The organism is Streptomyces sp. NPDC018610 (genome assembly GCF_044391765.1).
Taxonomy (GTDB): domain Bacteria; phylum Actinomycetota; class Actinomycetes; order Streptomycetales; family Streptomycetaceae; genus Streptomyces.
Genome location: NZ_JBISAL010000002.1, coordinates 675,641 through 733,311, shown reverse-complemented (window position 1 = coordinate 733,311; position 57,671 = coordinate 675,641). Strand labels below are relative to the sequence as shown.

The window sequence follows — 57,671 nt, the reverse complement described above, 5'->3', positions numbered from 1 at the left end:
GGACGGTCACGGTTCGGACGCCGACGGGTCTGGCGTGCGCAGGTCATGGCACCCCGCCCGCGGGGTACAGCCGTTCGCGTGACCTACGACCCACCGCCCGGACATCGGCCGCCGAGGCGGAACATTAGACTCGACAAGCCCGCCGAAAGCTCGATCAGCTCTACTGCAAGGAGGCACGGGTGCCGCTGCTGACCCGCATCAGGGGACCGCGCGATCTGGACCGGCTCAGCCTGGAGGAGCTGGATCAGCTGGCAGAGGAAATCCGGACCTTCCTGGTCGACGCCGTCTCCAAGACCGGCGGCCACCTCGGGCCCAACCTCGGTGTGGTCGAGCTGACCATCGCCCTGCACCGCGTCTTCCACTCGCCCACCGACAAGGTGCTGTGGGACACCGGCCACCAGTCCTATGTGCACAAGCTGCTCACGGGCCGCCAGGACTTCTCGAAGCTGAAGATGAAGGGCGGCCTGTCCGGCTACCCCTCGCAGGCAGAGTCCGAGCACGACGTCATCGAGAACAGCCACGCCTCCACCGTCCTCGGCTGGGCCGACGGCATCGCCAAGGCCAACGAGGTCCTCGAGCGCGACGCCCATGTCGTGGCCGTCATCGGCGACGGGGCCCTGACCGGCGGCATGGCCTGGGAGGCCCTCAACAACATCGCCGACGCCAAGGACCGCCCGCTCGTCATCGTCGTCAACGACAACGAGCGCTCCTACGCGCCCACCATCGGCGGCCTCGCCAACCACCTCGCCACCCTGCGCACCACCGACGGCTACGAGCGCTTCCTCGCCCGCACCCGCGAGGTGCTGGAGCGCACCCCCGTCGTCGGCCGGCCGCTCTACGAGACGCTGCACGGCGCCAAGAAGGGCCTGAAGGACTTCATCGCTCCCCAGGGCATGTTCGAGGACCTCGGCCTCAAGTACGTCGGCCCGATCGACGGCCACGACATCGAGGCCCTGGAGTCCGCGCTCACCCGCGCCAAGCGCTTCGGCGGCCCGGTCATCGTGCACTGCCTCACCGAGAAGGGCCGCGGCTACCAGCCCGCCCTCCAGGACGAGGCCGACCGCTTCCACGCCGTCGGCAAGATCCACCCCGACACCGGCCTGCCCATCGCCACCTCCGGCGCCGACTGGACGTCCGTCTTCGGCGAGGAGATGGTGAAGCTCGGCAAGGAGCGCAAGGACGTCGTCGCCATCACCGCGGCCATGCTCCAGCCGGTCGGCCTCGACAAGTTCGCCAAGGCCTTCCCCGACCGGGTCTACGACGTCGGCATCGCCGAGCAGCACGGCGCCGTCTCCGCGGCCGGCCTCGCCCACGGCGGCGTCCACCCCGTCTTCGCCGTCTACGCCACCTTCCTCAACCGCGCCTTCGACCAGGTGCTGATGGACGTCGCCCTGCACAAGTGCGGTGTCACCTTCGTCCTGGACCGGGCCGGCGTCACCGGCACCGACGGCGCCTCCCACAACGGCATGTGGGACATGTCCATCCTCCAGGTCGTGCCCGGCCTCAGGCTGGCCGCCCCGCGCGACGCCGACCAGGTCCGCGCCCAGCTGCGCGAGGCCGTCCAGGTCGACGACGCCCCGACCGTCGTCCGCTTCTCCAAGGGCGCCGTCGGTCCCGCCGTGCCCGCCGTCGGCCGCGTCGGCGGCATGGACGTACTGCGCGAGCCCGGCACCGACACCCCCGACGTCCTGCTCGTCTCGGTCGGCGCGCTCGCCCCGATGTGCCTGGAGATCGCCGGCCTGCTGGACAAGCAGGGCATCTCCACCACCGTCGTGGACCCGCGCTGGGTCAAGCCCGTCGACGAGGCCATGGCCCCGCTGGCCGAACGGCACCGCGTGGTCGTCACCGTCGAGGACAACTCCCGCGTCGGCGGCGTGGGCTCGACGATCGCCCAGGCGCTGCGCGACGCGGGCGTCGACGTGCCGCTGCGCGACTTCGGCATCCCGCCGCGCTTCCTCGACCACGCCTCGCGCGCCGAGGTCATGGCGGAGATCGGCCTCACCGCGCCCGACATCGCCCGCCAGGTCACGGGCCTCGTCGCCAGGCTCGACGGCCGCTTCGAACGCCCGGCCGCCGAGGTGGACCAGACGGCGCAGCCCGCGCGCGACTGACGGCGCGGGGCCCGCGCGCGACCGCCCCGGCGGTCCGCCCGCGCGACCGCCCGCTCACTCCCGACCGGCTCCGGCCCGGCCGCGGCCCGGCCCCGCCCAAGTCGCACGGACGCCGCAACGGGCCGGTTCCGCCACCCGTCACGGGTGGCGGAACCGGCCCGCCTGCGTGAACCTGCCTGTGCGGGGGCATACGCATCCCCAGCCCTCTCGATCATGTCGAGCCATGTCGAGGACGACGCGCGTGGGAGGTAGGCCCGTGAGCAATTCGCTGTTCCGGACGAAGAACATCGAACAGTCGATCCGCGACACCGAGGAACCCGAGCACGCGCTGAGGAAGTCCCTCTCCGCCCTCGACCTGACCGTCTTCGGCGTCGGCGTCATCATCGGCACCGGCATCTTCGTCCTCACCGGCACGGCCGCCAAGAACACCGCCGGCCCCGCCGTGGCCCTCTCCTTCGTCGTCGCCGGCGTGGTCTGCGCGCTCGCCGCGCTCTGCTACGCCGAGTTCGCCTCCGCCGTCCCCGTCGCCGGATCGGCGTACACCTTCTCCTACTCCTCGCTCGGCGAGTTCCCCGCCTGGATCATCGGCTGGGACCTGGTGCTGGAGCTCGCGCTCGGCACGGCGGTGGTGTCCGTCGGCTGGTCGGGCTACATCCACTCGCTGCTCGACAACGCCGGCTGGCACCTGCCCCCGTACGTCGCCGGCCGCGACAGCGCCTCCGGATTCGGCTTCGACATCCTCGCCGCCGCCCTCGTCCTGGTCCTCACCGCGATCCTCGTCGTCGGCATGAAGCTCTCCGCACGCGTCACCTCGGTCGTCGTCGCGATCAAGGTGGCCGTCGTGCTCGTCGTGATCATCGCGGGCGCCTTCTTCGTCAAGGGCGGCAACTACGATCCCTTCGTCCCGCCGTCGCAGCCGGTGCCGGCGGGCGGCAACCTCAAGGCCCCGCTCATCCAGCTGATGATCGGCTGGGCGCCCTCCGACTTCGGCGTCATGGGCGTCTTCACGGCCGCCTCCGTCGTCTTCTTCGCCTTCATCGGCTTCGACGTCGTGGCCACCGCCGCCGAGGAGACCCGGAATCCGCAGCGCGACGTCCCGCGCGGCATCCTCGGCTCACTGATCATCTGCACCACGCTCTACGTCGCCGTGTCGATCGTCGTGACGGGCATGCAGAAGTACAGCGAACTCTCCGTGGACGCTCCGCTCGCCGACGCCTTCAAGTCCACCGGGCACCCCTGGTTCGCGGGTCTGATCAGCTTCGGCGCGGCCGTCGGCCTGACCACGGTGTGCATGATCCTGTTGCTGGGCCAGTCCCGCGTCTTCTTCGCGATGAGCCGCGACGGCCTGCTGCCCCGCTTCTTCTCCCACACCCACCCGCGCTTCCGCACCCCCTACCGCCCGACGATCCTCCTCGGCGTCGTCATCGCGATCGTCGCGGGCTTCACCAGCCTCAGCGTGCTGGCCGAGCTGGTGAACATCGGCACGCTGTTCGCCTTCATCGTGGTCGCCATCAGCGTGATCATCCTGCGCAACACGCGCCCGGACCTGCACCGTGCCTTCCGCACGCCCTGGGTGCCGGTCGTCCCGATCCTCTCGGTCTGCGCCTCCCTGTGGCTGATGCTGAACCTGCCCGCCGAGACCTGGATCCGCTTCGCGATCTGGATGGCGATCGGCTTCGTCGTCTACTTCCTCTACGGCCGCACCCACAGCCGCCTGGCGGAACGCGAACGGGCCGCCTCCGGGGGCACCTCCGGCACACCCGGAGCGGGTGGCGCGGGCCGCGCCGAAGCCCCGTAGCCGGCCCGGCGGACCCGGCGGACCCGAGCACCGTACGACCGCCACCGAGCGCACCGGCCGGGACACCGCCTGGGAGGTCGACCGCGCATCGGCCGGGACCTCAACCACGCACGCGGCCGGCGAGGTCAGTCGCGCACCGATCGCGGCCCGGTGACCTCGGCGCCCAACTCGGTGACGCGGCGGCGCAGTTCCCGGTCGGCGGTGACGACCAGCGCGGGGCGGCCGGCGGCCTGCCCGACCAGTTCGACGATACGGTCGTCCCCGCTGCCGGGCGCGGTCTCGACCCGTACGCCCGGCACCGCGCCGACGCCGGCGGCCGCGCCCTCGACGACCAGGACGATCTCCGCCCGTTCGGCCAGGCGCGGCACCCCGTCCGCGGCCAGCCGGTCCCGCAACCGCTCCGCGGCCCCCCGGCGGTCGCGCCACCAGCCGTCGGGCACCGACCCGACGACGTTCGCGCCGTCGACGATCACGAGCAGGGGGAGGTTCTCGGGCCTGAGGTCCATGGGCTCAGGGTAGGCCGCCCGGCCGCGGCGCTTCCGCCCTCGAAGGCGCGCGGCCACGACGACGGCGCACCCGCCGGCGGGCCGGTGGCCCGGGGGGCCGGGACAGGTCGCGCGGCGGGCGCGGATAAAGTGACCCGGTGAACGGCGACTGGCTCATACGCGGGCGCGACGGCCTGCTCAGTGTCTACCTCCCCTCGGGCGACGCCCTGCTGTGCCGGGCCGAGCGGTGGCCCGGCGGCCCCTGGGAGGCCCCCCGCAAGGTGGGCGGCGACCAGCCGCTGTACCCGGCGGCGGCCGTCGGCCAGGGCGCCGACCGCTACGCCCACCTGGTCAGCTGGCGGCCCACCGTGCCCGGCGAGGCGGGCCTCGTGCACTCCACCCACTTCCGCCCCCGGCTCGCGCCCCTGGACTGGCACCCGATCGGCCACCCCAACCGGAAGGGCGACCGCACGAGCACGCCCGCCGTGGCGGTCGACGCCCAGGGCCGCGCCCACGTCTTCGTCCGCAACGGGGGCGGCGGCGTGAGCATGCTGGCCCAGGAGGAGAAGGGCGGCTGGGGCGCCTGGTGCGACGTGAAGGGCCGTGACGTCCAGGACGGCCTGGCGGCCGTCACGGGTGAGTCCGGCCGCGTGGAGCTCTACGCGGCGGCGCCCGGCGCGCTGCTGCACTGGCGTCAGGAGGAGCCGGGCGGACGGCCGGTCCTCGGCGAGCGGATGGAGACCTCGGTGCGCCCGGGCACCCTCCGGGCGCTCGCGACGTCGGCCGAGGAGACCACGGTCTTCTACACCGACGAGTCGGGCGACCTGTGCGCCTGGCGGCCCGGCGGCAAGCCGACCACCGTCCTGCCCGCCGCGGGCCCCGGTCCGGCCGCCGCGGTGCGCTGCGAACTCGACGGCCACGACTGCACGTTGCTGGCCCAGCGCGCGACGAGCGGACGGGTGGCCTTCGCCGCCTATCCCACGCAGGAGGAGTCGGCGGGGGCCTGGTGGACCGAGTCGGGACCGCTCGTCCCGGTGGACGCCGAGGTCGCCCTCGTCACGGACGGCGACGGCCGCCTCATCGCGGCGACCCTGTCCCCCTCCACCGGCCGCCTCCTCCTCGCCCACCGCAAACAGGAACCCGGACTCGCACTGGAGGCGTGGCGGGAGGTGTGAGCCCCCGCGCCTGATCGCACGGTCGTTCGGCGTGTGCGCCATGATGGGGCCATGACCAGCGAGAAGCGCCGGAAGCTCATCGATGTCTGGAAGTGGATCCTCGCCTCGGCCGACACGCCCTGGGTGCTGTTCGAGCACGGCACCTGCGTGCTGCTGACGGAGCCCGAGGGGGATCCCGCCGAGCAGGCCACGCAGATCCTGAGGGAGTTCGGGCCCGTGAGCGTCGGCGGCCCGTCGGGGGACTTCAGCGTGCGTACGATCACCGGCGACGCCGGGTGGCTGGTCACCAGCCACCACCCGGACGTCGTCACCTTCGTCGCGCCCGACGAACCCGCCGACCCCTCGCACCTGGCCGTCGGCATCCACGGGCGGTCCAAGCGCCACGAGGACGGCACCGCGCCGCACGTCGTCCATGTCGAGGACGGCCGTCCGACCGCCCCCTGACACGCCGGTGCCCGGCACACCAGTCGGTGTGCCGGGCACCTCGCTCCGCTACGAAGCCGCTCAGGCGGGGACGCTCGCCACGCCCGGCTCCAGGAACCGCTTGCCGTTCACGCGTTCCGAGACGCCCTCGCGGTCCAGGTACGGCGTGATGCCGCCCAGGTGGAAGGGCCAGCCGGCGCCGGTGATCAGGCACAGGTCGATGTCCTGGGCCTCGGCGACGACGCCCTCGTCCAGCATCAGGCCGATCTCCTGGGCCACGGCGTCCAGGACGCGGGTGCGGACCTGCTCCTCCGTCAGGACGCTGTCGCCCTGCTTCAGGAGGGCGGCGACCTCCGGGTCCAGCTCGGGCTTGCCGCTGTCGTAGACGTAGAAGCCGCGCTTGCCGGCCTCGACGACCGCCTTGAGGTTCGGGGAGACCGTGAAGCGGTCCGGGAAGGCCTTGTTGAGGGTCTCCGAGACGTGCAGACCGATCGCCGGGCCGACCAGCTCCAGCAGGACCAGCGGCGACATCGGCAGGCCCAGCGGCTCGACCGCCTTCTCGGCGACCTCGACCGGGGTGCCCTCGTCGATGACGTTCTGGATCTCGCCCATGAAGCGGGTCAGGATGCGGTTCACGACGAACGCCGGGGCGTCCTTGACCAGGACCGCGGTCTTCTTCAGCTTCCTGGCCACCGCGAACGCGGTCGCCAGCGACGCGTCGTCCGTCTTCTCGCCGCGGACGATCTCCAGCAGCGGGAGGATCGCCACCGGGTTGAAGAAGTGGAAGCCGACGACCCGCTCGGGGTGCTTCAGCTTCGACGCCATCTCCGACACCGACAGGGACGAGGTGTTCGTCGCGAGGATCGCGTGCGCCGGGGCGACCGCCTCGACCTCCGCGAACACCTTCTGCTTGACGCCCATCTCCTCGAACACGGCCTCGATGATGAAGTCCGCGTCCGCGAAGCCCTCGGCCTTGTCCAGGACACCGGTCACCAGCGCCTTGAGGCGGTTGGCCTTGTCCTGGTTGATACGGCCCTTGCCCAGCAGCTTCTCGATCTCGGCGTGGACGTAGCCCACACCCTTGTCGACGCGCTCCTGGTCGATGTCCGTGAGGACGACCGGGACCTCCAGGCGGCGCAGGAAGAGCAGGGCCAGCTGCGAGGCCATCAGGCCCGCGCCGACCACGCCGACCTTCGTCACCGGGCGGGCCAGGTTCTTGTCCGGCGCGCCGGCGGGGCGCTTGCCGCGCTTCTGCACCAGGTTGAACGAGTAGATGCCGGCGCGCAGTTCGCCGCCCATGATCAGGTCCGCGAGGGCCTGGTCCTCGGCGTCGTAACCGGCCTGCAGGTCGCCGTCCTTGGCGGCGGCGATGATGTCCAGGGCGCGGTAGGCGGCCGGGGCGGCGCCGTGCACCTTGGAGTCGGCGACGAACCGGCCGCGCGCGACGGCCTGGTCCCAGCCCTCCCCGCGGTCGATCGCCGGGCGCTCGACGGCGATCTCGCCCTTGAGGACGGCCGCCGTCCAGATGAGCGACTGCTCCAGGAAGTCCGCGCCCTCGAAGATCGCGTCCGCGATGCCGAGTTCGTAGACCTGCTTGCCCTTGAGCTGCCGGTTCTGGTTGAGGCTGTTCTCGATGATGACGGTGACGGCCTTGTCCGCGCCGATCAGGTTCGGCAGCAGGGTGCAGCCGCCCCAGCCGGGGACCAGGCCGAGGAAGACCTCGGGCAGCGAGAACGCCGGCAGGGCCGCGGAGACCGTGCGGTAGCGGCAGTGCAGGCCGACCTCGACGCCGCCGCCCATCGCCGCGCCGTTGTAGTACGCGAAGGTGGGCACGGCCAGCCCGCCGAGGCGCTTGAAGACCTCGTGACCGCCCTTGCCGATGGCCAGCGCGTGGTCGTGCTGCTTGAGCAGCTCCACGCCCTTGAGGTCGGCGCCGACCGCGAAGATGAACGGCTTGCCGGTGATGCCGACGCCGACGATCTCGCCGTCCGCGGCCTCCTTCTCGACCTGGTCGATCGCGGTGTTCAGGTTCGCGAGCGACTGCGGGCCGAAGGTGGTCGGCTTGGTGTGGTCGAAGCCGTTGTCCAGGGTGATGAGCGCGAAGCGGCCCGCACCCAGCGGCAGGTCGAAGTGGCGTACGTGCGCCTGCGTGACGACCTCGTCCGGGAACAGCTCGGCCGCGCCCTTCAGGAGTTCAGCGGTGGTGCTCACTTGTCGCCTCCGTCGAAGTGCGGGTTCTCCCAGATGACCGTCGCGCCCATGCCGAAGCCGACGCACATGGTGGTCAGGCCGTAGCGGACCTGCGGCTGCTCCTCGAACTGGCGGGCCAGCTGCGTCATCAGGCGGACGCCGGAGGAGGCCAGCGGGTGACCGAAGGCGATCGCGCCGCCGTACTGGTTGACGCGCTCGTCGTCGTCCGCGATGCCGTAGTGGTCGAGGAAGGCCAGCACCTGCACGGCGAAGGCCTCGTTGATCTCGAACAGGCCGATGTCGGAGATGGACAGGCCGGCCTTGGCCAGCGCCTTCTCCGTGGCGGGGATCGGGCCGTAGCCCATGACCTCCGGCTCCACGCCCGCGAAGGCGTAGGAGACCAGGCGCATCTTGACCGGCAGGCCGTTCTCGCGGGCGAACTCCTCGCTCGCGATGACGGAGGCGGTGGCGCCGTCGTTCAGACCGGCCGCGTTGCCCGCGGTGACCCGGCCGTGCACACGGAACGGCGTCTTGAGGCCGGAGAGGTTCTCCAGCGTGGTGCCCGGGCGCATCGGCTCGTCGGCGGTGACCAGGCCCCAGCCGGTCTCGCCGCCCTCCGGGCTGGTGCGGCGCACGGAGATCGGGACCAGGTCGGCCTGGATCTTGCCGTTGGCGTACGCCTTGGCGGCCTTCTCCTGCGAGCGCACGGCGTACTCGTCGGCGCGCAGCTTGGTGATCTGCGGGTAGCGGTCGTGCAGGTTCTCCGCCGTCATGCCCATGAACAGGGCCGACTCGTCGACCAGCTTCTCGCTGACGAACCGCGGGTTGGGGTCGACGCCCTCGCCCATCGGGTGGCGGCCCATGTGCTCCACGCCGCCCGCGATGGCGACGTCGTACGCGCCGAAGGCGACCGAGCCGGCCACCGAGGTGACGGCGGTCAGCGCGCCCGCGCACATGCGGTCGATGGAGTAGCCGGGGACCGAGGTGGGCAGGCCCGCGAGGATGCCGGCCGTGCGGCCGATGGTCAGACCCTGGTCGCCGATCTGGGTGGTGGCGGCGATGGCGACCTCGTCGACCTTCTTCGGGTCGAGACCGGGGTTGCGGCGCAGCAGCTCCCGGATCGCCTTCACGACGAGGTCGTCGGCGCGGGTCTCGTGGTAGATGCCCTTCGGGCCCGCCTTGCCGAACGGGGTGCGGACGCCGTCGACGAAGACGACGTCCCTGACGGTACGAGGCACGATGGCTCTCCTCCAGGGTGCGGGATGGCACTGCTGCGGCGCGCAGATGCTGAGCGCGCGCTCAGCGCTCATGCTACTCGCGGGTAATGTAACTGCCCAGTCCCCCCGCCGGGAGCGGCGAAGGTCACACCGCGGGCGGCCACGATCCGCTACGTCACTTGTCCCACCCACCTGCCCGACTCGGCAAGCGACAGGGCCCGCCCGGGGCACCGCCCCGGCCCCCGGCGGGGACTCCGTCCCCTGCACCCCTGGGCCTGCCCGCACGGCCCGGCGGCCCCGGCCGGGCGGGCCTGTGGGGCCTGGCCGGGCGGGTCGGCCCCGGCCGGCGGGGGGAGGCCGGCGGCCGCCCGGGCCGTGAACACGGCTCGGGCGGTGCGCGCCGCTCGGGCGGTGGGCCAGGTCCGTCGGGTGGTGTTACGTGGTCGCGCCCTCGCCCGTCAGGGCGGTCACCAGTGCCGGTGTCACCTGCTCGATCTGCCACGGGCGGGCGCCCAAGCCGGCGAGGACGGCGGCGACGGAGTCGCGGTCGGCGGGCTTGGGCGGCTCCCAGCACAGCCGTCGCACGGTGTCCGGCGAGATTAGGTTCTCCTGGGGCATGTTCAGCCGTTCGGCCAGCGCGGTGACGGCGGCCCTGGCCGCCGAGAGCCGGGCCGCGGCGGCGGGGTCCTTGTCGGCCCAGGCCCGCGGCGGCGGGGGACCGGTCACCGCCTGTCCCGGCTGCGGCAGCGCCGACTCGGACAGGGCGCGGGCCCGGTCCACCGCGGCCTGCCACTGCTCCAGCTGGCGACGGCCGGTGCGGTGCCCGAAGCCGTTCAGCGCGGCGAGCGCGTGCACATTGGCGGGGACGGCGAGGGCGGCCTCGACGATGGCCGCGTCCGGCAGCACCTTGCCCGGCGAGACGTCACGCCGCTGCGCGATCCGGTCCCGGGTCTGCCACAGCTCCCGCACGACGGCGAGCTGCCGCCTGCGCCGCACCTTGTGCATCCCGGAGGTGCGCCGCCAGGGGTCCTTGCGGGGCTCGGGCGGCGGCGCCGTGGCGATGGCGTGGAACTCCTGCAGGGCCCACTCCAGCTTGCCCTGCCGCTCCAGTTCCTTCTCCAGCGCGTCACGCAGGTCGACGAGCAGCTCCACGTCGAGGGCGGCGTAGCGCAGCCAGGGCTCGGGCAGCGGCCGGGTGGACCAGTCGACGGCGGAGTGTCCCTTCTCCAGGACGAAGCCGAGCACGTTCTCGACCATCGCGCCGAGTCCGACCCGGGGGAACCCGGCGAGCCGGCCGGCCAGCTCGGTGTCGAACAGGCCGGTGGGCACCATGCCTATCTCGCGCAGGCACGGCAGGTCCTGGGTGGCGGCGTGCAGCACCCACTCGACGCCGGACAGCGCCTCGCCGAGGGCCGACAGGTCGGGACAGGCGGCGGGGTCTATCAGAGCCGTCCCGGCGCCCTCGCGGCGCAGCTGCACCAGATAGGCGCGCTGGCCGTAGCGGTAGCCGGAGGCCCGTTCGGCGTCGACGGCGACGGGACCGGAGCCGGCGGCGAAGGCCTCGACGGCCCGGGCGAGCGTGTCGGCGTCGGCGATGACGGGCGGAATGCCCTCGCGTGGTTCGAGCAGCGGTATCGGCGCCCCGGTGTCAGAAGTTCCGCCGTCGTCCGGAGGGGCGCCTCCGGTGGTTCGCAGTGAGCTGTCTGCTGCGGTTTCTTGGGCGTCGGTCACCTGTCAAGGGTATCCGTGGATGGACGGCGCCCGCCGACGGAACGTTCCGTCGGCGGGCGCCGGGGGGTCGTAAACCGGTCAGGTCGTCGACACGTCCGGTTCACGGCCGGAACTGGGGAGACGGGGCCGGCGCCTCATGGGGACAGTGCGCGGCGGGACGGTCGGGCGGCACGACGGACGTGAGGCAAACGGATGACGGGGAAAGGGGAAGGGGGCGGTCTCGAAGTCGGTGGGGAGCCGGGAAGGGGTCGCGGCGCTGCCGGCGGCGGGCGGTGGCAGGGCCGGTACGGGTGGAGGCGGACGGGTGGTCGCGGGGTCAGTGGATGATGCCGGTGCGCAGGGCGACGGCGACCATCCCCGCGCGGTCTCCGGTGCCCAGCTTGCGGGCGATACGGGCTAGGTGGCTCTTGACGGTCAGCGCGGACAGGCCCATCGAGACGCCGATCGCCTTGTTCGACTGGCCTTCGGCGACCAGTCGGAGCACCTCGACCTCGCGGCCGGAGAGCTCGCGGTAGCCACCCGGGTGGCTCGGGGCGCCCGGGGGACGGCGGTGCATGCGGGCGGCGCCGATGGGGGCGGCGCCCGGCCGGGCGGGGAGCCCGACATTGGTACGGGTTCCGGTGACGACGTAGCCCTTCACACCGCCCGCCAGGGCGTTGCGCACGGCGCCGATGTCGTCGGCGGCGGACAGGGCCAGGCCGTTGGGCCAGCCGGCGGCACGGGTCTCGGACAGCAGGGTGAGCCCGGAACCGTCGGGCAGGTGTACGTCGGCGACGCAGATGTCGCGCGGGTTGCCGATGCGGGGGCGGGCCTCCGCGACGGACGACGCCTCGATGACGTCACGGACTCCGAGCGCCCACAGATGACGGGTGACGGTGGACCGGACGCGCGGGTCCGCCACGACGACCATGGCGGTCGGCTTGTTCGGGCGGTAGGCGACCAGGCTTGCGGGCTGCTCGAGGAGAACGGACACCAGGCCTCCTGGGGGTGGGGGACGGGGCCGGCTTGTGGGGGGTCAAGCCGGGATGAACCGTGCTTGCAAGGTCACAGTCGTTTTCGGCATCAAACCTGTTGTCCTTTAGAGAATGATCACGATCTGGTGAGTAACAATGCGAGCAATTCGGACAAAGTGTCGATCATCCGAAGGTCGAATCGGTTCGCTCAGGGCCGTTCGGGGTCGCTACCTGTCCGAAAGTGGCCGTATCGACAAAGTGACGGTAAGCAGCGGGCAAGACGCCGGCGGCCGTGCCGGAAACTTGGCGGGAAGCACCGCCGGGAGGCCGCGGACAGCGGTCGGCCCGGGCGGGGAGGTCCCCGTCCGGGCCGGTGTGCGGAGAGACAGGAGATGAGGTCAGGGCGCGACCGGGGTCGTCCCGCGCTCAGCGGGACTGGGGGCCGCGCCGCTGCGGCAGCGTCACCACCGACGCGTCGCCGGGGCCGGCCGGCGGCAGACCCGCGACCTGGGCGAGCAGGTCGGACCAGGAGGCCAGGTGGGCGCCCGTGTCCGGGACCCCGCCCAGACCCTCGCGCGGCGTCCAGGAGGCGCGGATCTCGATCTGCGAGGCGGCGGGGCGCGCCGCCAGCCCGCCGAAGTAGTGGGAGCTCGCACGCGTGACGGTGCCGCTGGGCTCGCCGTACGTCAGCCCGCGCGTCTGCAGCGCCCCGGTCAGCCAGGACCAGCACACCTCCGGCAGCAGCGGATCGGCGGCCATCTCCGGCTCCAGCTCCGCGCGCACCAGGGTGACCAGCCGGAAGGTGCCCCGCCAGGCGTCGTGCCCGGCCGGGTCGTGCAGCAGCACCAGACGGCCGTCCGCCAGTTCCTGTTCCCCGTCGACGACCGCGGCCTCCAGCGCGTACGCGAACGGCGCCAGCCGCTTGGGCGGCGGCACCGGCTCGGTCTCCACCTGCGGGCGCAGCCGCGCGGCCCTCAGTGCCTCCACGGCCGCCCGGAAGGGCAACGGGGCCTCGTCCGCCCTGTTCGCATGGGCGTCCCCCTCCTTCGCGTCGTCCATTCCGCCAGCGTCGTCCGACAGTCGTCCCTGAGCCGCAGCCATGCCGGGAAGATTAAAGGGAACGGAGCCTTCGTGCAGGGCAAGACACCCCGCCGCGGTCCGCGGCGCCGTCCGGGGGCCGCACACCGGGGCCGTCGCGCCCCCGGCGTCGTGCGAGACTTGCCACCGTGAGTGCCAACGAGACGCCCGTCAGCCACCAGCCGCCGACCGCCACCTACGACTCCGCCTTCCTCAAGGCGTGCAGGCGTGAACCGGTGCCGCACACCCCCGTGTGGTTCATGCGGCAGGCCGGGCGCTCGCTGCCGGAGTACCGCAAGGTGCGCGAGGGCATCCCGATGCTGGAGTCCTGCATGCGCCCCGAGCTGGTCGCCGAGATCACGCTCCAGCCGGTCCGCCGGCACGACGTGGACGCGGCGATCTACTTCAGCGACATCGTCGTGCCGCTGAAGGCCATCGGCGTCGAGCTGGACATCAAGCCCGGCGTCGGCCCCGTGGTCGAGCGCCCGTTCCGCACCCGCGAGGACCTGGCCCGGCTGCGCGACCTCACCCCCGAGGACGTCTCCTACGTCACCGAGGCGATCGGCCTGCTCACCCGCGAGCTGGGACCGACCCCGCTGATCGGCTTCGCCGGCGCCCCCTTCACCCTCGCGAGCTATCTGGTGGAGGGCGGCCCGTCGCGGACGTACGAGAACGCCAAGGCGATGATGTACGGCGACCCCGAGCTGTGGGCCGACCTGCTGGACCGCCTCGCCGCGATCACGTCCGCCTTCCTGAAGGTGCAGATCGAGGCGGGCGCGAGCGCCGTGCAGCTCTTCGACTCCTGGGCCGGCGCCCTGGCCCCCGCCGACTACCGCCGCTCGGTGCTGCCGGCCTCCGCGAAGGTCTTCGAGGCCGTCGCCGGGTACGGCGTGCCCCGCATCCACTTCGGCGTCGGCACCGGCGAGCTGCTCGGCCTGATGGGCGAGGCCGGCGCGGACGTCGTCGGCGTCGACTGGCGGGTCCCGCTGGACGAGGCCGCGCGCCGGGTGGGCCCCGGCAAGGCGTTGCAGGGCAACCTCGACCCGACCGTGCTGTTCGCCTCCCGCGAGGCCGTCGAGGCCAAGGCCCGCGAGGTGCTGGACGCCGCCGCCGGTCTGGAGGGCCACGTCTTCAACCTCGGCCACGGCGTCATGCCGTCCACCGACCCGGACGCGCTGACCCGCCTCGTCGGCTACGTCCACGAGCGCACCGCGCGCTGACGCGGCGCCCGCGCGCTGACGTGCGACCCGGGCGGACGGTCCGCCGTCCGTCCGCCCGGGAGCCGTGCGCGGCGCGGGGCGCCGGCGTCCGGCTACTTCAGTCCGTCGTCCAGCGCTGTCATCAGCTGACCGCTCGGGGTGTCGCCGGACATCTCCCACACGAAGCCGCCCAGCAGCCCCTTGGACTTGATCCAGGCCGTCTTCTTCCCGATCGACCAGGCGTCGTCGAAGGACCACCACTGGCCGCCGGCGCCGGTGTAGCCGTATGTCGAGACGGACTGCTCGTCGTGGCGGACGGTCATGCTCGGGAAGCTGGTGATCAGGTTGTTGTAGCCGCGCACCCCGGCCTCGGTGTCGAACTGCCCCGGGGCCGCGCCGTTCGCGGCCTGCCACTCACCGCTGACCCCGCCGTCGGTCACGCCCTGCCAGCCGCGCCCGTAGAAGGGGAAGCCCACCGTCAGCTTGCGGGGATTGACCCCGGCGTCGAGATAGACCTTGATCGCGTCCTCGATGCTGAAGTGGAAGGGGTACGGGTCCTGCGCGTCGGTGTACAGGTTGGAGCCGTGGCCGGTGCGCGAGGGCTCCCACGAGTTGTCGCTGCCGGCGCCGTGGAAGTCGTAGCCCTGCACATTCGCGTAGTCGAGCGAGTCGAAGATCCGGCTCAGGTCCCAGCCGGCGGAGATCTTCGCCGGGTCGGCCGGGGTGAACGCGGTCAGCAGCCGGTGTCCGCCGCCGAGCGCGTCGAGCTGCTTGCGGAACTCGGCGAGCAGCGCGGTCAGGTCGGCCTTGTCCTGGGCGCCGTAGTGGTTGCCCGGGTGGCCCTCCGAGCCGGGCCACTCCCAGTCGATGTCGATGCCGTCGAAGATGCCGGCGGCCGTGCCGGGGCCGCCCGCGCCGTTGTAGACGGGCAGGTCGCCCTTGATCCACACGTCGATGCAGGACTTGACGAACTTCTCCCGGGAGGCCTGCGTGGCGGCGGCGTCGGAGAAGAACTTCGAGTACGTCCAGCCGCCGAGCGACACCACGACCTTCAGCTTGGGGTACTTGGCCTTGAGCTTCTTCAACTGGTTGAGGTTGCCGCGGAGTCGGCCCCAGCCGTCGTCGGCGACGCCGTCCACCGACTGGGCGGCCGACATGGGGCGCGCGTAGTCGGCGTCCGCGTCGCCCGCGCCGGTGCCCTCGTCGGGGTCCTGCGGATTGCTGGAGACGCCCTTGGTGACGCCCGCCTGGCAGGTGAGGTTGGCCGGGTCGAGGTTCTCGAAGGCGTAGTTGATCACGTCGAGCTTGGCCGCCGCGCCCGAGGTGTCGAGGTTCTTCACGAAGTACTGGCGCCCGTAGATGCCCCACTGCGCGAAGTAACCCACCTTGAGCTGCTTGCCCGGTCCGGCCACGTCGTCGGTGGTGACGCTCACCGCGTTGGAGGCGGGCGAGGCGTTGTCGGCGGTGTCGCGGGCCTTGACGGTGAAGGTGTAGGCGGTGGCGGGGGAGAGCCCGTCGACGGTGGCCGTCGTGGTGTCCGCGCCGACGGACTTCGCCAGTGTGCCGCCGCGGTAGACGTCGTAGGCGGCGACGCCCACGTTGTCGGTGGACTTGTCCCAGGCCAGGCTGACGCTGGAGGACGTCTTGCCGGTCGAGCGCAGGGCGCCGGGCGCGGTCGGCGGTGTCGGGTCGGTCGCCGGGTCGACGGTCTTGACGGTGAGCGGGGCGCTCGCCGGTCCCACGTTGCCGCGCGTGTCCTTGGCGCGCACGGTGAGGGTGTAACTCGTCGCCGGGGTCAGGCCGGTGACGGTCGCCGACGTCGTGGTCGCGGTGGCCACGGTGGTGGTGCCGCTGAGCACCTCGTAGGAGGCCACGGTGTGGTCGCCGCCCTGCGCGGCGGTCCAGCCGAGGGCGACCGAGTGCGCGGTGACCGCGGTGGCCTTCGGTGCGCCGGGCGCGGTCGGCGGGACGTCGGGGGTGCCGTCGCACTTGTCGCCGTTGACGGTGCAGCCCGTCGGGGCGCCGATCGGCCCGTTGGCGATGAACCAGTAGCTGTACGGCTCGGTGCTGCCGCCGGCCGGGACGGTCGCGTTGTAGAAGGCGTTCTTCACGGTCACGTGCCGCCCGGAGACGGTCGCGTCGCCGTTGTAGTTGCCGGTCACCGAGACTCCGGCCGGCAGGTCGAACTCCAGGCTCCAGCCGCTGACGGCGGCCGAACCGCTGTTGTGGACGATGTAGGTCCCCTTCCACCAGGAGCCGTTGTCCTGGGTGGTGAAGGTCGCGGTCAGGGTCCCGGCCGCGTGGGCGGGGGAGGCGAGCGCGGTGAGCAGCGCGAGCGGCAGCAGCAGGGCGGTGCCCAGGGCGGCGATCCGCCGCCGGAGCCGGGCCTCGTGGCGCCGGGCGCCGGGCGCGGGGCCGCCGAGGAGCGGACGGAGCGGTGTTCTCGAGGATGTCGCGAGGAGTGGTCTGCGCCGGTGGAACATGGTTCTCCCTGTCGTCGTGGGGTGGTACAGGGGTGAGGTGAACCGTGCGTGCGCGTGTGCCTGACGGAGCGCCCACAACGTAGAAGGTCTGGACCAATGCGTCAACGGGTTCGGTGGGCCGATTGGTCGAGACCACCGAATGGCCGGAAAGCGGCGCCGGTCGAGGGGCGGGGATCTCGCCCGTGCGCGGAGCCCGGCTCCCCTCGGGGAAGCCGGGCTCCGGTCGCGCGGGGTCCCGCACCGGACCCTGCCCGCCGCGGACGGGTCAGCGCGCGACGCGGATGCGGTGCACCTGGTCCTGGCCCTCCGGGCCGGCCCCGGACTTGTCCACCACGTAGGCCGTGCCGTCGTCCACGGTGACGTGGTTCGGGTCGGCGCCGGTGGGCAGGGTCTCGACGACGGCGCCCTTGCGGGGGTCGACCACCGAGACGTCGGCGTCCGTGCGGTTGACCACGAGGACGCGGCCGGTGCGCGCGTCGGCGGCCACGGACAGCGCGCCCGCACCCGTCGGGATGGTCCTGGTGACGGACTTCTCGCGCAGGTCGACGACCGAGACGGCGCCGGCGGTCTGGTCGGCGGCGTAGGCGGTGCGGCCGTCGGCGGACAGGGCCACCGAGATCGGGCCGTCGCCGGCCGGCTAACTACCGGGTTCCCAGGCTGTGGCGGTGGTCACGACTTGGTCTGGGTGCGCGTGAACTGATGATCCATCAGAAAGGGCATGACCCGGAGGGGTGTCCCGTCCATGTGGAACGGGACACCCCTCCGGGGGGAGCGGGGAAGGTCAGGCACTTTCCGCCGGGCGCGCCGGACGGTGGCGTACGGCGAACACCGTGGTGGCCGCGGCGCTGGCGGCACCGCCCACCGCGGCGGCCGCGGCCGGTCATGCGGCGGTCGCGTAGGGGGCCTCCGAGCGGACCGAGGGTACCGGGGCCGTCGCGGGAACCGCTTCCGGCACCCCGCGGTCCAGGCTGGCGCCTGGCGTCCGCCGCGCCCGGCTGGCTCACGGTGAAGTCGACCTCAGCGTGATGGGCGGCTCGGGGGCGAGGAGGCGCAGCCGGTGCGCTCCGGCGGAGGTGTCGGCCGGTGATCTTCGGCCACGGGGCGGGATCGGCCTTCCTCGGCTCCCGCCTCGAAGTCCGTACTCCCGGAGCCCGCTTCCGCCGGGCGTCGTCGAGGTAAGGTATACCTAAGTCGATCAACGCAGTTCCCCGCGCACCGGAGCCGCCTCGTATGAGCCTGACCGCGCCGCCCCAGGGCGATCCGCAGCACCCGCCCCGCCTGGCACGCCCCGACGCGCTGCCGCTGCTCGACGCACCGACCTTCCCCGTGCCCGGACCTGACGGCCTGTCGGACTTCTGGGCGGACGTACGCCGCCGGGGCACGCCCCTGATCTCCGCCGACCCGCTGGGCAGCCCCGACCACCGGGCCGTCACCTTCCTGTGGCGCGGCTCGTCCCGCACCCGCGCGGTGCAGGTGCTGCCCAACAAGCTCGGCGACCCGCGCGCCCCCGAGGGCAACCTGATGCGGCACGAGACGGGCACCGACGTGTGGCACTGGACGCTGCGGCTGCGCGCGGACTGGCGCGGGACCTACGACCTCTTCGTGGACGAGGGCGACGGCCCCGCTCCCGACGAGCCGGGCTACTGGCCCTGGCTGCGCGGCAATCCGCGCACCGACCCGTGCAACGCCCGTGCACTGCCCCGGCGCTGGGGCGGTCAGCCGGTCGGCTACGCCGAACTCCCCGGCGCCCCGAGCGCGCAGGACTGGCTCCCGCGGCCGGACGTGCCGCGGGGCACGGTGACCGAGCACGTGGTGGCGAGCGAACTCCTCGGCGACAGCAGGCGCGTCTGGCTCTACGAGCCGGCCGCCGTGCACCGTCCCGCCGCCGACGGCGGCCCCGGCGGGCTTCCGGTCCTGGTGCTGCTGGACGGCGAGCACTGGCAGCCCCGGCTCGGTCTCGCACACCTGCTGGACAACCTCGTCGCCGACGGCCGCATACCCCCCGTCGCCGCCGTGCTGCCGGAGTCGGTGGACGCGGGCGTCCGATGGGCGCAGTTGACCTGCCGCCCGGAGTTCGTGGCATTCCTGGAGAAGGAGTTGCTGCCCTGGGCGGCGACCAGGGTGCCGCTCACCGAGGACCCCGCGCGCACGGTCGTGGCCGGGCAGAGCCTCGGCGGGCTCACCGCCGCCTACGCCGCGCTCCACAGCCCGCACCGTTTCGGCAACGCCCTCGTGCAGTCGGGTTCGTTCTGGTGGCCCAACGGACCGCGGGCGGAGTGGCTGACCGGCGAGCTGGCCGCCGCGAAGCGGCTTCCGGTGCGCTTCTGGCTCTCCTTCGGCGAACAGGAGTGGGTGGCCCTGCCCGCCGCCCGGCGACTGCGCGACGCACTGGCCTCGGCGGGCTACGACGACGCCGTGTACCGCGAGTTCAACGGCGGCCACGACTACCTGTGCTGGCGCACCGAACTCGCCGACGGACTGGTCGGGTTGCTGGCCGGTGGCTGAGCCCCGGTGGCTGAGCCCCGGAGGCGACGACGCCCGGCCTGCGGGCCTGTGGGCAACCGACGGCGCCCGGCTGCGGGCATGCAGGCTGCCTGCCGGATTGCCGGATTGCCGGATTGCCGGGCAGCGGAAGCCGCGGGCCGGTGGACTCGCCCGGCCGCCGGGCCGCCCGTCCGGCTGACCGGCTGCCCGCCGTCGGGCCGCCGATCACGCTCCGGGCGGCCGAGGGTCCCGTACCGCGCACGCCGCCGCGTGCCCCGGCGGGACCTCGACGTCCACGAGCCGCCATCCGGCGAGCGGTGCGGGCGCGGCGCCGGCGCCCAGCCGTACCGTCCCGAGCGACGGACCGGACAGGCCCTCCCCGGTGGCCTTGACCAGCGCCTCCGTGCGGGTCCAGCAGCGGGCGAACGCGGCCGGCCGTGCCGGGGCGGCGGTGGCCGCCAGCTCCGCCTGGTCCTCGGGGTGCAGAGCGCCTGCCGCGTCCGCCGCCAGGCGCGGACCGGGGACCCGCTCCACGTCCACGCCCACCGGGGCGTGTGCGACGGCCAGCAGCGCCAGCGACCCGCTGCGCGACAGGGAGAAGTGCAGGCCGGCGCCGGCCGCTCCGGCGAGCGCGGGCCGCCCGTGCGGCCGCCCGCAGCCAGGGCACGGCAGCCGGATCAGCGGCACCCGCCCGGCGGGGACCCCCAGGTACGCGCCGAGCAGCCCGCGCAGCGCGAAGCGCGCCGCCACGTACCGCAGCCGCGCCTCGGGGCGGCGCAGCGCGGCCGCCCGGCGCCGCTCCTCCGGGCCGAGGACGGAGACGTCCGGCACGACGCACGCGCCGCCGCCGGGGCCGGGAGCCGGCCACGGCACGCCGGGCGACGGCACGTCCCCGCCGACGGCGCAGGAGCCGCCCGGCCCCCCACCGGGGCGGGCCGCACGGCCCGGCGCGGTGCCGCGCCCGGACATGCGCACCAGCCACACGTGCGGGCCGTCGACCGGATCGGGCAACGGCCCCACGGGCGCCCCCGGCCAGTCCCGGATACGCAGCGGGCTCGTCGGCCCGCCCGTCCGGCCGCCGGCCGCCCCGGCGGACGCGGTGACGGCCGCGTCGCCGGGCCCGCTCACCCTGCCAGTTCCCTCAGGCGGCCCGACAGGACCTCCGCGACGGCGTCCAGGTGGGCCTCGTGCAGGAGCTGCGGGTGGGTGCAGTCCAGGTCGTGGTTGTCGATGGCGCCGGCGACGTGCGGGCGCCACGCCTCGCGGGTCAGCCAGTCCTCGGCGCGCGGCGCGGCGGCGGTGAAGAACAGCACGTCGCCGTCGAAGCGCCGGTGCCGGTGCTCGCGCATCATCCGCGCGTGGTTCGGCACGATGTCCACGATCCGCGCCAGGGTGCGGTCGCTGAGCCCGGCCAGCGGGCTGCCCGCCCGGCGCAGGGTGGCGAGGACGTCCTCACGGGTGCGTTCGCCCGCCCGGTCGAAACCGGCCATGCGCAGCACCGCGGTCAGCGCGTCGCCCTCCTCGGGCGCGGGCCGCTCGCGCCACTGCTCGGCCGGGAAGGCGTCCAGCAGCGCCAGCAGATCGACCCGCTCACCGGCCTCCCGCAGCAGCACGGCCACGGTGTGGGCGAGGATGCCGCCCACCGACCAGCCCATCAGCCGGTAGGGCCCGTGCGGTTGGATCTCCCGGATCCGCGCGGCGTAGTCCTCCGCCTCCTCCTGGAGGGTGCGCGGCAGCGGCTCGTCGTCGTCCAGGCCGCGGGCCTGGATGCCGTACAGCGGCTGGTCGGGGCCGAGCCGGGCGGAGAGCCCGGCGTAGCACCAGGCGAGGCCGCCGGCCGGGTGGACGGCGAACAGCGGGATCCGCCCGCCGCCGGCGCGCAGCGCCAGGACCACGCCGAGGGCGTCCCCGGCGGCCGGTGCGGCGGTGTCCAGCCGGGCGGTGAGCGCGGCCGGGGTGGGCGCCTCGAACAGCGAGCCGATCGTCAGCTCCGCGCCGAACTCCTCCCGCACCCGCGCCACCAGCCGCACGGCGAGAAGCGAGGTGCCGCCCAGATCGAAGAAGGTGTCGTCGGGGCCGACGTGTTCGAGGCCGAGGACGGCGGCGAAGACGCGGGTCAGCGCCGCCTCGCGGGCGTTCGCCGGTTCCCGGCCTCGCTCGGACCCGGTGAACACGGGGGCCGGCAGCTCGCGCCGCTCCAGCTTGCCGCTCGGGCTCAGCGGGAACGCCTCCAGGGCGACGACGGCGGACGGGACCATGTGCTCGGGCAGTTCCCGCGCCACTCCCGCCCGTACGGCCGCCGGGTCGGCGCCGCCCGTGACGTAGCCGACGAGCAGCTGCTCGCCGGGCCGGTCCTCGCGCACCAGCGCGCACGCGCCGTCCACGCGGTCCTGCGCGGCGAGCGCCGCCTCGATCTCGCCGAGTTCGATGCGCTGGCCGCGCAGCTTGACCTGGTGGTCGGTGCGGCCGAGGTACTCGACCTCGCCCCGCTCCGTCCAGCGGGCCACGTCGCCGGTGCGGTACATGCGGCCGCCCGGGGCGCCGAACGGGTCGGTGACGAACCGCTCCGCGGTCAGCTCCGGCCGGCGCAGATAGCCGTCGGCCAACTGGCGTCCGGCCAGATACAGTTCGCCGGGCACACCGGGCGGGCAAGGCCGCAGCGCCGCGTCCAGGACGTACAGGCGGGTGTTCCACACCGGCCGGCCGATCGGCACCGGTCCGGACTCCGCCGGGTCGCAGGCGTGGTACGTGACGTCGACGGCGGCCTCGGTCGGGCCGTACAGGTTGTGCAGCTCGACGCCCGGCAGGGTGCGCGCGAAGACATGCGCGCTCTCGCGGGGCAGCGCCTCGCCGCTGCAGAACACCCGGCGCAGCGACGCGGCGCAGCCGGCCGCCGCCGGTCCGGCGAGGAAGACCTGGAGCATGGACGGCACGAAGTGGCAGGTGGTGACGGCCTGTTCGCGGATGAGCCGGGCCAGCGCCTCGGGGTCCTTGTGCGCGCCGGGTTCCGCGACGACCAGGGTGGCGCCCTCGCGCAGCGGCCAGAAGAACTCCCACACGGACACGTCGAACGACGACGGGGTCTTCTGCAGCACCCGGTCCTCGCCGGTCAGCCCGTAGGCGTGCTGCATCCAGCGCAGCCGGTTGTCGATCGCCGAGTGCGGCACGACGACGCCCTTGGGCCGGCCGGTGGAGCCGGAGGTGTAGATGACGTACGCCGGGTGGGCGGGAGTGAGCGCCCGGGCCGGGTTGACCCACGGCTGCCGCGACACGTCCAGGGTGTCCAGGTCCACCAGCGGGACCCCGGTGTCCCGCGGGAGCCGTCCGGCGCGGTCGGTGATGGCGCAGACCGGCTCCGCGTCCTGAAGCATGTAGGCCAGCCGCTGTTCCGGGTAGTCCGGATCCAGCGGCAGATAGGCGGCGCCCGCCTTGAGCACCGCGAGCAGGGCGACGACCAGCTCCGCCGAGCGCGGCACGGAGACCGCCACGACGGCCCCCGGCCGCGCGCCGAGCGACTGGAGGTGGTGGGCCAGGCGGTTGGCGCGCTCGTCGAGTTCGCCGTAGGTCAGGCGGGTGTCCCCGAACATCAGCGCGGTCGCGTCGGGGGTGCGGGTCGCCTGGGCCTCGATCGGGCCGATCAGGGTGGTCGGCGGCACCGGCCGCGCGGTGCGGTTGAACTCCTCCAGCACCAGGGTGAGTTCCTGTGGGGTCGCGATGTCCAGCTCGGCCGTGGGCCGATGCGGGTCGGCCTCGGCGAGCCGGTCGAGCAGGTGCAGGAACCGGTCCTGGTGCGCGGCGAGCGCGGCGTCGTCGTAGAGCGCCGGGTTGCCGTCGTGGTCGATGGCCAAACCCCGGCCGTCGGCGCGGTCGTAGACGTTGACCGTCAGGTCCTCGACCGGCCCGGCGGACAGGTTGCGGGCGCGCGCGGGCGAACCGGCGAGCTCCACGCCGTAGTCGAAGGGCATGACGTTGACCAACGGGCCGACCAGGGCGCGCTGTTCCCCGAGCAGGCCGAGGTCGCGGCGGATGTCCTCGTAGCGGTAGCGCTGGTGGCGGCGCACCTCGCGGATGCCGAGCACCACCTGCCGCACCAGCTCGGCGAAGGTCGCCTCGGGGGTGACGGCGAGCCGCAGCGGCAGCACGTTCATCACCATGCCCGGCACGCGCAGGGCGACGCTGCCCATCCGGCCCATCATCGGCAGGCCCAGCACCACGTCCGCCCGGGCGGTGGCCCGCGAGACGTACAGCGCCTGGGCCGCGACCAGCACGTCCGGCCAGGTGGCGCGCAGCGAGGTGGCGAGCTCGCGCAGCCGTTCGGTGGCCTCGGGCGACAGCCGGGTGCTGCGGCGGCGGAACGTGCGCGAGGGCAGCGCGCCGCGGCCCGCCAGGCGCGGCGCCTGAGGGCGGTCGGCGAACGCCGCCGCCCAGTGGGCGCGGTCGGCCGCGTACCCCTCCGAGGCGCGGTACGCCGCGTCGTCCTCGACGAGGTCGGCCAGGCGCCCGAACCGGCACGGCGCCGGCTGCTCGCCGCGGGCGAGGGCGCCGTGCACCTCGGCGGTGCGGCGCACCAGCAGCGAGTAGCCGTAGCCGTCCATGACGAGGTGGTGGACGCGCTGGTACCACAGCCAGCGCTCGTCGCCGACGCGGAACAGGGCGTGCCGGAACAACGGCCCGGCCGCCAGGTCGAACGGCTCGGCCAGATCGGCGCGCATCCACGCGAGCGCCCGCTGCTCCGGGTCGCGCGCCTCGCGCACGTCCTCGACGAGCAGGGGCAGTTCGATGTCGGACCGGACGTGCTGGCGCGGTCCGTGCGGGCCGTCCTCGACGCGGACGCGCAGCGCGTCGCTCTCCGCGACGACCTGCCGCAGCGCCTCGGCGAACAGGGCGGGATCCAGCGGGCCGTCGATCTCCAGGCACTCCGCCGTGTTCTGCGCGGGACTGAGCGGGTCGAGGGCCTGCGCGTACCACATGCCCGACTGGGCGGCAGTGAGCGGCAGCACGGCGTCCGGCGCGGCGGTACCCGTCGGACGGCCGGGGCCGTCGGTGAGCACGGCGGTCATGAGACCCCCAGCAGGGCCGCCCAGGCCTCGACGGCGGGCTGCTCGGCGAGGTCGGCGAAGTCCGCGGTGACGGCGTGGTCGCGGCGCCAGCGCTCCAGCAGCGCCATGACGCGCACCGAGTCCAGGCCGTGGTCGACGAGGTTCTCGTCGTCGGGTATGTCGGCCGGGTCCTCGCCGAGGCAGTCGGCGACATCGGCACGGATCTGTTCCAGGGTGAGGGCCATGCCGCTCACACCTCCTCGAAGAGCGCGTCGGCGGTGGTCACGACCGCGCAGCGGCCGGCGGCCCAGCGCAGGGCCATGTCGTGCTCCTCGCGGGAGAAGTCGGCGACGGCGTCGGCGACGACGAACGCCCGGATGTCCCGCGACCAGGCGTCGGCGGCCGTCATCATGACGCCGATGTGCGCGTACACACCCACGATCGCCAGCTGGTCGCGGCCCCACTGACGCATCCGGGCCTCCAGGTCCGTGCGGGCGAAGGCGCTGTACTTCCACTTGGTGAGCGTGACGTCGCCCGGCTCGGGCGCGACGGCCTCGGGCACGGCCAGCACCTCGGGGTCGTCGGCGACGCCCGGCCCCCAGAAGTCCAGCTGGAGACCGCGCTGCTGGGCGGTCTGCCCGCCGCGCTGGGCCGAGTAGACCACCGGCACGCCGAGCCGGCGGGCCTCCTTCAGCAGCCGGGCGGTGTTGCCGAGCATGCCGGTCAGCGGCTCCTGGCCGGCCGGGAACGCGGAAAGGAAGTGCTGCTGGAGGTCGTGCACCAGCAGCACGGCGCGCGCCGGGTCCACGGTCCAGGACACGCGGCCCTCGGGCAGCTCGGCCGGGGTGGGCAGGGGATAGGAAGGGATCTCGGGAAGTGCCATGGGGTGGGGGCCTTTCAGCGCTGCTGCTCGGCGGTCGAACGCAGCTGCTTCTTGCTGATCTTGCCGATGCCGGTCTGCGGGAAGGCGTCGACGAACTCGACCAGGTCGGGGACCTTGTAGGCGGCGACGCCGCGTTCGCGGACGAACCGCTTGACGGCGACGGGCCTGAGCGGCTCGGCGCCCTCGCGCAGGATCACGTAGGCGAGGGTCCGTTCGCCCAGGTACTCGTCCGGCACCGCGACCAGGGACACGTCGTGCACGGAGGGGTGGGCGAGGATGATGTTCTCGATCTCCTCGGCGGCGACCTTCTCGCCGCCCCGGTTGATCTGGTCCTTGGCCCGGCCCTCGACGACGAGGTGACCGCTCGGGGTGCGGCGCACGATGTCGCCGGTGCGGTAGAAGCCGTCCTCGGTGAACGCCGTCCGGTTGTGGTCGGGCGCCCGCCAGTAGCCGCGGATCGTGTACGGGCCGCGGGTGAGCAGATGCCCGTACTCGCCCTCGGCGACGTCCTGGCCGGCGTCGTCGACGACACGTATCTCGTCGTCCGGTGAGACGGGCCGGCCCTGGGTGGTGACGACCGTCTCCGGATCGTCGTCCAGGCGCGTGTAGTTGACCAGGCCCTCGGCCATGCCGAACACCTGCATCAGCCGGCAGCCGAGGGCCGGCTCCAGCCTGCGCGCCGCCTGCTCGCTGTACTTGGCGCCGCCGACCAGGACCAGTTCCAGGCCGGACAGGTCGTGCGCGGCGCCGGCCGCGGCGGCGTCCGTCCAGACCAGGGCGAGCGGCGGCACCAGCCCGGTCATGGTGATCCGCTCCCGCTCGATCAGCTCGAACGCGGTCGCCGGGTCGGGCTTCGGGCACATGACGGCCGTACCGCCGGCGTACAGCACGCCCAGCCAACCGGGCGAACTCATCGGGAAGTTGTGCGCGGCGGGCAGTACCACGAGGAAGCGGGTGTCCGCGTCCACACCGCAGATCTCGTTCGAGCCGCGCAGCGAGTAGAGGTAGTCGTCGTGGGTGCGCGGGATGAGCTTGGACACCCCGGTCGTCCCGCCCGACAGCTGGAGGAACGCCAGCTCGTGCGGGGCCGGTCCGTCGAGGGGCCCGGCCAGGTCGCGGGGCACGTCCGACAGCGCGGTGTGCCCGCCCGGATCCCCGGCCACGAACACGTGCTTCAGGGACGGGGTCCGCTCCTGGACGCGGGCGGCCAGCTCGCGGTGGTCGTAGCCCGCGTGCACGTCCGGGACGACGTACGCGACGGCCTCGGAGAACGCGCAGAAGTGGCCGATCTCGGTGTCCCGGTGCGCGGGCAGCGCGTACACCGGCAGCGCGCCGATCCGGAACAGCGCGAAGACCACCTCCACGAACTCGCCGACGTTCGGCAGCTGGACGACCACCCGGTCGCCGCGGCCGATGCCGTACGCGGCGAACCCGGCGGCCAACCGGTCGGCCGCCTCGTCCAGCTCCCGGTAGGTCCAGGTGCGGCGCCGGGGGGACGGGTCGACGAGCGCGGTCCGGTCGGGGTGGGCGGCGGCGCGCTCGCGCAGCATCCCGCCGAAGGTCTCGCCGCGCCAGTACCCCGCCGCGCGGTAGCGCTCGGCGACGTCGTCCGGCCAGGTGGGCGCGTCCACGCCCGGGGTGAGGGCGTCGGCGGTCACAGCGCGGCCCCCACGGCGTCCAGGAAGGTGCGGAACTTGGCGGCGGTCTCCGCGGTCTCGGCCTCGGGCGAGGACCGGGCGACCACGCCCGCGCCCGCGAACAGCCGCAGTGTGCGGCCCTCGGCCTCGGCGCAGCGGATGGTCACCACCCACTCGCCGTCGCCGTCCGCGTCCTGCCAGCCGACCATGCCGGTGTACGCGCCGCGGTCGAAGGGCTCGGACTCGGCGATCACCGCGCGCGCCACGTCCGTGGGCGTGCCGCACACCGCGGGGGTCGGGTGCAGCGCCGAGGCGAGGTCGAGCGCGGTGACGTCGGGGCCGGCGATCTCGCCGGTGACCGTCGTCGACAGGTGCCACATGGTGGCGGTGCGCACCAGCGTGGGCCGTTCGGGCACGTCCAGGCGCGCGCACAGCGGGGCCAGCGCCCGCCGTACGGCGTCCACCACGACGGCGTGCTCGTGCAGGTCCTTCGGCGACTCCAGCAGCGCGACGGCGCGGCGCACGTCCTCGGCGAGGTCGGCGCTGCGCGGCGCGGAACCGGCCAGCGGGTTGGCGGTCAACCGGTCGCCCCGGCGGGCGACGAGGAGTTCGGGGCTGGCGCCGATCAGGGTGCGGCCGGGGCCGCTGGGCACCGCGAAGGTGTAGCCGGACGGGTCGCGGCGGGCCAGCCGGTTCAGCATGGCCGGCAGGTCCGGGTCGGCGGGCGCGGTCAGTTCCAGGGTTCGGGCGAGGACCACCTTGTCGAACTCCCCGGCCCGCATCCGGGCCACGGCAGCGGCCACGGCGGCCCCGTACGCCTCGGGCGCGGGCCACTCGCGCACCTGCCAGCCGGCGCCGTCGGCGGCGTCCTGGGCGGGCAGCGCGATCAGGGGGTCCTCGGCCAGGGAAGGCGCGCTGCGCACCGTGGCGGGGACGGCCAGGGCGGCCGGGGCGTCGGGGGCGAACGGGACGGCGCCGAGGACCAGCGGCGCGGGCCGGCCCGGGTGGCGCAGCCCGTTCAGCAGCTCACGCACCCGCAGCGGCAACGGCCGCTCGTCGTGCGGGACTTCGGTGGTGGTGCCGTGGGTGAGCAGGGTGCGCCGGGGAGTGGCGAGGAAGCGGTCGGTGGCGGCCCGGTAGTCGTCCAGCAGGGCGACGGCGGCGCCGGGGCCCAGGGCGGTGGGGGCGGGGGACCCGGCGGCGAGGCCGGGTGCGCTCACGGAGGTGGTCATGGAGTCTCCAGGGTGGGGAGGCCGAAGGCACGTGGGGGCGTGAGGCGGCGGGCGGTCAGGCCCGCAGGGTGGCGCCGCCGTCGACGTACAGGTCGTGCAGCGTGATGTGGCGGGCGCGGTCGGAGACGAGGAAGGCCACCGCCTCGGCGACGTCGGACGGTTCGGCGATGCGGCCGAGCGGGATGCCGGTGCGGTACGCGGCCGGGTCGCCCTCGATGACGGCCCGCCGGCCGCCCTCGGCGCCGCCCGGGGAGGCCTCCCACATGGCGCGCTGCATGTCGGTGAGGGTGGAACCGGGGGAGACGGTGTTGCAGCGCACACCGTGCGGGGCGACCTCCAGGCCCAGGCACTTGGTGAACATCACCGCGGCCGCCTTGGAGGCGGCGTAGGCGGCCATGCCGCCGCGGGGGACGCCGGCCGCGTTGGAGGCGACGGTGACGACGCTGCCCCGGCCCCGGGCGGTCATGCGGCGGGCGACGGCCCGCGAGACGTGGAAGACGCCGTCGGCGTTGACCGCGAAGACGGCCGCCCAGTCGGCGTCGGTGAGGTCCACCACCGGCGCGCCGCGCAGGATCCCGGCGACGTTGACGGCGATGTCCAGCGGGCCGAGCGTGTCCTCGGCCCCGGCGACCACCGCCTCCACGGCCCCGGCGTCGGTGACGTCCAGCGCGCGCACGGTCACCCGGTCGCCGAACCGCTTCGCCCAGAGCTCCGGCTCCGGTATGACGAGGTCGGTGGCCAGCACGCGGGCGCCGCGTTCGGCGAGCGCCTCGACCACGGCCGCGCCGATGCCCCGGCCCGCCCCGGTCACCAGGGCGAGGCGGCCGGCCAGTTCCTGTTCCGCGCCGTCCGCGGCGCGGTGCCCGGCGCTCACTTGACCATGGCCTTCCGGATGTCGTCCAGCACGGACACCGCGGCCTGGGCGCCGCCCAGGCTCGTCCACTTGGAGCCGTCGATGACGGTGGCGTGCTTGTCGCGGACCGCCTTCAGCCGGCGGTAGGCGGGCTTCTCGGCGAGCTGGTCGAGCAGGTCCGCGTCCGGACCGGCGGACGACAGCGTGCCGATGAACAGCCAGTCGCCGTCGATCTCCTTCAGGTTCTCGTCGCTGATGGGCGTCGAGTGGCCCTCGCCCTTCTTGTTCTGGATGCCGGGCCGCTCGAAGCCGAGGTCGTTCAGCACGTCGCTGATGAAAACGCCCTGCTGCATGACGGCGGTGCCCTTGGCCGAGTAGCGGGCCACGGACACGGTCGCGCCGGCCCGCGCGCCGAGGTCCTTCTTCAGCGCGGCGGCCCTGGTGTCGTAGTCCGCCAGCAACTTCTTCGCCTCGTCGGACCTGCCGAGCGCCTGCCCGGTCAGCTCCAGGGACTTCTTCCAGCTCTTGCCGCCGTCGATGGTGACGACGGTGGGAGCGATCTTCTTCAGCTGCGCCAGCACCTGTTCGTCGGCCGTCTGGCCGGCGAGGATGACGTCGGGCTCGGCCTGGACGACCTTCTCGATGTCGGGGCCGGTCACGGCGCCGACCACGGGAATGCCCTCGGCCTGCGCGCTCAGGTACTCGGGGGCGCCCTTCTGCCCGCGCCCGGCGGTCAGGCCGACCGGCTTGACGCCGAGGGCCAGCGCGGAGTCCAGGTCCATCTCGCTGAGCGTGACGACCCGCTCGGGGGCGGTGGGCACCTTCACCTTCGCGCCGGTCGCGTCGATGACCGTCGTGGCGCCGCCCTTGCCCGCGGAGCCGCCCGACGAGGAGTCGTCGTCCGAGGAACCGCAGGCGCTCAGGACGAGACCGCAGGCGACGGCCAGGGCCGCGGCCGCGGTGCGGCGGGTGGCGGGGGAGGGGAAGCGGGGCGCCATCATGGCCTGAAATCTCCGTTGTTCGACTGACGTGACCCGCGGAATGAGGCCACGATCCGGCGAGCCGGCGACCGTTCAGGCATGCGGAACGGCCGGCCCCGGACATACGGGTGCCCGGACCGCCCGCCACCTGACGGAACGGCACTTAGGTTAGGCTAACCATATGCACATTTCGAGGGGGTCGCTCATGAAGCCCGGATCCGGTGGTCCCACGGGGCCACCCGCCCAGGGGCGCACAGCCGTCCCGGCCACCGCCGCCCTCCTCGTGCTGATGTCGGCCCTGTGCCTGCTCTCGCTCCTCATCGGCACCGGAAGCAGCTCACCGGCCCGCGCCTGGGACTACCTGGTCGGTCACGGCTCCGCCCGCGCCGATCCCCGACTGCGCCTGGCCGTCGTGGACGTACGCCTGCCCCGCACCCTGGCCGCCGTCATGGTCGGCGTCTGCCTCGGCGCGGCCGGCTGCCTGCTGCAGGCCGCCACCCGCAATCCGCTCGCCGAGACCGGACTGCTCGGCGTGAACTCCGGCGCCGCGTTCGCCGTCGTCGTCGGACTCACCTTCTTCGACGCCTCCTCGCCCACCGCGCTGCTGGTCTGGGCGCTGTTCGGCGGCATGGCCGCGAGCGCCGTCGTCCTGCTGCTCGCGGCCGGCGGCCGCGCCGCCGGATCGCCGCTCAGACTGGTGCTGGCCGGGTCGGCGCTCGGCGCCACCTTCCACGGCATGACGTCGTACGTCCTGCTCGGCACCCGGTCCACCTTCGACGTCTACCGCTACTGGACGATCGGCTCCCTCGCCGGCGTCAGCACCTTTGAACTCGTGCCGCTGCTGCCCCTGGTCGCCGTCGGCCTCCTGGTCGCGCTCGGCTGCGCCCGCCCGCTGTCCGCGCTGGGCCTCGGCGACGACAGCGCCCGCTCCCTGGGCCACCACCCCGGCCGGGTCCGCCTCGTGGTGGCCGGCGCCGTCTCCCTGCTGGCCGGCTGCGCGGTCGCTGTCGCCGGACCGATCGCCTTCCTCGGCCTGCTCGCCCCCTACGCCGCCCGCGCCGTGGTCGGCGCGAGCATGGGCGGCCAACTCGTCCTGTCGGCGCTGATCGCCGCCGACGTGATGATCGTCGCCGACATCCTCGCGCGTGTCGTCATCCGGCCCTGGGAGGCCCCGGTGAGCGTGCTGCTCGCGTTCGTCGGCGGCCCCCTGCTCATCTGGATCGCCCGCTCCTCCCGCCTCTCCACCGCCGGAGCCGCCTGATGACGCCGCCCGCCCCCCACCCGCCCCGCCCCGGCGCCCCCGCCCCCGCCGGGTCGGGGGCGTCCGCCGGGTCCGCCGAAGCCGCCGCGACCGTGGTGGCGGGGGCGCCCGCCGGGTCCGCCGGGGGGCCCGCGCCGGACGGGAGCGGCGAGGGGGACGGGCCGAAGGCGCCGGCGGTCGCCGGGATCGTCCCGGCGGACAGCGTCGTCCTGCGGAGCGGCACCCTCTCCTGGCTCTTCCCGCGCCGCAGCGCCCTCGCCGCCGCCCTGCTCCTGCCACTGCTCGCGCTGCTCATCACGCTGGCGGTGATGGCGAGTTCCACCGGGATGAGCCCGCGCGACACCGTGTCCGGGCTGCTCGGGACCGGCGACCCCGGCACCGTCATGATCGTGCGGGACTTCCGGCTGCCGCGCGTCTTCGTCGGACTCATGGTCGGCGCGGCCCTCGGCGTCGCGGGCTGTCTCACCCAGACCCTGGCCGGCAACCGGCTCGCCACCCCCGACCTGATCGGCGTCAACGAGGGCGCCACCGCCGCGGTGGTGGCCTCCGCCGCCGGATCCTCGACCGGCATGATCGGCGACTGGTGGCTCGGCCCGCTCGGCGCCGTGGCCGCGGCGGTGCTGGTGGTGCTGTGCGCGGGCGGCGCGGGCGGCGCCGGGTACCGCGTCCTCGTCGTCGGCATCGGCGTCTCCACCGTCATCGGCGCCGTCGGCGACCTCGTCATGTCCCGCGAGAACGACAACACGGCGGGCGGCGTCTTCCTCTGGGCCGTGGGCAGCCTCAACGGCCGCGACTGGCACGTGGGAACGCCCCTGCTGATCGTGCTGCTGTTCCTCCTGCCGCTCGCCCTCGCCGCGGGCCACCGGCTGCAGCTCCTGCGGTTCGACGACGACACGGCCGCCTGCCTGGGCGTGGACCTGCGCCGGCTGCGCGCCGCCGCGCTCGCGCTGGCCGTCGCCCTGGCCGGCGCGGCGGTCGGCGTCGGCGGCCCCATCGCCTTCGTCGCCCTCGCCGCCCCGATCGTCGCCGGCCGCCTGAGCGGACCCACCCGGGTACCGGTGCTCGGCTCCGCGCTCACCGGCGCCGCCCTGATCACCGCCGCCGACGCCCTGGGCCGTGTGATCGCCCCCGTCGAACTCCCCGTCGGCGTCGTCACCAGCGTGCTCGGCGGGCCCTTCCTCCTCTGGGTCCTCTTCCGTACGGACTCGACCACCGGAAAGGCATGACCACTCCCATGACCGACGCCCACCCCGGCCTCAAGGTGCGCGGCCTGCACGCCGGTTACCCCGGTCGTCCAGTCGTCCAGGACGTCGAGCTGACCGTGCCCGCCGGACACGTGGCCGCGATCGTCGGCCCCAACGGGTGCGGGAAGTCGACCCTGTTGCGCACCGTCGCCCGGCTGCACCGCCCCTCGGCCGGCGCCGTGGAGGCCGACGGGGCCGACATCTGGGAGCTGACCCGGCGTCAGGCGGCGCACCGGGTGGCGCTGTTGCCGCAGTCGCCGCGTGCCCCGGAGGCGGTCACCGTCGCCGGACTGGTCCGTTACGGCCGCCACCCGCACCAGGGACTGCTGCGCCAGTGGTCCCGCGAGGACGAGCGCGCCGTACGCGACGCCCTGGAGGCCACCGGCACGACCGGACTCGCCGCCGAGCGCCTGGACCGGCTCTCCGGCGGCCAGCGCCAGCGCTGCTGGCTCGCCATGGTGCTCGCCCAGCACACCCCGGTGGTGCTGCTCGACGAACCCACCAGCGCCCTCGACCTCGGCCACGTCGTCGACGTGCTCGAACTCGTGCGGCAGGTGGCCGCCGCGGGCCGTACCGTGATCATGGTCCAGCACGACCTGGCCTCCGCCGCCCGCTACGCCGACACCCTGATCGCCATGAAGGACGGCCGGATCGTGGCTCAGGGGCCGCCCCGGGAGATCGTGGACGAGGCGCTCGTCAAGGAGCTCTACGACCTGGAGGCCGACATCCTGCGCGCCCCCGGCGACGCCTGTCCGGTCGTCGTCCCCCGGGCGCGCGGATAGCCGCCGCCGGCCCCGCCGCCCCGTGGTCCTTTCCACCGCGGCCCCTGGCCGGAACAGGCGCACACCGCGTGTGTGTGAGCCCTGTACGCGCCCCCGTCCGTGCGGCGAAGATGCGCCGTGCCGACGGGCGGGTGGCCGAGAGCCGCCCGTCCGACTCCCCCAGGAAGGCAGGGTGGCCGAGGTGTTGGTACGCATGCCCAGGACCGTGTCGCGAGCACGGGAACACCTGACCGAAGGGGCGGTGCCGATAGGCGGCGCGACGCTCGTCTGGGCCACCTGGCTGCGCGACGGGTTCCCCGAACAGGCCATGTCACTGCGGGAGTTGCCGGAGGCCAACGGCACAGGGCCACAGGAGCTGGGCGGCGCGGTGACCCTGGACCGCGTCGACGACCGGGTCCCGTACGCGCTGCGCGCGGCGGCCGGCTCGGTCGGCACCGGCGCGGTGCGCCGCGCGGCGACGGTCGGCGGCAACCTCGCGGGCAGCGCGCTGCGCTGCCTGCTCCCGGCGGCCCTGGTGCTGGAGGCCCGCGCGACCGTGCTGGCGTCCCACGGCGTCTACGAGACCGATCTCGCCGAGGTGACGGCCAAGCGCCCGGTCCTGCTCGGCCTGCGCTGGTCCGCGCCGGTCGCCAGCGCCTACCGCAAGCTGCCCGGCGACGCCGGCGGCGCTCCGCCCCTCGTGGTCGCCACGGCCCTGCACGCCGGCCCCGGCGGGCAGTACCGCCTGCGCGCCGCCGTCCGGGACGGCTACGAGGTCCTCGGCGCGAGCGCGACGTACGACTCCGACGCCGACCGGCCCCTGGACGAGCTGCGCGGCACGCCCCTGGCGGACGTCGCCGGCGCCTGGGACCTCGTCACCGAACAGGTCGCCGAGCTCCTGGCCGCGGTGCCCGGCCGCTGAGCGGCCGACGTCTCCGTGTCCGGCCGCAGTCCCCGCATCCGGCGGGGCGGCCCGCGAAGGGCCCGGCCGTCACCAGCCCGGCCGGGCCCGCCGCCCGAACAGCAGCCCCCGCGGTTCCGGCGGCGGCGGGGTGCCCGGACGCAGCGGCAGGGCGAGCAGCATGCCCACGACGAAGCCGACGACGTGGGCCGTGTACGCCACCGTGCCCGCGTCGGAGACGGCGTCGCCCGCCGAGTAGAACGCCTGGAGCACGAACCAGAAGCCCAGCACGATCCAGGCGGGCAGCCGGAGCGGCAGGAAGATCAGGAACGGCACGAGGACCCACACCCGGGCCCTCGGATACAGCACCAGATACGCCCCGAGGACCCCGGCGATCGCCCCCGACGCGCCGATCAGCGGCCGGCCGGAGCCGGCGTCGAGCAGCGCGAAGCCGTACCCGGCGGCGTACCCGCACACCACGTAGAAGAGGACGAAGCGGATGTGGCCCATCCGGTCCTCGATGTTGTTGCCGAAGATGAACAGGAACAGCATGTTGCCCAGCAGATGCAGCCAGCTGCCGTGCAGGAACATCGCCGTCAGGACCGACAGCGCGGGCGATTTGTCGTACGTCGGCGGGCCCAGCACACAGCCCGGCCCGTGCACGCCCACACCGGTCGCGCCCGTCGGCACCAGCGCCGGCAGCCGACCGTGGATCAGCTCGCGGGGCACGAGGGCCCAGTGCTCCGTGAACGCGTGCAGATGACACAGCTGCGCGAGCGTGCTCTCGCCGGTCGCGGAACCGGCCATGCCGGGCGTCAGCAGGAACACCACGAAGTTCGCGGCGATCAGGGCGTACGTCACCCAGGGGGTGCGCCGCGTCGGGTTCAGATCATGGACGGGGATGACCACAGGGAAGTACTGCCCCCGATGCGCGCCGCGAATCGGGGGGCCGGCCCGTGAACACGGCCGCGGGTTCGTCCGTATGTTCCCCCGACCGCCCGCGGCGCGGCGACAGGCCCGCGGGGACGACGCGACGAGGCGAGGATCAGGCGATGAGCGAGCGAGTGGTACCCGCGGTGCACGCCCTGCCCGACGGCGAGGCCGAGCTGTCCCTGGTGGTGAGGCTGCCCTGGGAGGACGTCGCCCGGCTCGGCCAGGAGGCCGGGCGGCTGGCCGCCCGGATGCAGCGGCCGGTGACGCTGGACGAGGCCGCCGGCCACCGGCTGCGCTCGACCCCGCTCGGGGCGCACGCCAAACCGGCCGGCGCACAGCCGCCGGCGGTCACCGCCTCGTCCTCCGGCACGGCGTCCGTGCCGGCCGCGTCGGTCTCCTCCCTCCCGACCCGGCCGCCGGCCGAACCGGCCCGCCGGCCGATGGACCGCATGGGCGGCACGGCCTGACCGATCGGCGGCCTGACCGGGCGGCGCGGCCTGACCGGTCGGTCCATCAGCGCCCTGATCGAGCGGTGCCCTGATCGAGCGGGCCGGCCCGGCCGGTCAGCCCGCCGCCCCGACCCACGGCTCGCGGATCTTCGCGGCGGCCTTCCGCGCGGCCACCAGCACCGGGTCCCACACCGGGGAGAACGGCGGGGCGTAGCCCAGGTCGAGGGCCGTCATCTGCTCCACCGTCAGGCCGGCGGTGAGCGCGACCGCGGCGACGTCCACCCGCTTCGCCGCGCCCTCCCGGCCCACGATCTGGACGCCCAGGAGCCGGCCGGTGCGGCGTTCGGCGAGCATCTTGACCGTCATCGGGGAGGCGCCCGGGTAGTAGCCCGCGCGGCTCGTCGACTCGATCACCACCGTCTCGAACCGGAGACCGACCCGGCGGGCGTCCTTCTCGCGCAGGCCGGTGCGCGCGATCTCCAGGTCGCACACCTTGCTCACCGCGGTGCCGACCACACCGGGGAAGGTGGCGTAGCCGCCCCCGACGTTGGTGCCGATGACCTGTCCGTGCTTGTTGGCGTGGGTGCCGAGCGGGACGTGGCGCTGCTGGCCGGAGACCAGGTCGAGGACCTCCACGCAGTCGCCGCCGGCCCAGATGTTCTCGTGGCCCCGCACCCGCATCGCGCGGTCGGTGAGCAGGCCGCCGTGCGCCCCGAGCGGGAGCCCGGCGGCCCGCGCGAGCGCCGTCTCCGGGCGCACGCCGATGCCCAGCACGACCACGTCCGCCGGGTACTCGGCGTTCTCGGTGGCCACCGCCCGGACGCGGCCCTCCTCTCCGGTGAGCACCTTGGTCACCTCCGCCTCGCCGGCCATGGTGATGCCGAGGCCCTCCATCGCCTCGCGCACCGTGCGGCCCATGTCGGGGTCGAGCGTGGACATCGGCTCCGTGCCCCGGTTGACGACCGTCACCTCGTACCCGCGCCGGATCAGCGCCTCGGCCATCTCCACGCCGATGTAACCCGCGCCGACGACCACCGCCCGGCGGCCACGCGTGCGTGCCAGGCTCTCCAGCAGCGCCTGGCCGTCGTCGAGGGTCTGCACGCCGTGCACGCCGGGCGCGTCGACGCCGGGCATGTCGGGCCGGATCGGCCGCGCCCCGGTCGCGATCACCAGTTTGTCGTACGACGTCCAGGACTCGGCCCCGGAATCGACGTCCCGCGCGCGCACCCGGCCCGCGGCCACGTCGATCTCCGTGACCTCGGTGCGCATCCGCAGATCGATGCCCCGCGCGCGGTGCTCCTCGGGGGTGCGGGCGATCAAACGGTCCCGTTCGCCGACGTCGCCACCCACCCAGTAGGGGATGCCGCACGCCGAGAACGAGCTGAAGTGACCGCGTTCGAACGCCACGATCTCCAGCTCGTCGGGCCCGCGCAGCCGGCGCGCCTGCGACGCCGCGGACATCCCGGCGGCGTCGCCGCCGATCACGACCAGTCGTTCCGTTGCCTCCGTCATGCGAACACGCTAAGCCCGCCCCGCACTTCACCCCCGCCCACCTCGGCTCGCGGCCCGGCCGCGGCCCAGCGCGGCGGTGCGGTCCGGGCCCGGCGGTGCGGACCGTGCCCGGCGGTGCGGTCAGCCCCCGGCCGTTCAGCCCGTGCCCGGCGGTGCGGTCCGCCCCCGACCGTTGGTCCCGTGCCCGGCAGTGCGGCCCCGTCGCGGTCTACGTGCCGTCCGGCCGCCCGGTCCGCTGGTCGTCCGGCCTCCCGTGCTGCCGGGTGTCCGGCCGGGTGGCCGGTGGTGTCGTCGGTGCCGGGACCGGCGCCTGGTGGGCGCCGGGGAGCGGCCCCACCGCGGTCGCCACGGGCGTCGCCGGCGCGACGGCGCGGCGAGGCAGCCGACGCCGTACGACCCGCCACACCACCACGACGACCGCCACCGCCGCGGCGAAGGGCAGCACCGCGCCGAGGGCCAGCGCGAGCCAGCGCACCACGGTGACGAACACGTGCCACCCGCCCGCCACCGCGTCCCCGAACCCGGGTCCGTCGTCCGAGGCGGCGGCCTTGTGGACGGGCGCCCCGGACAGCGACAGGGTGATGGTGGCCAGGCTCGTACGGTCCTTCAGGGACGCCTGCTGGGCGAGCAGCGACTCCAGATCGGCCTGGCGGCGGCTCAGCTCGCCCTCCAGTTCCACCACGTCGCCGATCTTCTCGGCCTTGTCCATCAGGGCCCGCACCCGCGCCACGCTCGCCCGCTGCGACGTGATCCGGCTGTCCACGTCGACGACCTGGTCGGTGACGTCCTCGGCCTTCGCCGTGCGCGAGACCAGCTTGCCCGCACCCTGCAGACCGCTGAGCACATCGTCGTACCGGTCCGCGGGCACGCGCAGCACCACGCGGGTCCGCTCGCGCCCGTCCGCGTCGCGGGTCGTGGTCTCGTCGCCGACGTAGCCGCCCGCGCTCTCCACGGCCGCGCGGGCCCCGTCCAGGGCCTTGGCGACGTCCTTCACCTCCACGGTCAGCGAGGCGGTGCGGACGATGTGGACGGTGGCGAGACTCGGCGCACCGGTGGCCTTCGCGCCACCGGCGGGGCCCCTGCCCCCGGTGGAGCCCCTGTCCGCGGCGGAATCGCCCTCGGCGGCGCCCTGGTGTCCGCGCTGAGCGGCGCTGCCGGCCGCGGCCTTGTCCGAGGAGCCGCCGCCGTCCCCGGCGCCGCACCCGGTGAGCGCGAGTGCCGCGGCGAGCAGCAGCCCGGCCAGGGCGGAGGCGGGCGGGACGGAACGTCGTACGTGCATGTGGATGTACCCCCCGAGGGTCGTCGTGACCACTGACGCCTCTTCGACGCCCGGACCCGTCGGAACGTTGGCGCACCACGGTCCCGAAGAGGTCACGGTCGGGACTCGCGACGGACACCGCGCGGGACGCGCGCGGACATGTTCCGTGGCGCGCGCCGGGACCCCGGTGATCCTGGTCGGGACCACCGGGGCCCCGACCAGGGCCCCGGGCCCGGCGGCCGTGACAGCGGGGTCTGAGAGAGTGGGGGTCATGAGCGCAACGGGTACGGACAGCACGGGACACGTCGTCGTCATCGGAGCCGGTATCGCGGGTCTGGCCGCCGCGCACCGCCTGCTGGGACGCGGGGCGCGGGTGACCGTGCTGGAGGCCGCTGACCGGGTCGGCGGCAAGCTGCTGCCCGGCGAGATCGCGGGCGTGCGCGTCGACCTGGGCGCCGAGTCCATGCTGGCCCGCCGTCCCGAGGCCGTCGCCCTCGCGCGCGAGGTGGGCCTCGCGGACGCGCTCCAGCCGCCGGCCACCGCCTCCGCCGCGATCTGGACCCGGGGTGCCCTGCGCCCCATGCCCAAGGGGCACGTCATGGGCGTCCCCGGCACCGCCGCCGCGCTCGCCGGAGTGCTCTCCGAGGACGGCCTGGCCCGCATCGAGCGCGACGCCGACCTGCCCCGCACCGAGATCGGCGACGACGTGGCGGTCGGCGAGTACGTGGCGGCGCGCCTGGGCCGCGAGGTCGTCGACCGCCTGGTCGAGCCGCTGCTCGGCGGGGTCTACGCGGGCGACGCCTACCGGATCTCGATGCGCTCGGCCGTCCCCCAGCTCTTCGAGGCCGCCCGGCGGCACGACTCGCTGACCGAGGCCGTCCGCGGCATCCAGGCCCGGGCGGCCGGCGCGCAGGCGGCCGGACCGGTCTTCACGGGCGTCGAGGGCGGCGTCGGACGACTGCCCCTCGCGGTCGCGGAGTCGGTACGGGCGCGCGGCGGCCTGATCCTCACCGGCACCCGCGTCACCGAGCTGCGCCGGCAGGGGCCGGCGGGCTGGCGGATCACCGCCGGGGACCGCCTGCTGCACGCCGACGCGGTCGTCCTCGCCACGCCCGCGCCCGTCGCCGCCGCGCTGCTGAGCGCCGAGTCGCCGAAGGCCGCGGCGGAACTGCGGGCCGTCGAGTACGCCTCCATGGCCCTGATCACCCTCGCCTACCGCCGCGCCGACGCCGACGCCGCCCTGCCCGACGGCAGCGGCTTCCTCGTGCCGCCCGTCGACGGACGGACCATCAAGGCGTCGACCTTCGCCTCCCGCAAGTGGGGCTGGATCGCGGACGAGGACCCGGACGTGGTGGTGCTGCGCACCTCCGTCGGACGGCACGGCGAGACGGAGATCCTCCAGCGCGAGAACACGGAGCTGGTCGACGTCTCCCGGCACGACCTGCGCGAGGCCGTCGGCCTGGCCGCCGAGCCGCTGGAGACCCGGGTCACCCGCTGGACCGACGGACTGCCCCAGTACCCCGTGGGCCACCACGCGCGGGTGGCCCGCGTCCGCGGGCACGTGGCCGAGCTGCCGGGCCTCGCGGTGTGCGGAGCGGCGTACGACGGCGTCGGCATCCCCGCGTGCGTCGCGAGCGCCCACGCGGCCGTGGACCAGCTCGGCGGCGACCCGGCCGCTGTGCAGGAACTCACCGCCCACCCGGTGCAGAGTCTGCACGGCGGGGCGGGAGAATAGCCCCATGAGTGACGACGCCTCCACCACCGAGTCCGGCCGTATCCCGAACAAGGGCAAGCTGGCAAAGGACCTCAACGAGGTCATCCGCTACACGCTGTGGTCCGTCTTCAAGCTGAAGGACGTGCTGCCCGAGGACCGTTCGGGCCACGCCGACGAGGTCCAGGAGCTGTTCGACCAGCTCGCCGCCAAGGACGTGACCGTCCGCGGCACCTACGACCTCTCCGGTCTGCGCGCCGACGCCGACATCATGATCTGGTGGCACGCCGAGATCAGCGACAAGCTGCAGGAGGCGTACAACCTGTTCCGCCGCACCCGGCTCGGCCGCGCGCTGGAGCCGGTGTGGTCGAACATGGCGCTGCACCGCCCCGCCGAGTTCAACCGCTCGCACATCCCGGCGTTCCTCGCCGACGAGACGCCCCGCGACTACGTGAGCGTCTACCCGTTCGTGCGCTCCTACGACTGGTACCTGCTGCCCGACGAGGACCGCCGCCGGATGCTCGCCGACCACGGCAAGATGGCCCGCGGCTACCCGGACGTCCGCGCCAACACCGTCGCGTCCTTCTCCCTCGGCGACTACGAGTGGATCCTCGCCTTCGAGGCCGACGAGCTGCACCGCATCGTCGACCTCATGCGCCACCTGCGCGGCTCGGAGGCCCGCCGCCACGTTCGCGAGGAGATCCCGTTCTTCACCGGACGCCGCAAGGACGTCGCGGACCTGGTCGCCGGCCTGGCCTGACCGGCTCGACCGGCCCCGGCCGCCCGGCCGTCGCGCGCGGCCCCGCCGGGCCGCCGCGGGCCGGGGCCGCGCGCTTCGCCTCCGGTCCCCGGCCCGGCGGCCCGGACCGAGGGCGTTCAGGGCGTGTTCACTTTCCGTCCCGCGGCCGGTCGGCCCCGGCCTTCAGGGCGCTGCGCAGCTCCCGCTTGCGGGTCTCCTGGAAGGTGGGCCGGTCCGGTCGCGGCTCCGGGTGCGGGCCGCAGGCCGCCTCCCGGCCCGGGACCCGGCCCTCCAGCAGATAGGCGTCCAGGTACGTGTTGACGCACGGGTTGGGTCCGTAGGCGATGCCGTGCGCGCCCGCGTCGCGCTCGGTCACCAGCGCCGAACCGGCCAGCCGCCGGTGCAGTTCCAGGGCGCCGCCGTAGGGTGTCGCGGCGTCCCGCTCGGCGGCCAGGACGAGGGTCGGCGGCAGTTCGCCCGGCCCGGTCCGCACGTCCAGGGGCCGCTGCCGGGGCGCCGGCCAGTAGGCGCACGGCAGATTCGTCCACACGTTGCCCCACGTCTCGAACGGCGCCATTCGCGCGAGCCGCGTGTTGTCCCGGTCCCACACCGCGAAGTCCGTCGGCCAGGGAGCGTCGTTGCACTCCACCGCCGTGTACACCGCGGCGCCGTTCTCCGCGTCCGCAGCTCCCTCCCTCACCGGTGCGGCCATCTTGACCAGCGGCTTCGCGTCGCCTTTCAGAAAGGCCGACAGGGCCTCGGCGCCGCCCGGCCAGAAGTCGTCGTAGTACCCGGTGTTCAGGAACGCGGCGTGCAGCTGCCCCGGCCCCACGACGCCGCCCGCGGGCTTCGCGGCCAGCCGCTCGCGGGCCTTCTCGTAGGACGCCTGCACCGCGTCGGCGGTCCGGCCGAGCCCGTAGGCGCCGTCGTGCCGGGCCGCCCACTCCTTGAAGTCCGTCCAGCGGCCCTCGAAAGCGGCCGACTGCCCCATGTTGTTCCGGTACCAGACCCGGTCGGGGTCGGGGTCCACCGCCGAGTCGAAGACCATCCGCCGTACGTGCGAGGGGAACAGCGTCGCGTACAGCGCGCCGAAGTAGGTGCCGTAGGAGGCGCCCATGAACGTCAGCCGGCGCTCGCCCAGCGCCGCCCGCAGCACGTCCAGGTCACGGGCGTTGTCGAGGGAGGTGTAGTGGCGCAGGGCCGTCCCGGCGCGCCGGGCGCAGCCGCGGGCGTACGCCTTGGCCTCGGCGACGCGCTGCTTCTTGTACGCGTCCGAGGGGTGCGCGGGCGCGGAGGTCGGCGCCTTGAGGAAGTCCTTCGGATCCTCGCAGGACAGGCGCCCCGATCGGCCGACCCCGCGCGGGGCGTAGCCGACCAGGTCGTAGGCGGCGGCGACCCGCTTCCACTCGGGCAGCAGGCCGATCAGCGGGAAGGCCGTGCCGTCGGCGCCCGGGCCGCCCGGGTTGAACACCAGGGCCCCCTGCCGGGGCACGGCGCGCCTGCCGTCGCGCGGATCCTTGCGGGTGGCCCGGACCCGGCTCACGGCGAGCCGGATCCGCTCGCCGTCGGGACGGGCGTAGTCGAGGGGCACCGACACGGTGCCGCACTCGATAGCGCCCGGCAGGTTCTCGGCACCCGGGCACGCGCCGAAGTCGACGCCGGCCGCCCGGGCGCGCGCCGCGGCCACCACGGTGCCGCGCAGCTCGGCCGCCCCGCCGGGCACCGCCCGCGTGCCGCCGGGGACGCCCCCCGGAACGCCCCCGGCCGGGACGGCGACGAGTGCGGTCAGGACCAAGGAACCGGCGGCCGTGCAGACGGCGGCTGCTCTCATCGCGTATCCCCTTCGGCGCGCGGCGGCTTCGCTGCACGGCGGCGACCGTTCGGCGCACGGCGGCAACAAAGGGGATGTTTCGTGGGCCCGTCGGGGAAGGCAAGCACCAGGCACCTGTGTCGGCGCCAGTGCGCCCTACGCGCCCCGTGCGGGCGCGCGCTCCGGCCCGCAGCGCCTTCGCGCCCCCTCGGCGGACGCGCCCCTCACGACGGCGGTGACGTCCGCTCCCGGCGCGGCCGGAAGTGCCGGAAGCACAGGGGGCGAGGCGCCGGAAGCACAGGAAGCGAGGTGCCGGAAGCACAGGGCGCGCCGGTCACTCCCGCCAGGGCTGGTCGCGGTGGGTGAGGGCCGCGCGCAGCTCCGGTTCGCCGATCGCGCGGATGCCCCGTACGGCCACGGACGCCAGATACGAACGCTCGTCCGCCACGCCGTCCCGGGCGCCGTCCGCGCTCCGGGCCACCGTGCCCAGCAGCCGCTGCCCGGCCGGGGACGCCCAGCGGGAGTAGGGGTGGATCTCGACGCGGGCTATGGCCAGGCAGCTGAGGGCGAGGGCGAGGGGCAGCGCGAACCAGAGGGAGACCAGGGAGCGCGGCATCCCGGTCGGGCCGGGCATGAGCAGCGCGGTCGCGCCCAGGGCGAGGACGGTCAGTGCGGCGGCCCGCACCTGGCGGACCGCGGCGGCGACGTCGGCCGCCGATCCCTCCGGCACGGCCAGACCCGCGCTGACCAGGCGGTCACCGAGGCCGCGCACCGGGTCGCCGGCGGCGATGGCGGCCCGTGCCGGCGCTATCCGGGACTGCCCCTGAGGGCCGATCGCCCCGATGACCGACCGCTCCAGCTCGTCCCGGGCGCGCGGATCGACGACCGTGGCCCAGCCGGTGTGCGCGAGCAGCAGCCGGCGCTGGCGCGCCATGGAGAGGAGGGCGACGTCGGCGACCCGGGCCGGCCCGCCGGACAGGAACGCGGCCTCGTACAGCGTCAGGTCGCGCGCGCGTCCCGCGGTCGCCTCGGCGGACTCCCAGGCGGCCGCGCGCACGGCGGCCAGGCACAGCCGTGTGCACGCCACGCCGGCGACCGCCCAGGCCGGCAGCAGGAGAAGGACCCAGAACATGACAGATTTCTATGCCGACGGCCTGGGAAACTCCATGCCCTGTTCACATTCCGGACCAGCTGTGGCCGGTATGTGACTTTCCGTTTGTTTCGCCAGGTCAGGAAGTAGGCACCGGTGACTGCGGAGGCGGGCTGGAGGCGGCCGGCGGCAGCGGGTACGTCGGCGACGCCGGTGCTCCGGACGGCGTGACGGGCACCACCTCGCCGGCGCCGACCGGGCTCGGGACGGCGGTCGCCGCGGGCGGGACGGTGTCCGTGGGGTCGGCCGTCGCGGCCAGGTCGCGGGCGAGCGCGGCGTAGTCGACGTACCCGGTGGCCTCCAGGGCCTTGATGTCGTCCAGCACCGTCGTGCCGGCGTCGTCGGCGAGGGCGCGCACCAGCGAGTTCTGCGTGCTCGCGCGCACCTGGGCGACGAGTTCGAGGAGCCGGCCGCGCGCGAGCCGCAGGACGTTGGCGAACACGCGGTCGTACTCCTCGCCCCGGGCCTCGTCGAGGGTGGCGAGCCACTGCCTCTGCTGTGCGGTGGGCTCGTTGGGCAGCGGCAGCCCGAGCCGCGCGGCCACGTCGCGCACCCGCGCGTCGCAGAAGGTGTGCCCGTCCACGAGACGGCGGCCGGCCGTCCGCACCGCGTCGGTGGTCCCCCTCTCCTCGGCCTCCTGTCCGGCGGAGGCCTCCCACAGCCCGGCGAGCCGGATCTGGGTGACGAGGTCGCGGTCCGGCTCGGACAACGGCCCGTACCGCGTCGCCACGGTCCGGGCGCTCAGCGGCTCGGCCGGGGCCGCGGGCCGGTCGGCGTACGACCAGAGCGGGACGAGCAGGGCCACGACGGTGCCGGCCAGCACCGTGACGATGATCCCGGTGCCGCTGAGGACGCCTCTGCCCTTGACGGGGGGTCGCGGTCGCATGGGTGCCTCCTGTCGCGGCACCGCACGTCAGTGCGCTTCGGGGTGAGTGAAGGGGTTGGCATATTACTTCGGGCGCGCGGCGGGCTCGGAGTCCGCCGGGTGTTGCGTCGGGCACACCGGGCGGTGCCGTGCGGCTGTGGCCACCGGTGGGGCGGTACGCGGTGTCAGCGCCGTGCGGCCACGGTCTCGCGGGCGGTACGCCGGTGTCAGCGCCGCAGCAGGACGCGCCGCGCCGCCCTGGCCGCCCGGACCGCCGGCCGGCGGGACCTCGGCGCGGGGCCGGACCGCTCCAGCCACCACTCGCGCAGCGCGCGCCGGGCACGCGCGACCTCGGGCCGCCCGGTCGGCAGCAGGGACGCCACGAACTCCATCGCGTCCCGCCGGTAGCCGCCGCCCATCGGATGCCCCTGCGCGTAGGCCAGGAAGGCGGCCCGGTATCCCGGGCCCAGGATCACCGGCAGTTCCGGCGCCACCTTGGCCACGACGTCCGCCCGCTTCGACGCCAGCGCCCGCGCCTGCACCCCCAGACGCACCCGGTCGAACCCCTCCGGCGCGGGTGTCCCCGCCACCAGCGCCGACAGCAGCGCGGTCTGCGCCAGTGCGAGCCGCTGCCGCGCGGGCTGGATCCCGGCGGCGACCCCTTCCCCGATCCCCGCCTCCTCCGGAGGGCGGGGCGTGTCCGTGGGGGACGTGTCCGTGTGGAGCCTGTCTGTGCGGGGCGTGAGGTCCGAGCGGGGTACGGCGGTCGGACGCGGCGCCGGTGTCGTGAGGGCCACCGAGGCCGTACGCGCCACCGGTGTCGCACGGCCCGTCTCCACCGCCTTGCCGATGGCGCGCAGCTCCCGCTCCAGCTCGGCCGGTTCGGGGAAGTTCTCGTCGCGCTCCAGCAGCACCCCGGGCGGTGTGACGCGGGAGGCGAGGTCGGTCAGGACGGCGAGGACCGGCTCCGGCACCGGGTGGGCGTGGCTGTCGTGCCACACGCCGTCCCGTTCGAAACCGCCCGCCACGTGGACGTACGCGATGGCTTCGAGGGGGAGGTCGGCCAGCGCCCCGGCCGGGTCCTCGCCCTGGTTGACGTGGTTCGTGTGGAGGTTGGCCACGTCGATGAGCAGCCGGACGCCGGTGCGGTCGGCCAGTTCGTACAGGAACTGCCCCTCGGTCATCTCCTCGCCCGGCCACGACAGCAGCGCAGCGATGTTCTCCACGGCCAGCGGCACGGGCAGCGCTTCCTGAGCGACGCGGACGTTCTCGCACAGCACGTCGAGGGCGTCCCGGGTGCGCGGCACGGGCAGCAGGTGCCCCGCCTCCAGTTGTGGCGAGGCGGTCAGCGCACCGCCCGCCCGCACGAACGCGATGTGCTCCGTCACCAGCGGCGAGCCCAGCGCCCGCGCCCGCTCGGCCAGCGCGGTCAGCCGGCCCTCGTCGGGCCGTTCCGCTCCGCCGAGGCCGAGCGAGACGCCGTGCGGCACGACGGTCACCCCGCGCGCCCGCAGCCGCAGCAGCGACTCCGGCGGATGGTCGGGGCACACGTTCTCGGACACGACCTCGACCCAGTCGACACCCGGCATCCGCTCCACGGCGTCCGCGATCTCCGGCCGCCAGCCGATCCCCGTCCCCAGCCGCTCCATCGTCCCTCGTCCCCCCTTCGTCCCCCGCCGCGCCCCCGGTGCCGGGCGTCGTCCCGCGCGAACGGCGCGCCCGGCCGCGCGTGAGGGGGGTATGGCCCCGGCGGGGGCCCGCGAACCCCGCGGCCCGCCCCTTCAGAGCAACATTTGAGGTTCTACGCGCTGTCGCTGTCGCTGTCGCTGTCGCCGTGCGCCGCCGCCGTGCGCCGCCGCCGGGCCGGGGTCCGCTAGCGCAGTGCCGGGTGGTCGGCGACCACCGTGCACGATCCCGGGGCGATCTCCGTGAAGCCCGCGTCGCGGACCAGCGGCAGGCCGCTCGCGACGAGGTCGCGCCACTGGCCGGGGGCGGCGGTGCGGACCGCGAGGGGGAGACCGGCCTCGCGCCAGGCGGCCCGCTGGTCCCCGGTCAGCTCCCACCAGGCCAGCTGGGCGCCGTGACCCGCCTGGGCCATGGCCTTGCCGGCGGACATCTCCAGACCGGGGTTGAGCCACAGCACGGGGACGCCCGGCTCGGGGTCGGCGGGCGGTTCCGGGTCGTCGAGGTCGGTACCGGAGACCTGGAGCTTCGCGAGGTCCTTGGGCCAGCCGTCCAGCGGGACGGGCGGGAAGACCCGTACCTCGGCGCCCTTCCCGGTGACCGTGACGCCGTCCAGCGCCTCGGCGCGCCGCCACTCCGCGCCGCGCGCCCGGCGCACCACCTTGCGGATCCGGGCGTCCTGCCAGTCGCGCACCGCACGCGCCCACTCGCCCTCGCCGGCGGACCGCTCGTCGTCGAGCAGCACCAGCACCGCGCGGGCCGCCGTCTCCAGTGCGTCGGTACGGGCCGGGGGAGCGGCCCGCTCGATCCGTACGACCAGCGGCAGCACGTACTGGGGCGCCTGGTCGCGCGCGCTCGGCTCGAGCCGGACGGGGCTGTTCTCGGGGGCGATGGCGGTGGTCTCGTCGGTGCTCACGCCCTCCAGTCTGCCAGCCGGGTGATCGGCGCCCACGGCCGTCCCGGGCGGCGGGCGGCCCGTACGACGACCACGTGCGGTGCGTACGTGCCCGACGACAGCTGCGGCCGCGTGGCCCGTACACGTCCGCACGACGGCCGTGTACGGGCCGCACGGCCGCACGGTGCGTCCGCGCGGTCAGGCCGTGAGACCGGACCGGCCGTGAGACCGGACCGGCCGTGAGACCTGACCGGCCGTGGGACCCGGAACGGCCGGCTCAGCCGGAGCAGGCGGTGCGCTGCGCCTCCTGCCACTCGCAGACGGGGCAGAGCGTGATCCCCTTGTACGACTGCGGGTATTCCGTGGGCTCGCGGCACAGCACGCACTCCGCGTACGGCGGCCCGTCGGCCCTGGGCGGCCTGGCCGTGTCGATCAGGCAGTAGTCGCCGTCGCCGTCGCCGTCCCGGCCGTCCGCGGCGCGGTCCTTGTCGTCCTCGCTCATGACTCCAGCGTAGGACGGACGGGCGGCCCGCCGGAGACGGTCACGAACGGCCGTTCGCCGCACCGATCAGCTCGGACACCTTCACGAAGCGGTAGCCCTTGGCGCGCAGCCGCGGCACGACCGTGCGCACGACGTGCTCGGTCGTGGGCGCGGCGCTGCGCGTGCAGTGCATGACCACGACCGAGCCGGGCCTGACCCCGTCGAGCACCTGCCGGGCCACGGCGTCCGCGTCCGTGGCGAAGGCGTCGCCGCTGACCACGTCCCACTGCACGGCGGTGACCCCGAGAGGGCCGAGGGTGCGCAGCACGTCCTTGTCGTAGCAGCCGCCGGGGAAGCGGAGGTACGGCATCGCGTGCGGGACGCCCGCCTTGCGGAACGCGGTGTACGCGCGGTCGACGTCCGAGCGGATCCCGTCCTCGGAGATCGTCGGCAGGCCGTAGCAGTCGTCGGTGAACGCGTAGTGGCTGTAGGTGTGGTTGGCGAGTTCGAACAGGGGGTCGGAGCCGATGGCGCGGGCCTCGGCCGGGTAGGTCTCGGCCCACTTGCCGGTCATGAAGACCGTGGCCGGCACCTTGAGCGAGCGCAGGGCGGCGATGAGTCCCGGGTTGTCGAAGTGCTCGCCCGCGGCGGCGCGCCGTCCCTCGTCGGCGGTCATGTCGGCGTCGAAGGTGAACGCGACCGTCTTCCCCTTGTCCCGCGGGCCGTTGGTGAAGACGGGGGTCAGACCGCCGGGGCCGCGGGTGAGGGTCGGCGGCTCGGTGGGGGCCGTGGCGGAGGGCTTGGCGGTGGCGGGTCCGGACTTGGTGGGGGCCGGGTGCCCGGGGCGCGGTGCCTGCGTGGTGGTGGTGCCGCAGGCGGCGAAGGCGGCGAGGACGGCGCTCAGGGCGCAGGTCGCGGTGATTCGTCGTACAAGTGAGATCACCAGATGAATCTAGGACGGGTGCCAGTCATATGAACGGCGACATGGCCGCCCGGTCACCCACCCGGCCGCCTCACCTGAGGGACCCCGCCCCCTGAAGACCCCGCCCCTGAAGACCCCGTCCCCCTGAAGGCTCTTGGTTCACCCGGCGCGCCGGAAAGGCTCCGGTGCGCCGCCCACAGCCGTCAGGGCCGTGCCGGTCCGGCCGGCGCGGCCCCGACCGGCACGGCCCGGAGCGCTACTGCTCCAGCTCCGAGGCGGGAACCGGATCCGGGCCGGCCGTCGGTCCTTCGCCGTTCGTCGGCTCCCCGGCGCCCGTCGCCCCCCGGTCGGGGACCGGCTCCGGTTCGAGGGCCGCGTCGGCGGCGGCCCTGACGGGGGTGACGGACGCGGACAGGGGCGGCGGGGGTGTGGGCGCCGTGCCGGAGGGCCCGGCGCCGTTGCCGAGCGGACTCGGCGGCGAGGCGGGCGCCGCGGGCTGCGCCTTCTCCAGGAAACGCAGCAGCTCGACCGGGAAGGGGAGCACCAGCGTGGAGTTCTTCTCGGTGGCCACGGCCGTCACCGTCTGCAGCAGCCGCAGTTGCAGCGCGGCGGGCGTGTCCGCCATCTGCTGGGCTGCCTCGGCGAGCTTCCTGGAGGCCTGGAGCTCGGCGTCCGCGTTGATGATCCGGGCCCGCCGCTCCCGGTCGGCCTCGGCCTGCCGGGCCATGGAGCGCTTCATCGTGTCCGGCAGGGAGACGTCCTTGATCTCCACGCGGTCGATCTGCACGCCCCACCCGATGGCCGGGCTGTCGATCATGAGTTCGAGCCCCTGGTTGAGCTTCTCCCGGTTGGACAGCAGGTCGTCCAGGTCGCTCTTGCCGATGATCGAACGGAGGGAGGTCTGCGCCATCTGGGACACGGCGAAGCGGTAGTCCTCGACCTGGATGACGGCGTTGGCCGCGTCGACCACCTTGAAGTAGACGACCGCGTCCACCCGTACGGTCACGTTGTCCCGGGTGATGCCCTCCTGGGCCGGGATCGGGAGCGTGACGATCTGCATGTTCACCTTGTAGAGCCGGTCCACGAACGGCACGATCATCGTGAAGCCGGGCGGGCGCACGGCCCCGGCGAACCGGCCGAGCCGCAGCACCACGCCGCGCTCGTACTGCTTGACGACCCTTGCCGCCGCCGCCAGGTACACGACCCCCGCGCAGCCCGCGGCGACCACGACGGTCACTACGTCCTCGATCATGGTGACGACTCCTCGACCAGTCGCCGGTGCGCCCGAGCGGCGCCTGCTTCAACGATAGGCCCGGCCCGACGAACCGGTCGAGCCCGCGGACGAGTACCCGTGAGGCGACCGCGGCGGGGCCTTCGGACCGGGGCGGGGCGGGGGAGCCGGGTTCGGACCGGGGCGGGCGGGAGTCGAGGTGGGACGCGGGTTCGCGGCCGGGATGCGAGGTGGGACGCGGGTTCGCGCGGGAGTCGAGGAGGGGCGCCGGGTGGCGGCCGGGAGTCAGGCGTCCTGGACGAGTCCCTCGGCGTCCCGGGCGAGTGCGGTGAGCCGGGATATCGCGCGGAAGTACTTCTTGCGGTAGCCGCCCTTCAGCATCTCCTCGCTGAACAGCTGGTCGAAGGGCACCCCGGAGGCGAGGACGGGCACCTCGCGGTCGTAGAGCCGGTCGGCGAGCACGACCAGCCGCAGCGCGGTCGACTGGTCCGGCACCGGCCGCACGTCCGTGAGGCACACCGCCCCGACGCCGTCGGTCAGCGCGCCGTAGCGGCTGGGGTGCACCTTGGCCAGGTGGTCCAGGAGCCGCGGGAAGTCGTCCAGCGAGGCGTTCGCGGTGGCGTGCGCCGCCCGGGTCACCTGCTCGTCGGTGAACGGGGCCGGCGCCTTCGGCAGCCCGCGGTGGCGGTAGTCCTCGCCGTCGATGCGCAGCGCGCGGAAGTGCGCGGACAGTCCCTGGATCTCGCGCAGGAAGTCGGCCGCCGCGAACCGGCCCTCGCCGAGCTTGCCCGGCAGCGTGTTGGAGGTCGCGGCCAGCGCCACGCCCGCGTCGACCAGGCGGCCCAGCAGGGTGGACACGAGCACCGTGTCGCCGGGGTCGTCCAGCTCGAACTCGTCGATGCACAGCAGCCGGTGGCCGGACAGGGTCTCCACCGTCTTCTGGAAGCCCAGGGCGCCGACGAGGTTGGTCAGCTCCACGAAGGTGCCGAACGCCTTGCGGGCGGGCTCGGCCGGGGTGGCGTGCCACAGAGAGGCCAGCAGGTGGGTCTTGCCGACGCCGTAGCCGCCGTCGAGGTAGACGCCGCGGGGACCGGCCGGGGCCTTGGGGGCCTTGCTCCGGCGGAAGCCGAACAGACCGCGCTTGGCCCCGCCGCCGGCGGGCGACCCGTCGAGCCCGGCGGCGAAGCCCTCCAGGACCCGCACGGCCTCGGTCTGGCTGGGCTGGTTCGGGTCGGGTATGTACGTCGCGAAGCGCACCGCGTCGAAACGCGGCGGCGGCACCATCTCGGCGACCAGCCGGTCCGCCGGTACGTGCGGCTCGCGGGCGCACAGGGAGAGCGGGGCGGCTTCGGTCGCGGGGCTGGTCCCGGCGGCTGCTGTGGAGGACGACACGGTTCCCCATGGTAAGCGGCGTGGAACACTGCACGGCATGCGACGCCTGTTCCCTGTGACCGACGAAACAGCAGACCACGACTCCGGCCGGGCCGCCGCGGCCGGCGGCGCCGGCGCCTCGCGCGCCCTCGCGGACCGGGAGTGGTCGCTGACCGAGCTGGCCGCCGCCTACGCCTATCCCGAGCCGGGGCCGCAGGGCCGCCGACCGTGGCTGCGGGCCAACATGGTGTCCACGCTGGACGGCGCCGCCCAGCACGAGGGCCGCTCGCAGCCCATCTCCAGCGCCGCCGACATGCGGATCTTCGGCACGCTGCGGGCCCTGGCCGACGTCGTGGTGGTCGGCGCCGAGACCGTACGGCAGGAGGGGTACCGGCCGGCCCGCGCGCGCGAGGAGTTCGCGGCGCTGCGCGAGGCGGCCGGGCAGGGGCCGGCCCCGGCGATCGCGATCGTCTCCGCCGGTCTGGAGCTGGACTTCTCGCTGCCGCTGTTCACCTCCCCGCTGGTGCCCACGCTGATCCTGACCGGCGCCGCCGCGAACCCGGACCGGATCGCGGCGGCCGAGCGGGCGGGCGCCCGGGTGGTGACGGCCGGCGACGGCGTCGGCATCGACCCCCCGCGCGCGGTGCGGGCCCTGGCCGGACTGGGCCACACCCGCCTGCTCACCGAGGGCGGTCCCCGGCTGCTCGGCCAGCTGGTGGCCTCGGAGGTCCTCGACGAGCTGTGCCTGACCGTCTCGCCCATGCTCACCGCGGGCGACGCCCAGCGCATCGCGGGCGGCCCCCCGGTCACCGTCCCGCACCGCTTCACCCTCTCCTCGCTGCTGGAACAGGACGGCTTCCTGTTCAGCAGCTACCGGCGGGCCTGACGCGGCGCGCGGGCGCGGGATCGGGGCGGGGCCCGCGCGGGCGCGCAGGTGTGCCGGGCGCGGTGACGCGCCTCGTCCGGAGGCGGGGGCGGTACGCGCCGTGTCCTGGGACGGGTGCGGGTGCGGGTGCGGGCCGAGCCCCGCGCCGGGTGCGGGCAGCGGACGCGGGCCGAGTCCTGAACCGCCGCGGGTACGCGCCGCCCCTCCGGCCGTGTCCCGGCGGCAGCGGCCCCGGGAAGCCGGCGACAGTCCACCGACGTCGACGGAAGCCACCGGAATAGTTCATTCCGCTTACTTCGTGACGGGTGCACCAATTCCCGCGATACCCGTGCGATCACGGGGCAGGATGGTTTCTGCGGGGGCTGGTTCCGGCCCACGGAGGCAGTGAGAGGGCGTGAGGGCCCTCGGAGGAGAAAGGGCGCCCGGGTGTTCACAAGCGTACTGATGATCGAGAAGGCCCTGACATCCGCCGACGTGGAGTTCGTCACCACCCTGCACGGGGAGGAGAAGGTGTTCTTCCACGTCCTGCTCCAGCCGCGCGGCGACCAGGCGGACCGGCTGCTGAGGGCCATCGACGACATCGCGCTCGGCGAGATCGACGAGGCGGCCCGCGAGGGAGAGACCCCGGAGGGGGAGGAGGCCAAGGGGCAGGGCGAGCAGGCCCTGGACGTGTCCCTGCGGGCCCTGCGCGCGGCGGGCGGCGAGGCCGCGGGCAGACTCGTCGAGGACCATCCGCTGGACGCCCTGAAGGCCCTGGTCGCCGAGGTCGGCGCCGACGAGGTGATCGTCCTGACCGACCCGCACTACGTGGAGGAGTTCTTCCACCGCGACTGGGCCTCGCGCGCCCGCCACCAGGTCGGCGTACCGGTCCTGAAGCTGTTCTCGCACAGCAAGGCATAGGCTGGGGCGGCGCCCCCGCGCTGGCGGTGCGCGCACCGTCGTACCGCAGCCGCACCACCTGGGGAGATAAGCGCATGGCACCCGGCCTTCCTACCGCCATGGACCGACCGCACTTCATCGGCATCGGCGGCGCCGGGATGTCGGGGATCGCCAAGATCCTCGCCCAGCGCGGCGCACGGGTGGCGGGCAGCGACGCCAAGGACTCCGCGACCGCCGAGGCGCTGCGCGCCCTGGGCGTCACCGTGCACATCGGGCACGCGGCCGAGCACCTCGCGGACGACGCCGGCTGCGTCGTCGTCTCCTCCGCGATCCGCGAGGACAACCCCGAGCTGGTCCGCGCGGCCGAGCTGGGCGTCCCGGTCGTGCACCGTTCCGACGCGCTGGCCGCGCTGATGGAGGGCCTGCGCCCGATCGCGGTGGCCGGCACCCACGGCAAGACGACCACCACCTCGATGCTGGCCGTCTCCCTCACCGAGCTGGGCCTGAGCCCGTCGTACGCCATCGGCGGCGACCTGGACGCCCCCGGCTCCAACGCGCTGCACGGCACGGGCGACATCTTCGTCGCCGAGGCGGACGAATCGGACCGCAGCTTCCACAAGTACGCCCCCGAGGTCGCCATCGTCCTCAACGTCGAGCTCGACCACCACGCCAACTACGCCTCGATGGACGAGATCTACGAGTCCTTCGAGACGTTCGCCGGCAAGATCGTCCCCGGCGGCACGCTGGTCGTCGCCGCCGACCACGAGGGCGCCCGCGAGCTGACCCGGCGGCTGGCCGGCTCGGTGCGCACGGTGACGTACGGCGAGGCCGCCGACGCCGACGTGCGGATCCTGTCCGTCGTGCCGCAGGGCCTCAAGAGCGAGGTCACCGTCCTGCTGGACGGCGCCGAGCTGACCTTCGCGGTCTCCGTGCCCGGCCGCCACTACGCGCACAACGCGGTCGCCGCGCTGGCCGCCGGCGTGGCCCTCGGCATCCCGGCCGCCGAGCTGGCCCCCGCCCTGGCCGCCTACACCGGCGTCAAGCGGCGGCTCCAGCTCAAGGGCGAGGCCGCCGGCGTCCAGGTCATCGACTCCTACGCCCACCACCCGACCGAGATGACCGCCGACCTGGAGGCGATGCGCTCGGCGGCGGGCGACGCCCGGATCCTGGTCGTCTTCCAGCCGCACCTGTTCTCCCGCACCCAGGAGCTGGGCAAGGAGATGGGCCAGGCGCTCACCCTCGCCGACGCCTCCGCGGTCCTGGACATCTACCCGGCCCGCGAGGACCCGATCCCCGGGGTCACCAGCGAGCTGATCATCGAGGCCGCGCAGGCCGCCGGCGCGGACGTCACGGCCGTCCACGACAAGGCGGAGGTCCCCGACGTGGTCGCGGGAATGGCGAAGGCCGGTGATCTCGTTCTCACCATGGGCGCGGGTGACGTCACCGACCTCGGACCGCGCATCCTGGACCGCCTGACCGAGAACTGAGGGGCTGAGGGCTCATGTCGTACGACGTCGAGAAGCCGGACGAGCAGTGGCGTGCGGAGCTGACCCCGGCCGAGTACGCGGTGCTCCGCCAGGCCGGCACGGAGCCCGCCTTCCGGGGCGAGTACACCGACACCAAGACCGAGGGGGTGTACTCCTGCCGGGCCTGCGGCGCGGAACTGTTCACCTCCAACACCAAGTTCGAGTCGCACTGCGGCTGGCCGTCCTTCTTCGACCCGAAGGACACCGACGCCGTGGAGCTGATCGAGGACCGCTCGCACGGGATGGTGCGCACCGAGGTGCGCTGCGCCCGCTGCGGCTCCCACCTCGGGCACGTGTTCGAGGGTGAGGGCTACCCCACCCCGACCGACCAGCGGTACTGCATCAACAGCATCTCCCTGCGGCTGACGCCCGCCGGGGACTGAGTGCCCGGGGCGCCCCGCTCCGCCCCTCGCCGGGAGCGGTGGACGGGACGCCTGTCTTCACGGCCCTGACCGGAGGAACTCTCCGGTCAGGGCCGTTCCGCATGGGGGCGCCCCGATGCTCCGTCGCGGAGCACCTGAGCCGGCTCCTCGGAACGCTGTCGTGGAGCTCCCCGCCGCCGGCGGTGTAGCCGACCCGGTCGTGAACCGCCACAAGCGACCGCCGCGGGCTCGGCGAGCACCCGTCCTGTCCCGGGCCGGTCCGGGGCGGCCCGGCACGCGGCGGCACCGCACCGGGAGACTGGCGGGACGATGGCCGGGGCTGTTTGATATGACTGTCCTTCACCGAATCTCCGTGTCCGGCGTGATCCGGGCGGCATCGCACAGCGAGACCCGCGGGGGCGCTGTCCGCGGGAGGGTGCGGGGACGAGGGTGGGCGCGCCGTGCGCGCGACAAGGGGGTGGACGGTGTTTCCGGTTTCGTCGTTCCGGCAGTGGCTGCAGGAGCGGCCCGAGCTGGTGCTCACGCTGTTCCGGCACGTCGAGAGGGTTCATGGCCCCGTTTGCCTGCAGTACGGCGGGGGCCCGGCGAGCGCGAAGCGGCACAGCCGTTCCGGGGCGCGGTTGTGGATCACCCGGGCTCCGGACCGACTGCTCGTCAGGCTCTGCGCGTGCGGGGCGGGGATCGCCCGGGCGCGTCTGGGCGAACTGGGCTACGAGGACCAGCTCGACGATCCTGATCTCGAACAGCTGACCCGGATGCTGAGGGATCTGCCGCCGGAACCGGCGCAGCTCGTGCTCTACGGTCTCGCGTTCTCCCCCGAGGCCCCCGCCCACGGACTCGCGCGGGACCACGAGGCGCGGCTCCTCGACGCCGCGGTCGGTGACGCCGCCCCGTTCACCGACGCCGACTACGCGCGGCTGTCCTGCATGGCTCCGGCCCGCCGTACGGCGGACGGAGAGGTCGGCGCGGAAGCCGGCATCGAGGCCGAGACCGTCGTTTCACGAGAAGAGCACAGGAGCAGGACCGTGGTGGAGCTGGACGCCGACGGAATCGAGCTGGAGACCGCGCGGCTGAAGGAGGCCGCGTCGGCGCTGGCCGACCGGCTGGACGCCGTCGCCGCCGCCGTCCGCGAGGGCCGGGTGGCCGACGAGCGGGAGCTCTCGCGCGACACGGTCGCGTGGATCCGTGAACGCCGGGCACTGGGCGACGCCTTGGCGGACGTCTGCGGGGGCGAGGCGTGGGGCGACGACCAGAGCTGGTCCGCGGCCGAGGCGCTCGTCGAGCGGATACGGGAGGCGGAGCACCGCGTGCGGGAGGCCGAGCGGGAGATCGCGGAGCACACGCAGGCGCTCGAGGAAGCCCGTGCCATGTACGAGATGGCCTCCAGCGCGTTCATGCGGGAGAACCTCCGCGGTCAGATGACCCACCTCGAGCGGCGCCTCGGGGAACTCCGTGGGGCCACGTCGCTCGACGGCGCCGCCTCACCCGCCGGCTCTCGGGGCACCGCCTGCGGCGAAGGGGAGGCGGAGACGGAGTCCGAGGGCGAGCCGGAGCCCCACCCAGGACCGACCGATTCCTCCGACGCCTTGGACACGGCGGACACCCCCGCGGAAGCCCTTGAGCCGTCCGCGGCCGATGCCCGGCCCCAGGACTCGGCCGTCCCGGCGGAGGAACCCGTGACGACGGCCCCGGTGGCGTCCGCGCCCGCCGCGACGGCGAAGCCGGGGGAGCCGCGGGAACGCCGGACGCCGGAGGCGCACCGGGCCGTCGAGCCGTCGCCCGTCCGTGGCGCCCCCGCGTCGACCGGGGCCGTCGAGCCGTCGCCCGTCCGTGGCGCCCCCGCGTCGACCGGGGCCGTCGAGCCGTCGCCCGTCCGTGGCGCCCCCGCGTCGACCGGGGCCGTCGAGCCGTCGCCCGTCCGTGGCGCCCCCGCGCCGACCGGGGCCGTCGAGCCGGTGTCCGACCATGGGACGTCGCCGCTCGGGTCCAAGGAGTCCGAGCACTCCGAGCGCCCCACGCGACCCTCCGCCGACGCGCCGGCGGGGAGGACCGCGTCCGCGACGGCCACCGCACGCGTGGTCCCGGCGCCGCGCGGCCCGGTCGACGGCCCCGTAGAGCCGGTGGCGGACAGGACCGCCGGACCCGGCGCCCTCGTCTCGGACGTGTGGTCCGGCGCCCCCTCCCCGGTGGAGGTCCTCGTCGCCGAGGGCAGGCTGGCCGAGTCGTACTGGCTGACCCGCGCGTCCGGCGCGCCCGAACACCGCAGCCTCGCGCTCGCCTTCGCGGACGCCGCGTTCCACACGTCGCCCGCCCAGGCCTCCGCCCTCCAGGTGGAGGCCGAGGAACGCATCGAGGCAGCGGCCGACGGACGCTCCTGGGACGACGACCACGACGCCCACCTGGTCCTGCTGACTGCGGCCATCCGCAGCGGTCTGTCGGCGCGTTGGGCGAACAGCGTCCTGACCGACTTCACCTCGCTGCCGGGCCTGTCCGAGGAGTGGGCGCGGGTACTGGACGAGCTGGTGCACGCGGTGCGGCAGTCGGCGGAGATCCAGCCGGGCGATCTGAGCGCGCCGACGACGGCCCCGGTCACGGACCGGCGTGAGGAGATCGGCGACCGAGCGCGGCAGCTCGCGCTCGACCTGCCGCTGCGCACCATCAAGTACCAGCGCGGCACGATCGTCCTGCAGGCCCTCGCCGCACCCGACGGCCGGCTGGGGCACACCCTGGAACTCGTCCAGGGCTGGGCCGAGGGACAGGTGGAGGCCGACGAACTGGTCAAGGACATGGAGGAGCACTACAAGCGCTCCGACGCCGCCGACCGGATCATCGACGCCACGGACCGGGCCAAGCGGACGCCCAAGCAGTCG

The 57,671-nt window shown here is 74.5% G+C and carries 45 protein-coding genes and 1 pseudogene (1 of these 46 cut by a window edge); 18 read left to right on the top strand and 28 right to left on the bottom strand.

Going from position 1 to position 57,671, the window contains the following annotated elements:
* Positions 1-179 precede the first annotated feature (179 nt).
* Both dxs and ACH5A8_RS08520 read left to right on the top strand, forming a co-directional pair.
* A complete protein-coding gene (dxs, locus tag ACH5A8_RS08525) occupies positions 180-2,111 on the top strand; it encodes a 1-deoxy-D-xylulose-5-phosphate synthase (protein ID WP_398999364.1) in 1,932 nt (643 codons plus the stop codon).
* Positions 2,112-2,367: 256 nt separating this feature from the next.
* Entirely contained in the window at positions 2,368-3,909 is a 1,542-nt protein-coding gene (locus tag ACH5A8_RS08520; RefSeq protein WP_398999362.1) for an amino acid permease, read from the top strand.
* 125 nt (positions 3,910-4,034) lie between these two features.
* Here the strand turns inward: ACH5A8_RS08520 and ACH5A8_RS08515 are convergent, their stop codons facing one another.
* On the bottom strand, positions 4,035-4,415 hold the full coding sequence (locus ACH5A8_RS08515; RefSeq protein ID WP_398999360.1) for an NTP pyrophosphohydrolase: 381 nt from the start codon (positions 4,413-4,415) through the stop codon (positions 4,035-4,037).
* Positions 4,416-4,552: 137 nt separating this feature from the next.
* Here ACH5A8_RS08515 and ACH5A8_RS08510 point away from each other — a divergent pair, with 137 nt between their 5' ends.
* Positions 4,553-5,569 carry a hypothetical protein gene (locus tag ACH5A8_RS08510; RefSeq protein WP_398999358.1) on the top strand — a complete coding sequence of 339 codons (1,017 nt, stop codon included), beginning with the start codon at positions 4,553-4,555 and terminating at the stop codon, positions 5,567-5,569.
* 51 nt (positions 5,570-5,620) lie between these two features.
* Complete coding sequence (locus ACH5A8_RS08505) at positions 5,621-6,013, top strand: hypothetical protein (RefSeq protein ID WP_398999356.1); 393 nt, start codon at positions 5,621-5,623, stop codon at positions 6,011-6,013.
* Between the two features lie 60 nt (positions 6,014-6,073).
* Here ACH5A8_RS08505 and ACH5A8_RS08500 read toward each other — a convergent pair whose 3' ends face one another.
* From ACH5A8_RS08500 to ACH5A8_RS08480, 5 genes are all read right to left on the bottom strand, one after another.
* Positions 6,074-8,203 (bottom strand): 3-hydroxyacyl-CoA dehydrogenase NAD-binding domain-containing protein, encoded by a 2,130-nt coding sequence (locus ACH5A8_RS08500; protein WP_398999354.1) that lies wholly within the window; start codon positions 8,201-8,203, stop codon positions 6,074-6,076.
* Complete coding sequence (locus ACH5A8_RS08495) at positions 8,200-9,420, bottom strand: thiolase family protein (RefSeq protein ID WP_398999352.1); 1,221 nt, start codon at positions 9,418-9,420, stop codon at positions 8,200-8,202. Before ACH5A8_RS08495 ends, ACH5A8_RS08500 begins: the two co-directional genes overlap by 4 nt.
* A gap of 414 nt (positions 9,421-9,834) precedes the next feature.
* The gene (locus ACH5A8_RS08490) at positions 9,835-11,130 is read right to left on the bottom strand and encodes an HRDC domain-containing protein (protein ID WP_398999350.1); all 1,296 of its coding nucleotides are present in this window, start codon (positions 11,128-11,130) and stop codon (positions 9,835-9,837) included.
* Positions 11,131-11,446: 316 nt separating this feature from the next.
* Complete coding sequence (locus ACH5A8_RS08485) at positions 11,447-12,103, bottom strand: LuxR C-terminal-related transcriptional regulator (protein ID WP_398999348.1); 657 nt, start codon at positions 12,101-12,103, stop codon at positions 11,447-11,449.
* Between the two features lie 406 nt (positions 12,104-12,509).
* Positions 12,510-13,142 carry a DUF3000 domain-containing protein gene (locus ACH5A8_RS08480; protein ID WP_398999346.1) on the bottom strand — a complete coding sequence of 211 codons (633 nt, stop codon included), beginning with the start codon at positions 13,140-13,142 and terminating at the stop codon, positions 12,510-12,512.
* A gap of 167 nt (positions 13,143-13,309) precedes the next feature.
* Between ACH5A8_RS08480 and hemE the strand changes: the two genes are divergently transcribed.
* On the top strand, positions 13,310-14,380 hold the full coding sequence (gene hemE / locus ACH5A8_RS08475; protein ID WP_398999344.1) for a uroporphyrinogen decarboxylase: 1,071 nt from the start codon (positions 13,310-13,312) through the stop codon (positions 14,378-14,380).
* A gap of 92 nt (positions 14,381-14,472) precedes the next feature.
* Here hemE and ACH5A8_RS08470 read toward each other — a convergent pair whose 3' ends face one another.
* Together ACH5A8_RS08470 and ACH5A8_RS08465 are read right to left on the bottom strand one after the other, a co-directional pair.
* Positions 14,473-16,842, bottom strand: coding sequence for a glycosyl hydrolase family 18 protein (locus ACH5A8_RS08470; protein ID WP_398999342.1), 2,370 nt, complete (start codon positions 16,840-16,842; stop codon positions 14,473-14,475).
* Between the two features lie 265 nt (positions 16,843-17,107).
* A pseudogene (locus ACH5A8_RS08465) lies at positions 17,108-17,479 on the bottom strand (YncE family protein); the annotation flags it as partial.
* A 593-nt stretch (positions 17,480-18,072) separates the two neighbouring features.
* Between ACH5A8_RS08465 and fes the strand changes: the two are divergent.
* On the top strand, positions 18,073-19,347 hold the full coding sequence (gene fes / locus ACH5A8_RS08460; protein ID WP_398999340.1) for an enterochelin esterase: 1,275 nt from the start codon (positions 18,073-18,075) through the stop codon (positions 19,345-19,347).
* Between the two features lie 204 nt (positions 19,348-19,551).
* Here fes and ACH5A8_RS08455 read toward each other — a convergent pair whose 3' ends face one another.
* Genes ACH5A8_RS08455 through ACH5A8_RS08420 form a run of 8 tightly spaced genes read right to left on the bottom strand, consistent with a single transcriptional unit; the run spans position 19,552 to position 29,971 of the window.
* The gene (locus ACH5A8_RS08455; RefSeq protein WP_398999338.1) at positions 19,552-20,454 is read right to left on the bottom strand and encodes a 4'-phosphopantetheinyl transferase family protein; all 903 of its coding nucleotides are present in this window, start codon (positions 20,452-20,454) and stop codon (positions 19,552-19,554) included.
* Positions 20,451-24,386 carry an amino acid adenylation domain-containing protein gene (locus ACH5A8_RS08450; protein ID WP_398999336.1) on the bottom strand — a complete coding sequence of 1,312 codons (3,936 nt, stop codon included), beginning with the start codon at positions 24,384-24,386 and terminating at the stop codon, positions 20,451-20,453. The genes ACH5A8_RS08455 and ACH5A8_RS08450 overlap by 4 nt, the downstream gene beginning before the upstream one ends.
* Positions 24,383-24,610: a phosphopantetheine-binding protein gene (locus tag ACH5A8_RS08445; protein ID WP_398999333.1), complete on the bottom strand. Its 228-nt coding sequence runs from the start codon at positions 24,608-24,610 to the stop codon at positions 24,383-24,385. The genes ACH5A8_RS08450 and ACH5A8_RS08445 overlap by 4 nt, the downstream gene beginning before the upstream one ends.
* 5 nt (positions 24,611-24,615) lie before the next feature.
* A complete protein-coding gene (locus ACH5A8_RS08440) occupies positions 24,616-25,248 on the bottom strand; it encodes an isochorismatase family protein (RefSeq protein ID WP_398999331.1) in 633 nt (210 codons plus the stop codon).
* Positions 25,249-25,262: 14 nt separating this feature from the next.
* The gene (locus ACH5A8_RS08435) at positions 25,263-26,906 is read right to left on the bottom strand and encodes a (2,3-dihydroxybenzoyl)adenylate synthase (protein WP_398999329.1); all 1,644 of its coding nucleotides are present in this window, start codon (positions 26,904-26,906) and stop codon (positions 25,263-25,265) included.
* Positions 26,903-28,117 (bottom strand): isochorismate synthase, encoded by a 1,215-nt coding sequence (locus ACH5A8_RS08430; protein WP_398999327.1) that lies wholly within the window; start codon positions 28,115-28,117, stop codon positions 26,903-26,905. The genes ACH5A8_RS08435 and ACH5A8_RS08430 overlap by 4 nt, the downstream gene beginning before the upstream one ends.
* A 55-nt stretch (positions 28,118-28,172) precedes the next feature.
* The gene (locus ACH5A8_RS08425) at positions 28,173-28,991 is read right to left on the bottom strand and encodes a 2,3-dihydro-2,3-dihydroxybenzoate dehydrogenase (RefSeq protein WP_398999325.1); all 819 of its coding nucleotides are present in this window, start codon (positions 28,989-28,991) and stop codon (positions 28,173-28,175) included.
* On the bottom strand, positions 28,988-29,971 hold the full coding sequence (locus tag ACH5A8_RS08420) for an ABC transporter substrate-binding protein (RefSeq protein WP_398999323.1): 984 nt from the start codon (positions 29,969-29,971) through the stop codon (positions 28,988-28,990). Before ACH5A8_RS08420 ends, ACH5A8_RS08425 begins: the two co-directional genes overlap by 4 nt.
* A gap of 184 nt (positions 29,972-30,155) precedes the next feature.
* On the opposite strand from ACH5A8_RS08420, the gene ACH5A8_RS08415 reads away from it, so the two are divergent.
* The 4 genes from ACH5A8_RS08415 (at position 30,156) to ACH5A8_RS08400 (ending at position 34,138) form a co-directional block, all read left to right on the top strand.
* A complete protein-coding gene (locus ACH5A8_RS08415; protein WP_398999321.1) occupies positions 30,156-31,211 on the top strand; it encodes a FecCD family ABC transporter permease in 1,056 nt (351 codons plus the stop codon).
* On the top strand, positions 31,211-32,437 hold the full coding sequence (locus ACH5A8_RS08410) for a FecCD family ABC transporter permease (RefSeq protein WP_398999318.1): 1,227 nt from the start codon (positions 31,211-31,213) through the stop codon (positions 32,435-32,437). Before ACH5A8_RS08415 ends, ACH5A8_RS08410 begins: the two co-directional genes overlap by 1 nt.
* Positions 32,434-33,237 carry an ABC transporter ATP-binding protein gene (locus ACH5A8_RS08405; RefSeq protein WP_398999316.1) on the top strand — a complete coding sequence of 268 codons (804 nt, stop codon included), beginning with the start codon at positions 32,434-32,436 and terminating at the stop codon, positions 33,235-33,237. The genes ACH5A8_RS08410 and ACH5A8_RS08405 overlap by 4 nt, the downstream gene beginning before the upstream one ends.
* A 181-nt stretch (positions 33,238-33,418) precedes the next feature.
* Positions 33,419-34,138, top strand: coding sequence for an FAD binding domain-containing protein (locus ACH5A8_RS08400; RefSeq protein ID WP_398999804.1), 720 nt, complete (start codon positions 33,419-33,421; stop codon positions 34,136-34,138).
* Between the two features lie 69 nt (positions 34,139-34,207).
* Here the strand turns inward: ACH5A8_RS08400 and ACH5A8_RS08395 are convergent, their stop codons facing one another.
* Positions 34,208-35,026 carry a rhomboid family intramembrane serine protease gene (locus ACH5A8_RS08395; protein ID WP_398999314.1) on the bottom strand — a complete coding sequence of 273 codons (819 nt, stop codon included), beginning with the start codon at positions 35,024-35,026 and terminating at the stop codon, positions 34,208-34,210.
* A gap of 143 nt (positions 35,027-35,169) precedes the next feature.
* On the opposite strand from ACH5A8_RS08395, the gene ACH5A8_RS08390 reads away from it, so the two are divergent.
* A complete protein-coding gene (locus tag ACH5A8_RS08390; protein WP_398999312.1) occupies positions 35,170-35,517 on the top strand; it encodes a hypothetical protein in 348 nt (115 codons plus the stop codon).
* 96 nt (positions 35,518-35,613) lie between these two features.
* Here the strand turns inward: ACH5A8_RS08390 and ACH5A8_RS08385 are convergent, their stop codons facing one another.
* Entirely contained in the window at positions 35,614-37,011 is a 1,398-nt protein-coding gene (locus tag ACH5A8_RS08385; RefSeq protein WP_398999310.1) for an FAD-dependent oxidoreductase, read from the bottom strand.
* Positions 37,012-37,219: 208 nt separating this feature from the next.
* Positions 37,220-38,290, bottom strand: a complete 1,071-nt coding sequence (locus ACH5A8_RS08380) for a DUF4349 domain-containing protein (RefSeq protein ID WP_398999308.1) — start codon at positions 38,288-38,290, stop codon at positions 37,220-37,222.
* Between the two features lie 145 nt (positions 38,291-38,435).
* Between ACH5A8_RS08380 and hemG the strand changes: the two genes are divergently transcribed.
* Positions 38,436-40,004: a protoporphyrinogen oxidase gene (hemG, locus tag ACH5A8_RS08375; protein ID WP_398999306.1), complete on the top strand. Its 1,569-nt coding sequence runs from the start codon at positions 38,436-38,438 to the stop codon at positions 40,002-40,004.
* A gap of 4 nt (positions 40,005-40,008) precedes the next feature.
* The gene (gene hemQ, locus ACH5A8_RS08370) at positions 40,009-40,740 is read left to right on the top strand and encodes a hydrogen peroxide-dependent heme synthase (RefSeq protein WP_398999304.1); all 732 of its coding nucleotides are present in this window, start codon (positions 40,009-40,011) and stop codon (positions 40,738-40,740) included.
* Between the two features lie 127 nt (positions 40,741-40,867).
* Here hemQ and ACH5A8_RS08365 read toward each other — a convergent pair whose 3' ends face one another.
* The 9 genes from ACH5A8_RS08365 to zapE all read right to left on the bottom strand — a co-directional run bounded on the left by ACH5A8_RS08365 (position 40,868) and on the right by zapE (position 51,148).
* Complete coding sequence (locus tag ACH5A8_RS08365; protein WP_398999302.1) at positions 40,868-42,550, bottom strand: alpha/beta hydrolase; 1,683 nt, start codon at positions 42,548-42,550, stop codon at positions 40,868-40,870.
* A 313-nt stretch (positions 42,551-42,863) separates the two neighbouring features.
* Positions 42,864-43,661: a TIGR04222 domain-containing membrane protein gene (locus tag ACH5A8_RS08360; protein WP_398999300.1), complete on the bottom strand. Its 798-nt coding sequence runs from the start codon at positions 43,659-43,661 to the stop codon at positions 42,864-42,866.
* 97 nt (positions 43,662-43,758) lie between these two features.
* Positions 43,759-44,565 (bottom strand): DUF4142 domain-containing protein, encoded by an 807-nt coding sequence (locus tag ACH5A8_RS08355; RefSeq protein WP_398999298.1) that lies wholly within the window; start codon positions 44,563-44,565, stop codon positions 43,759-43,761.
* Positions 44,566-44,771: 206 nt separating this feature from the next.
* Positions 44,772-46,193 (bottom strand): DUF692 domain-containing protein, encoded by a 1,422-nt coding sequence (locus ACH5A8_RS08350; protein WP_398999296.1) that lies wholly within the window; start codon positions 46,191-46,193, stop codon positions 44,772-44,774.
* 224 nt (positions 46,194-46,417) lie between these two features.
* Positions 46,418-47,143, bottom strand: a complete 726-nt coding sequence (locus ACH5A8_RS08345; protein ID WP_398999294.1) for a peptidyl-tRNA hydrolase — start codon at positions 47,141-47,143, stop codon at positions 46,418-46,420.
* Positions 47,144-47,399: 256 nt separating this feature from the next.
* A complete protein-coding gene (locus tag ACH5A8_RS08340; RefSeq protein WP_398999292.1) occupies positions 47,400-47,624 on the bottom strand; it encodes a hypothetical protein in 225 nt (74 codons plus the stop codon).
* 40 nt (positions 47,625-47,664) lie between these two features.
* The gene (locus ACH5A8_RS08335; RefSeq protein ID WP_398999290.1) at positions 47,665-48,546 is read right to left on the bottom strand and encodes a polysaccharide deacetylase family protein; all 882 of its coding nucleotides are present in this window, start codon (positions 48,544-48,546) and stop codon (positions 47,665-47,667) included.
* Positions 48,547-48,781: 235 nt separating this feature from the next.
* Positions 48,782-49,777, bottom strand: coding sequence for an SPFH domain-containing protein (locus ACH5A8_RS08330; protein WP_398999288.1), 996 nt, complete (start codon positions 49,775-49,777; stop codon positions 48,782-48,784).
* 264 nt (positions 49,778-50,041) lie between these two features.
* A complete protein-coding gene (zapE, locus tag ACH5A8_RS08325; RefSeq protein WP_398999286.1) occupies positions 50,042-51,148 on the bottom strand; it encodes a cell division protein ZapE in 1,107 nt (368 codons plus the stop codon).
* Between the two features lie 37 nt (positions 51,149-51,185).
* Here zapE and ACH5A8_RS08320 point away from each other — a divergent pair, with 37 nt between their 5' ends.
* The 5 genes from ACH5A8_RS08320 to ACH5A8_RS08300 form a co-directional block, all read left to right on the top strand.
* Positions 51,186-52,013 (top strand): pyrimidine reductase family protein, encoded by an 828-nt coding sequence (locus ACH5A8_RS08320; protein WP_398999284.1) that lies wholly within the window; start codon positions 51,186-51,188, stop codon positions 52,011-52,013.
* A gap of 426 nt (positions 52,014-52,439) precedes the next feature.
* A complete protein-coding gene (locus ACH5A8_RS08315) occupies positions 52,440-52,913 on the top strand; it encodes an indole-3-glycerol phosphate synthase (protein WP_398999282.1) in 474 nt (157 codons plus the stop codon).
* A gap of 74 nt (positions 52,914-52,987) precedes the next feature.
* Positions 52,988-54,379: a UDP-N-acetylmuramate--L-alanine ligase gene (murC, locus tag ACH5A8_RS08310; protein WP_398999279.1), complete on the top strand. Its 1,392-nt coding sequence runs from the start codon at positions 52,988-52,990 to the stop codon at positions 54,377-54,379.
* Positions 54,380-54,393: 14 nt separating this feature from the next.
* On the top strand, positions 54,394-54,801 hold the full coding sequence (gene msrB, locus ACH5A8_RS08305) for a peptide-methionine (R)-S-oxide reductase MsrB (RefSeq protein ID WP_398999277.1): 408 nt from the start codon (positions 54,394-54,396) through the stop codon (positions 54,799-54,801).
* 464 nt (positions 54,802-55,265) lie between these two features.
* Positions 55,266-57,671, top strand: the 5' portion of a protein-coding gene (locus tag ACH5A8_RS08300) for a hypothetical protein (RefSeq protein WP_398999275.1). 3,672 nt of this gene lie beyond the right edge of the window; 2,406 of the gene's 6,078 nt are visible here — the first part of the coding sequence; it begins with the start codon at positions 55,266-55,268; its stop codon lies beyond the right edge, outside the window.

Coding starts and splice junctions, on each gene's coding strand:
- ACH5A8_RS08515 (WP_398999360.1), bottom strand. CDS start 4,415: ATGGACCTCAGGCCCGAGAACCTCCCCCTGCTCGTGATCGTCGACGGC.
- ACH5A8_RS08505 (WP_398999356.1), top strand. CDS start 5,621: ATGACCAGCGAGAAGCGCCGGAAGCTCATCGATGTCTGGAAGTGGATC.
- ACH5A8_RS08480 (WP_398999346.1), bottom strand. CDS start 13,142: ATGGACGACGCGAAGGAGGGGGACGCCCATGCGAACAGGGCGGACGAG.
- ACH5A8_RS08470 (WP_398999342.1), bottom strand. CDS start 16,842: ATGTTCCACCGGCGCAGACCACTCCTCGCGACATCCTCGAGAACACCG.
- fes (WP_398999340.1), top strand. CDS start 18,073: ATGAGCCTGACCGCGCCGCCCCAGGGCGATCCGCAGCACCCGCCCCGC.
- ACH5A8_RS08450 (WP_398999336.1), bottom strand. CDS start 24,386: ATGACCGCCGTGCTCACCGACGGCCCCGGCCGTCCGACGGGTACCGCC.
- ACH5A8_RS08445 (WP_398999333.1), bottom strand. CDS start 24,610: ATGGCCCTCACCCTGGAACAGATCCGTGCCGATGTCGCCGACTGCCTC.
- ACH5A8_RS08440 (WP_398999331.1), bottom strand. CDS start 25,248: ATGGCACTTCCCGAGATCCCTTCCTATCCCCTGCCCACCCCGGCCGAG.
- ACH5A8_RS08430 (WP_398999327.1), bottom strand. CDS start 28,117: ATGACCACCTCCGTGAGCGCACCCGGCCTCGCCGCCGGGTCCCCCGCC.
- ACH5A8_RS08420 (WP_398999323.1), bottom strand. CDS start 29,971: ATGATGGCGCCCCGCTTCCCCTCCCCCGCCACCCGCCGCACCGCGGCC.
- ACH5A8_RS08415 (WP_398999321.1), top strand. CDS start 30,156: ATGAAGCCCGGATCCGGTGGTCCCACGGGGCCACCCGCCCAGGGGCGC.
- ACH5A8_RS08410 (WP_398999318.1), top strand. CDS start 31,211: ATGACGCCGCCCGCCCCCCACCCGCCCCGCCCCGGCGCCCCCGCCCCC.
- ACH5A8_RS08405 (WP_398999316.1), top strand. CDS start 32,434: ATGACCACTCCCATGACCGACGCCCACCCCGGCCTCAAGGTGCGCGGC.
- ACH5A8_RS08390 (WP_398999312.1), top strand. CDS start 35,170: ATGAGCGAGCGAGTGGTACCCGCGGTGCACGCCCTGCCCGACGGCGAG.
- ACH5A8_RS08385 (WP_398999310.1), bottom strand. CDS start 37,011: ATGACGGAGGCAACGGAACGACTGGTCGTGATCGGCGGCGACGCCGCC.
- ACH5A8_RS08380 (WP_398999308.1), bottom strand. CDS start 38,290: ATGCACGTACGACGTTCCGTCCCGCCCGCCTCCGCCCTGGCCGGGCTG.
- hemQ (WP_398999304.1), top strand. CDS start 40,009: ATGAGTGACGACGCCTCCACCACCGAGTCCGGCCGTATCCCGAACAAG.
- ACH5A8_RS08365 (WP_398999302.1), bottom strand. CDS start 42,550: ATGAGAGCAGCCGCCGTCTGCACGGCCGCCGGTTCCTTGGTCCTGACC.
- ACH5A8_RS08360 (WP_398999300.1), bottom strand. CDS start 43,661: ATGTTCTGGGTCCTTCTCCTGCTGCCGGCCTGGGCGGTCGCCGGCGTG.
- ACH5A8_RS08355 (WP_398999298.1), bottom strand. CDS start 44,565: ATGCGACCGCGACCCCCCGTCAAGGGCAGAGGCGTCCTCAGCGGCACC.
- ACH5A8_RS08350 (WP_398999296.1), bottom strand. CDS start 46,193: ATGGAGCGGCTGGGGACGGGGATCGGCTGGCGGCCGGAGATCGCGGAC.
- ACH5A8_RS08340 (WP_398999292.1), bottom strand. CDS start 47,624: ATGAGCGAGGACGACAAGGACCGCGCCGCGGACGGCCGGGACGGCGAC.
- ACH5A8_RS08330 (WP_398999288.1), bottom strand. CDS start 49,777: ATGATCGAGGACGTAGTGACCGTCGTGGTCGCCGCGGGCTGCGCGGGG.
- ACH5A8_RS08320 (WP_398999284.1), top strand. CDS start 51,186: ATGCGACGCCTGTTCCCTGTGACCGACGAAACAGCAGACCACGACTCC.
- murC (WP_398999279.1), top strand. CDS start 52,988: ATGGCACCCGGCCTTCCTACCGCCATGGACCGACCGCACTTCATCGGC.
- msrB (WP_398999277.1), top strand. CDS start 54,394: ATGTCGTACGACGTCGAGAAGCCGGACGAGCAGTGGCGTGCGGAGCTG.